The organism is Actinomadura napierensis, assembly GCF_039529375.1.
In the GTDB taxonomy this organism is placed as follows: Bacteria; Actinomycetota; Actinomycetes; order Streptosporangiales; family Streptosporangiaceae; genus Spirillospora; species Spirillospora napierensis.
The window spans coordinates 1-57113 of the sequence record NZ_BAAAMR010000030.1; the positions used below are offsets into that span (position 1 = coordinate 1).

Consider the following 57113-nt stretch of genomic DNA (forward strand, 5'->3'; position numbering starts at 1 on the left):
GCGCTGGCGCAGCTCGCCGAGGACAGGTGGGTCGGCGCGGCGCCGGCCGCGGTGCTGCTCGCCGCCGGGACGGGCGAGCGCCGGTTCGGCACCCTGCGGATCCCGCTGGACGACCCGCGGCGGATCGCCAGGCGGTACGGCGCCCGGGTCTCCGACGTGGTGATGAGCGCGGTCGCCGGCGGCCTCGCGCGGACCGTCCAGCGTCCGGAGCCGGGCGCGCCGCCGCGGGAGTGCCGCGTCGCGGTGCCGCTGATGATGCGGGCGCCCGGCCAGGGGATGGAGGGCAACCACACCACCGCCGTCATGGTCGACCTGCCGATCGGCGCGATGCCGGAGACCGAGCGGCTCGCCGAGATCGCCCGGCGCAGCCGCGTCCTGCGGTCCGGCACCCGCGCGCTGGCGGCGTGGTTCGTGATGCGGCAGGTCGGGCGGCTCATGCCCGCGCCGCTGCACGCCCGGTTCGCGCGGGCCGTCTACGGCGGCCGGTTCCTGCAGGGGATCGTGTCGAGCCTGCCGGCCAGCCGCGAGCAGCTGCTGCTGACGGGCCTCCCGGTGACCGGCGTCTACCCGGTCGTCCCGCTCGCGCCCGGAGCACCGCTCGCTGTCGCCGCGCTCGGCGTCGACAGCGAGCTGTGCTTCGGGATCTGCGCGGACACCGGCCTCGTGGACGACGCCGGCGCGCTGGCCGGCGCCGTCCGCGACGTCGTCCGCGAACTGCGGGACGAGTGATCACACGCCGCTGATCACACGCCGCTGATCACACGCTCCGCAGTGATCACACGCTCCGGACGGCGCGGAGCGACTCCTTCAGCGAGCCCATCGTCGCGAACACGGCGGTGGGCTCGTAGCCGCAGTGCGCCATGCAGTTGGCGCAGCGGTCGTCGCGTCCCCGGCCGTAGGAGTCCCAGTCGGTCTCCTCCAGCAGCTCCTTGTAGGACTCGGCATAGCCGTCCTCCATCAGGTAGCAGGGGCGCTGCCAGCCCTTCAGCGAGTACGACGGGATCGCCCACGCCGTGCACGGGAAGTCGACCTTCCCCTCCAGGAAGTCCAGGAACAGCGGCGAGTGGTTGAACCGCCAGCGCTTGCGGTTGCCGCCCGCGAACGCCTTCTGGAACAGCGCCCGCGTCTCCTGCACGCCCAGGAAGTGGTCCTGGTCGGGCGCCTTCTCGTAGGCGTACGCGGGGGAGATCATCATCTGGTCGACGCGCAGGTCGTCGTTGAGGTAGTCGAGCACGTCGATGACGGTCTGCGGTGTGTCGGTGTTGAACACGGTGGTGTTCGTGGTGATCCGGAACCCGCGCTCCTTGCACATCCGGATCGCCGCGACCGCCTCGTCGAACACGCCCTCCTTGCACACGGACGCGTCGTGCCGCTCACGCAGCCCGTCGACGTGCACCGCCCACGCGAAGTACCGGGACGGCTCGAAGTCGTCGATCTTCTTCGGGATCAGCGCGGCGTTCGTGCACAGGAACACGTACCGCTTCATCCGGACCAGCTCGCGGACCAGCTCGCCGATCTGCGGGTGCATCAGCGGCTCACCGCCCGCGATCGACACCATCGGCGCCCCGCACTCGCGGATCGCGGCGACGGCCTGCTCGACCGGCATGCGCTGCTTGAGGACGCTCGCCGGATGCTGGATCTTCCCGCATCCGGCGCACGCCAGGTTGCAGGCGAACAGCGGCTCCAGCTCGACGATCAGCGGGAACTTCTTCCGCCCCGCCAGCTTGTTCCGCAGGACGTACCCGCCGACGCGCAGGCTCTGGCGCAGTGGCATGGCCATTTTAGGAACCGGTCTCCTTCACGTAGCGGCCCAGCGCCGACAGCGGGAACACCAGGCGGTACAGGTGGTAGTTGATGTAGAAGTCGCCGGGGAACCCGGTGCCGGTGAAGTGGTCCTCGTCCCAGGTCCCGTCCGGGCGCTGGTGCTCGACGAGCCACCGCACGCCCCGCTCCACGGCCGGGCCGCGTTCCCCGGCCGCCAGCAGCGCCAGCAGCGCCCACGCGGTCTGCGACGGGGTGGAGACGCCGTGCCCGATCCATTCCGGGTCGCGGTAGGAGCGCAGGTCCTCGCCCCAGCCGCCGTCGTCGCGCTGGTGGCGCTCCAGCCAGGTGACGGCCCGCCGGATCGCGGGCTTGCCCGGCCGGACGCCCGCCGCGATGAGCGCGGGCACCACGCTGCCCGTCCCGTAGACGTGGTTGGCGCCCCACCGGCCGAACCAGGACCCGTCGTCCTCCTGCGCCTTCAGCAGCCACACGACGGCCCGCTTCACCAGCGCCGAGTCGGCCATGCCGCGGTGGCTGAGCGCCTCCACGACGTGCGCGGTGACGTCGGCGGTCGGCGGGTCGATGACCTCGCCGAAGTCGCAGAACGGCAGCTTGCGGCACAGCGCGCGGGTGTTGTCGGCGTCGAAGGCGCCGAACCCGCCGTCCCTGGAGGCCATCCCGGCCATCCACCGCACGCCGCGCTCGATCGCCGGCTCGGCCTTCGGATGGTCGACGCGGCTCAGCGCGAGGACGGCCTCCGCGGTGTCGTCGGTGTCGGGGTAGTAGTCGTTGTCGAACTCGAAGGCCCACCCGCCCGGCGGCAGGTCGGGGCGGCGCACCGACCAGTCGCCCGGCCCCTGCACCTCCTCGCCGACCACCCACTCGGCCGCCGTCTCCAGGGCCTGGTGGTCCGCGGACAGGCCCGCGTCGACCAGCGCGTTCATCGCCAGGACGGTGTCCCAGACGGGGGACTGGCAGGCCTCCAGCCGGCGTCCCCCCGCGTCCCGGACGGTGAAGCGCTCCAGCCCGTCCAGGCCGCGGCGCACCACCGGGTGGTCCAGGCCGTGGCCGAGCAGGTGCAGCGCGAGCAGCGAGTACACCCACGGCGGCTGGATGCCGCCCCACGACCCGTCCGGCTCCTGCCGCGCGATGATCCACTCGCCGGCGCGGCGCAGCGCCGCCTTCCGCAGCCCGCGCAGCGGCCGCCGCTCGTAGGCGTGCAGCACCCGGTCGAGCGCGCCGAACGCCTCGTCCCAGCCCGGGACCACCCGCCGCCTGCGCCGCACGGCCCGTCCCGACCGCAGCTCCTCCAGCTCGAACGGCAGCGGCCGGACGGGGCGCTTCGCCGCGACCACCGTCAGCGGGACGATCGTCTGCCGCGCCCAGCACGCGAAGTCGTAGACGTTCAGCGGGAACCAGCGCGGCAGGAACACCATCTCCGGCGGCACCACCGGCAGGTCGTCCCACGGCCACTGCCCGAACATCGCCAGCCAGAACCGGGTGAAGACGCGGGTGGCCGGGATGCCGCCCTCGCCGCGGACGAACGCGGCGGCGCGGCGCATGTGCGGCGCGTCGGGCTCGTCGCCCGCCAGCCGCAGCGCCACGTACGCCTCGAGGGTCGTGGACAGGTCCGGCGGCCCGTCGTGGAAGTTGGCCCAGGTGCCGTCCGGCGCCTGCTGCGAGCGGATCCAGCGGGCCGCCTCGCGGGTGTCGGCGTCGGTGCGGATGCCGAGGAACTCGCGCAGCAGCAGGTCCTCGGCGTCCATGGTCACGTTGGTCTGGAGCTCGCCCTTCCACCAGCCCTCCGGCGCCTGGAGCGCGAGCAGGTGGTCGCGGGCGGCCGCCATCGCCTCGGCGGGCGTGCGGGTCGCGGTGGGCCCGGCGGTCGCGGCGGTCCCGGCGGTCCCGGTCGGTTCGGTGGCGGTCATCAGTGGTCCCGGCGGGTGACGAAGTCGGCGATGTGCAGGAACTCGGCGCGCACCGGCTCGGGCAGCCCGGCGGACGCCAGGTGCGCGGTCGCGCCCGCAATGCGCCTGTCGGCCTCGTCCTCCGCCCACGCCCGGCCGCCCGCCGCCTCGACCAGCGCGGCCGCCTCGGCCAGCTCGTCCTCGTCCGGCCCCTCGGGGTCCGGCGGCGCCGCGTACAGCTCGGCGAGCCGCGCGCCCTCCGGCGTGCCGGAGTTCAGCGCGGCCACCACCGGCAGCGACATCTTCCGGGACCGCAGGTCCGACAGCGCCGGCTTGCCGGTCGTGCCCGGGTCGCCCCAGATGCCGAGCAGGTCGTCGACCAGCTGGAACGCCAGGCCGAGGTCGGCCCCGAACGCCTCCAGCGCGGCGGCCAGCGGCTCCGGCGCGCCGTCCAGCACCGCCCCGATCGCGCAGGAGCAGGCCAGCAGCGCGGCGGTCTTGTCCGCCGCCATCGAGGCGCACTCCTCCAGCCCGACCTGCCGGCGGGTCTCGAACTCCAGGTCGAGCGACTGGCCCGCGATCAGCCGCCGCGTCGCGACGGTCAGCGAGCGCGCCGCCCGCGCCGACCCCTGCCCCGGCGCCTCCAGCAGCACCTCCAGCGCGAGGGCGAGCAGCGCGTCGCCCGCCAGGATCGCGGCGGGCTCCCCGAACACCGTCCACGCCGCCGGACGGTGCCGGCGGGTGCGGTCGCCGTCCATGATGTCGTCGTGCAGGAGCGAGAACGCGTGCGTCAGCTCCACCGCGACCGCGCCGGGCAGCGCGCTCTCCGGCGGCGCCCCCGCCGCCCGCGCCGACAGCAGCGCCAGCGCCGGGCGCAGCGCCTTCCCGGCGGGCGCCGTCAGCGGGTGGCCCTCGTCGTCGGCCCAGCCGAGATGGTAGGCCGCGACCCGGTAGGTACGCGGATCGAGCCGGCCCACCGCGGCGCGCAGCGCCCCGTCGACCAGCCCGCGGACATCGGTCATCGAGACCGGTACGGCCGTCATGGATCACACCTCTCCGAATGGTTCGCCTCGGGCTCCCGGGTGAGCCTTGGTGGACGCGGCCGTCACCGGTCCCTCACCCCCTCCAGGTGGCGGCGGACCAGGCGGGCGGCGGTCAGGCCGCTGCGCACCGCGCCCTCCATCGTGTCCGGCCACCCCGTGTCGGTCCACGCGCCCGCCAGGAACAGGCCCCGGGCCCGGGTCGCCGCGCCCGGACGCGGCGACCGGCTGCCCGGCGCCTGCCGGAACGTCGCCCGCCGCTCCCGCGTCACGAACAGCTCCCGGACGTGCGCCCCGCGCGCCCCCGGCAGCAGCCGCGCCAGCTCCGGCACGAACCGCTCGCGCAGCGCGGCGGTGGGCCGGTCGATCCAGCGGTCCGCCGCCGACAGGGAGATCGCCAGGTACTGGCCGTCGCGCAGCCCGCCCACCCCGGTCCGGTCGAAGATCCACTGGACGGGGGAGCCGACCGCCGCGGCGAACGGCTCGTCCAGCACCCGCCGGTCGTAGACGACGTGCACGTTCACGATCGGGCTGGCGTCCAGCTCGTGCCAGCGCAGCGGCCGAGGCAGCGCGTCGGCGGGCAGCAGCCGCGCCGCCGCCTCGTGCGGGACGGCCAGCACCACCGCGTCCGCCGCGATCGGCATCCCGTCCACCACCACCTTCGGGTCGGTGGTCACCGCCTCGACCTTCGCCTTCAGCCGGACCGTCCCGCCCATCTCGGCGATCCGGCGCAGCGCCGGGCCGCCGTGCAGCTCCTCCAGCGGGACCGTCGGGACGCCGATGTCGGCCGCGTCCGGGCGCCCGAACAGCGCCCGCCGGCACACCATCGCCGACAGGCCGAGCGCCGCGTCGTCCACCTCCGCGTTCAGCGCCGCCGTGATGAACAGCCCCCACAGCGCCTCCCGCGCCCACGGCCGCTGCCCGTGCTCGGCCAGCCACCGGCCCGCCGACCGCAGGTCCAGCGCCGGGTCGTCGGGGTCGAGCCGCTGCAGCGCCGCCGACGCGCGCACCGCCCGCAGCCGGTCGGCGACCGGCAGGTGCGAGTACCGCACCAGCGACGGCAGCATGTGCAGCGGGCTCGGCAGCGGCGACCTGCGCAGCCGCGCCGGCCGCGCGCCCGGCCGCAGCACCGGCACGTCGAAGCGGTCCTGCATCTGCACCAGGTGCTCGGCGCCGAGCCGCCGCAGCAGCCCCTGGTAGGCGGTGCAGCACCGCAGGAACACGTGCTGGCCGTTGTCGACGCTCAGCTCGTCGCGCCGGAACGAATGCGTGGCGCCGCCCAGCCACGGACGCGCCTCCAGCAGCGTGACCGCGACCCCCGACTCCTGCAGCGCGATCGCGGTGCTGATGCCGGCGAGCCCGCCGCCCACGACCACGACGCTCACCGCTCCACCCCCGTCAGCGCCCGCGCCGCCACCACGGCCTTCTGCCACGTCGGCAGGGACACCCGCGAGTTCAGCGCCGCCGCCGGGTCCGCCGCGATGCACTCCAGCAGCCGCCGGTAGATCCCCGCCATCGCCGCCGTGCACGCCGCGCTGCGCCGGTCCAGCAGCGGCAGCAGCCGCAGCCCCTCGGCGTACCAGGCGCGGGCCCGCTCGGCCTGGAAGACGACCAGCTTGTGCAGCCGCCACGGCGGGTCGATGAACACCCCCGACTCGTCCAGCTCCAGCGTGCAGCCGAACTGCTCCAGGTCCTCGGCCGGCAGGTACACCCGCCCGGCCGCCCGGTCCTCCCGCAGGTCCCGCAGGATGTTGGTGAGCTGCAGCGCGACGCCGAGCGAGTCCGCGAGCCCCTCGGCGCGCTGCCGGCCGTCCGACCCGAACACCCCGAGCGACAGCCGGCCCACCGAGCCCGCGACCTGCTGGCAGTAGCGCAGCAGGTCGTCGAACGTCTCGTAGCGCGCGCCGCGGACGTCGCTCTCGCAGCCGTCGATCAGCTCGTCGAACGCGGCGAGCGGGATCGGGAAGCGGCCCGCCGCGTCCGCCAGCGCCGTCAGCACCGGATGGCCCTCCAGCGCCCGCACGTCGCTGCGCCGCCGCAGCACCTCCTGGACGGTCAGCAGCCGCCGCCGCGACCGGTCCAGCAGGTCCAGCCGCACGCACGCCGGCTCCGGCCCGTCCCCGATGTCGTCGATGCCGCGCGCGAACGCGTAGATCGCGCTCATCGCGCGGCGCTTCGGCGGCGGCATGAGCCGTATCCCGTAGGAGAAGTTGCGGGCCTCCTCGCGCACCACCCGCTCGCAGTGCCGGTACGCCCCGGCGACCTGGTCGGTGCGCTCACACGCCTCTGAAACCGTCATCGCTCAGCCCCTTCCAAGTGCGCGCGCCCACCCGGCCAGCACGGCGGCCCGGCGGGGGCGCGGCGGATGCGCGAGCACGTCGTAACCGGAGCCGGCCAGCGCCGCCAGCGCCGCCCGCCCGCCGGCGACGTAGCCGCCCACGGCGACCCGGGCCCAGCCGGACAGCCCCTTCATCAGCGCCGCCGCGCCCTCGTCCAGCAGGTCCGCGGCGCGCCCGGCCTCCAGCGCCAGCACCCCGCGCAGCCGCGTCGGCGTCACCGCCCGGGCCAGGTCGCCGTCCTGGCAGCCGAACCGGCGCAGGTCCTCGGCCGGCAGGTACACGCGCCCGTCGCGGTGGTCCTCCGCGACGTCCTGGCAGTGCTCGATGATCTGCAGCGCCGTGCAGACCCGGTCCGACGCCCGCTCCAGCCCGGCGTCGTGGGCGCCGAACACGTGCAGCACGATCCGGCCCACCGGGTCGGCCGACAGCGCGCAGTACTCCACCAGCTGATCGAACGTCTCGTAGCGGTGGACGACCTGGTCCTGCCGGTTGGCCTCGACCAGCCGCCGGAACGGCTCGGCCGGGATCCGGTGCGCGTGCACCGTGCCGGCCAGCCGGCGCAGCTGCGGCAGCTTCGGCGTCCCGCCCTTGTAGACCCGGTCCAGGTCGTCGTCGACCAGGTCGAGCAGGTCCGCGCGCTGCCCGCGCGGCGCCTCGTCCCCGATGTCGTCGACGAGGCGCGCGTAACCGTAGACGGCCCGCAGGTCGTCGCGGTGCCGCGCGGGCAGCAGCCGGGCCGCGACGGGAAAGTTCTCCCGCGCCGCCAGCGCGTCCAGCATGCGATCGTGGTCGAACGCGCTCCAGGGTGAATCGGTGATCACCATTGTGAGATTCGCCGGTCCGGCACTAAAGAAACTCTGGCCAAGGTATGGACTTATTGAAGCGCCGCGTGTCCCGGGCTGAACCGTTCCAGAGTCCCTGGCGTCTGGGCCATTGAACAGCCCATCATTCGCGTAAAGCCCCTTCAGAGAGGAAGTCCGGACATGCGGGGAACCGGCATGCGGTGGGGGATGATGGTCGGGCTCATGGCGATGACGGCGGCGGGGGCCGCCGGCTGCGGAGGATCCGGGGGGACCCCGCACGCCGCCGCGAAGACCGCGCGGCGGACGAAGCCGGCGCCGGTCAAGCCTGCCCCTGGCAGGCTCACGTTCGACCTGGTCAGGGGCATCGGCGGTACCGCTTTCGCCGGGGATCGCGCGTGCGGTTACGGCGAATGGAACAACGGCACCTTCGCGATCGGCAAGCCGTACTCGCAGCAGACGAGCTTCTACCGCGAGTACAGCTGCTATGAGAAGAAGGGCGAGGTGTTCCCGAACGCGGCGGGACAGATGTCCTACGCCGAGTTCGGCACGCCGGCCCAGGCGACCGCCTATGGAAACTACACAAAGACGAACATTTCGGCCGTCGCGGTTCTCGTATCGGAGAACACGGCGGTCACCATGAACATCGGCTATCTCACCGTGAACAAGATGACGCTGCTGAAGCAGGTCCAGGACACGTGCGGCGGATGCGGTACCGTCATCGCCGGCCCGCACGCCTCCGATCCCGTCCCGGGGCACGTCGACAAGTCCTGAGGGGACTCGGGGCGGTTCCGGTCGGTTCCGGTCCTTTGGGGGCGGGCTGTGCGGGGGGCGGGGGGACCGGATCGTTAGGGTCGGGGGATGGCGAGCCGCGAGCGCGAGATCACCGAGCCCGTCGACCTCTGCCAGCCCAGCGGGCGCCTCGACCCGGCGGCGGTCGGCTGGACGCGGCGGCCCCTGCACCGCGCGAACCTGCGCGGCTGGGGCCGCGCCAAGCGCTGGGAGTACTGGGGCGTCGTCACGCCCCGGCACATCATCGGGCTCGTCGCGTCGTCACTGGACTACGCGGGCGTGCACGGCATCTACGTGCTCGACCGCGAGACCGGCGAGGAGATCACCCGGGACGCCGTCGTCCCGTTCGCGCGCGGCGCCGCGTTCCCCGACCGCAGCGGCGAGGGCGAGGCCGCCGTGCGGGGCGGGGGAGTGGCGATCGGCATCCGGCAGCGCCCGGACGGCACCTCGCTGCGCGCCGCCGCGCGCGACGTCCGGATCGAGCTGGAGATCCCGCTGCCGGACGGCCACGAGTCGCTCGGCGCGGTGATCCCGTGGAGCGAGACCCGGTTCCAGTACACGGTGAAGGACGTGGGGCGGCCCGTGCACGGGCGGCTGATCCTCCCGTCCGGCGAGCACGCCGTCGGCGGGGACGGCTCGTTCGCCGTCCTCGACCACGGGCGCGGCAAGTGGCCGTACCGGATGACGTGGAACTGGGCGGCGGCGGCCGGGCCCGGCCTGGCGCTGCAACTCGGAGGCAAGTGGACGGCCGGCACCGGCATGACGGAGAACGGCGTCTTCGTCGACGGCCGGCTGCACAAGATCGGCGAAGAGCTGGAGTGGACCTACGACCGGTCCGGCTGGACCCGGCCCTGGGCGATCACCGGCGAGCGCGTCGAGGTGGAGTTCCGGCCGTTCCACGAGAAGGCCTCCCGGGTCGAGCTCGGTGTCGTCGGCACCGAGACGCACCAGTGCTTCGGGCACTTCGGCGGGCGCGTCCGCGCGGACGACGGCGATTGGATCGAGTTCGACGGGCTCACCGGATGGGCCGAGGAGTCCCGGCAGCGGTGGTGAGCGTCGTCGATGTCGCGCCGGTGTCGCGTTTTGTCAGAGGCGTAGGCCTTCGAAGAGGATGCCCAGGTGGTGGTCGTACAGGGCTATCAGGTCCTCGGTGCCGCCGCCGTCCACCCAGTGCCGCATCACCGTCATCGAGACCGCGATGAGCGCCGCCGCCGCGCACCTGACCTCCAGGTCCGCGGCGTCGCGGCCGGTCCGCTCGGCGATCGCCGCCGCCACCGCGTCCTGGTTGCGCAGCTGCTCGTCCATCGCGCGCGCCCGGATGCCGGGGTCGGTGAAGGTGAGCCGGATCCGGGTGAACAGCTCCTCGCGGTCGGCCTCCAGCACCTGGCCGAACGACTCGGTCATCGAGCGCCGGACGGCCTGCACGACCGGCTCGTCCGCCGGCCGTGCCGCGAGCGCATCGGCGAGCGCCCCGTCGTACTCGTCCGAGAGGATCACGTCCTCCTTCGCCGGGAAGTAGCGGAAGAACGTGCTGGGGGAGACCTCGGCCGCCTCGGCGATCTGGTCGACGGTCGTCGCCTCGTAGCCCCGCTCGGCGAACAGCCGGTACGCGGCCTGGCGGATCGCCACCCGGGTCTTCGCCTTCTTGCGCTCGCGCAGCCCGCACGTCTTGGCCGGGGTCTCCCTGGTGCTCATGCCGGCAATTCTCCCGCGTGTGCGGGAGTCTCCGGTTGCGCGGTGGCGGTGGCGGTGGCGGTGCGGGCTGGCTGTTCGGTCTTCGAGCGGCCGGGCAGGAAGGCGAGGGCGAGACCGGCGGCGAGGACGGCCGCTGCCGCGCAGACCAGCAGGGTCAGGTCCATCCCGTGGACGAACGCGCCGTGCGCCGAGGCGAGCAGCGCCTGGTCGTGGAACCGCTCCGCCACCGCGTTTGCGCCGGTCACCGAGCCGCGCGCCGCGTCCGCCGCCGCGTCCGGGAGGCCCGGCAAGGACAGCCGCGCGAGGTACCCGGCGTTGAGGACGCTGCCGAGCGCCGCGACGCCCAGCACCCCGCCGAGCTGCTGGATCGTCTCCAGCAGGCTCGTCCCGGTGCCGGGACCGTCCTCCGGAAGCGACCCGATCACCATGCTCGTCGCCGGGACGACCGCCAGCCCGAACCCGAGGCCCGCCATCGAGAGCCATACGGCGGCCAGGGCGTAGCCGTCACCGGGGCCCGTGGTGGCGCCGAGGAGGGCGCCACCGGCCAGCAGCAGCAGTCCCGCCGGGATCACGACGCGGGCACCGAGCCGCGGGACGAGCGGTTCCGCCAGCGTCGCCGCCGCCATCAGCCCGCCGATCAGCGGCAGCAGCCGCAGCCCGCTGCCGAACGCGTCGTTGCCCAGCACGGCCTGCAGGTACTGCGGGACGACGAACAGCAGGCCCATCACCGCGAAGTTGACGAAGACGGTGATCACCGAACCCCAGCGGAACGTCCCGTCCGCGAACAGGCCGAGATCGACCAGCGGCGCGGGCGTCCGCCGCTGCCGTCGCACGAACAGCACGAGCAGGACCGCGCCGGCGGCGAGCGGCGCCAGCACCGACGGGCTGCTCCAGCCGTGACCGGGCACCTGGATGGTCCCGTAGACGAGCACGGTGATGCCGAGCGTGCCGAGCAGGGTGCCGAGGTAGTCGAACGGCTTGGCGTTCCCGGCGCGCGGGTTGTCCGCAGGGAGCAGCCGCATGCACGCGACCACGGCGAGCACCGTCACGGGGACGTTGAACAGGAACACCGAACCCCACCAGAAGTGGTCCAGCAGCCATCCGCCGACGAGGGGACCGATCGGCATCCCGACCGCCGTCGCCGCCGTCCACACGCCGATCGCGCGCGGCAGTTCGTCCTTGCCGAACACGCGCGGCAGGATCGCCATCGACAGCGGGGTGATCATCGCCGCGCCGAGGCCGAGGACCGCGCGTGCCGCGATCACCTGCCCGGCCGTTCCCGCCAGCGCCCCGGCCGCCGACGCCAGCCCGAACAGCGCGATCCCGCCCATCAGCAGCCGCCGGTGGCCGAACCGGTCGCCCAGCAGCCCTGCGGGGAGCATCCCGACGGACAGCGCCAGCAGGTAGCCGCCGCCGATCCATTGCAGCTGCGCGCTGGTCGCACCCAGCTCGTCCGACAGCGTGGGCAGCGCGACGTTGATGATCGTCCCGTCCAGGCCCACGATCAGCACGCTCAGCGTGAGCGCCGCCAGCGCCCACCACCTGCGGGCGGAGCGGTCCGGTTCCCGGCTCGTCATGATGGCGTCTCCTTGAAAGTGACAGTGGACTCGCAAGTGATAGTGCACTGTCAGTTTTCGCCCGTCAAGGGGGCGCGTCCGCCGGAACGGGCGTCGCCAGAGGAGCAGCGCGGCCTCGGGCATCTCTGCGCGTCCGGCCAGGGAGGTGCGTGCGACCTGGTGAAGGCCGAACGGCTGTTCCGCCTGGCCGCGGTGGCGGGCGACCCCGACGGCGACGGCGTTCACGATGCCGTTCAGTTGGCGAAGACAGTGACGGACGACGAGATCAGCGAGGCGGCGCGGCTGGTCCTCTCACTCGTCGAGTATTCGGCGAAGGGTGGTGGGGCGTCCATGAAGATTGGTTGGTTGAAGCTCTTGGTTGCGTGCGAATCTGGGCGACGTTCGCCCCGGCTCCGTTCTTGGTGCGCCTTTTTTCTATCGGGTAAGTGTGGTTGCGGTGGTCGGGTGGCTGAGGTGGCCACTGCGGGTTGGCGCGTTTGTTTCTGCTGGTTGGTGGTTGCTGTGCCGGGGTTGCGGTGGTCGGCTTCGGGTTGGTGTTCAGGCTGCGGGTTTCTGCGTGGTCTGCTTAGTGCACGCGCAGCGCTTCGCGCTGCGCGTAAAAGCGGTCGACTAGGACGGTGGGTGATCCTTTTCCTGGCTGGAATTATCTCCAAGAATGTTGTGGCATTAATGCGTCTTGTCTGGATTGTCTGTCGCCTTGTGTTGGGGTGGGCATTATAATTTGAGGGAGCGTTGCGAGTGGGGGTGAGTTGCTTTGGGGTTGCCTGTCGAGGTTGCCGAAATTGTGGGTGAGACGCGTGAGTGGGAGGGGCGGAGGTGGTTTCCTCCGGGGTCGCAATTGGCCGTTTGCCTCTCGGGCGGTAAAGAGCGGCTGGCGGATCTGACCGACGGGGAGTTGTTGGAGGTCGCCGCTGCCGCGCGGCGTCAGACGTCGTGGGCGCAGGCGCGTGAGCTGGCCGCGATCGCCGAGTTGGCGGGACGGCGTGCCGATGGTGCTTCCGAGGACGATCCACGGGTTCTGTCGGCGCACGAATCGGTCACCGACGAAGTGGCGGCGGCGCTGGCCGTCACCGGCAATGCCGCCGCCACACTCGTTCACCTGGCCGAGCGGCTCGCGGACGAGCTGCCCGGCACCCGGCAAGCGCTGGAGGCCGGGCGCATCGATCTCGCAAAGGCCCGGGTCATCTGCGATGTCACCGAGAACCTTTTCGGGGATGTCGTCGGACGACTCGAAGCCGTGGCCCTGGAGAAGGCGTCCGGTCAGACGTCGGGGCAGTTGCGTCGTCGTGTCACGCGGATGGCCCGTCGGCTTGCTCCCGATGCCGTTGAGGAGCGCAAGCGTGACGCGGTGCGGGGGCGGCGGCTGGAGGTGTGGGAGAACCCGTCCGGGACGGCGAATCTGGCGCTCTGCGACCTTCCGCCGGAAGAGGTCCACGCCATCTACAACAAGCTCAGCGCGGCGGCGCGCGGCCTCAAGGCGGATGGGGACCCGAGGCCTCTCGGTGTCCTGCGCGTCGATCTGGCCAAGCGGCTTCTCGGTGGCGCCGAGTTCCCCGATTCCGTCCGGGCCCTGCTCGCCGAGGCCGTTGAGGAGCCCCCGGAACCGCAACCGGCCGACGACGTGGCGGTTCCCGCGTTGGCGGCCATGGTCGAGCGGCGGCTTGCCGAGGTGCGTGCCCGCGTATCGCTGGACGCGCTGCCCGCCGCCGTCCGGCAGACGGCGCGACGGATCCACGACGACCTCGCGGAACGGCGGGACGCGGTCTGCCGGGGCGGCGAGGAGGCGCACGGACGGCCCGGTTACCGGCCCTCGACGGCTCTGCGGCGTGAAATCGAGGCCCGGCACGCCACGTGTGTGTTCCCGAGCTGCAATCGGCCTTCGCGCAGGTGCGACCTCGACCACACGATCCCGTGGCGGCCTGGATCGACCTGCCGGTGCAACCTCGCGCCGCTCTGCCGGAGGCATCACCGGCTCAAGCAGAGCCCGGGCTGGACGCTCCACCAGATCTGGCCCGGGCTCCTCGTCTGGACGACCCCCGCCGGCGCCTGGTACATCGTCCGCCCCGACCGGACCTGAATTGCCTCAGCGTTCTTCGTCGCGGAGGTCCCGTTGCATTTGTGCGATCTCGGCTCCGCCCGCCATGTGCCGGATGAGTTCGTCCAAGGAGGTCTGACCGGCGTCCGCGTCCATCGTGACCTCGCCGCGCTTGAGGACGACGAAGCGATCGCCGACCGCCCACGCGTGCTGCGCGTTGTGCGTGATGAGGACGACGCCGACTCCCTGTTTCTTGGCCCGTACCGCGTACCGCAGCACCGTTTCGGCCTGCCGGACGCCGAGCGCCGACGTCGGCTCGTCCAGGAGAAGGACCCGTGCTCCGAAGTACACGGCCCGCGCGACGGCGACGGACTGCCGTTCGCCGCCCGACAGCGTGGAGACGGGACGTTCCGGATCGGCCAGGCGGATGCCGATGGATTCGAGTTGCTCCTGCGTGACCTTTCGCGCCGTTCGCTTGTCGAACCGCGCGAACGGGCCCCGGCCGCGCACCGGCTCGCGTCCCATGAAGAAGTTCCGGTAGACGGGGAGGACGGGCACCATCGCGAGGTCCTGGAAAACGGTCGCGATGCCTTTCGCGAGCGCGTCCTTCGGGCTGGAGAACGTCACCGGGGAACCGTCGACGGCGAGCGTTCCCTTGTCGGGCGGCACGACGCCCGACAGGAGTTTGATCAGCGACGACTTCCCCGCGCCGTTGTCGCCGAGCAGGCAGGTGGTCTCCCCGGCCGTGACGCTGAGGTCCACCGAGCTCAGCGCCCGGACGGTCCCGTAGGACTTGCTGACGCCCCGCGCCTCGAAGACGGGGCCGTTCGCCCGTTCATCGGTCATCGCGCAACCGCCTCATCGTGAACTCCCGGGCCGTGTTGTTGGCCAGAACGGCGACCAGCAGGAGGGCGCCGAGCAGCGCCTGGAACCAGTTCGTGTCGATCTCGGTGAAGTAGAAGCCCTGGTAGACGAGGCCGAAGAACAACGCTCCGAAGATGGTTCCGATCGGCGTGCCGAGACCGCCGAACAGGAACGTCCCGCCGATGACGGCCGCGACGATCACCTCGAACTGCAGGTTGCTCCCATCGGCAACGTTCGCGGTGTTGGAGCTGAGCGCCGCGAGCACCCCGGACAGCCCGGCGCCCAGCGCCGTCAGGACGAACATCAGCACCTTCACCCGGGCGATCGGGATGCCGGCGCGCTGCGCGGAGTCGCGGGCGCCGCCCGTCACGGAGATCCAGTTGCCGAACCGGGTGCCGATCAGCAGCCATGCGGCGAGGACGCTGAGCGCGATCCACCACACGGCCGAGACCGGTACCCATGCGCCGAGGTCCCCGGCGAACAGCCGCAGCAGCGGGTCTCCGTGCAGCGCGTCGGTCACGCCCGCGATGGTCGTCCCACCGAGGTCGCTGTTCGCGATGGCGGCGGCCGCCCCGGCGATGATGAACATGGACGCCAGCGTCACCAGGAACGAGGGGATCGACGTCCGGACGGCCAGGATCCCGTTGACCAGGCCGATGAGCGCGCATCCGCCGAGCGTCAGCAGGAGCGCCGCCCACAGCGGCCACCCGTGGACGACGGGGTAGCCGAACATGATCTCGGCGGCGCCCACCATCGAGCCGACCGACAGGTCGAACTCGCCCGACACCATCAGCAGCGTCATCGGGGCGGCGACGACGCCGATGGTCGCCGAGACCTGGAAGACGTTGCGGATGCCGAGCGCGGAGAGGAACCCCGCGTCCCCGCCCGCGACCGCGAAGATCGCGAAGACGACGACCGTGCTCGCGACGGCGGTCAGCTCGGGGCGCAGCAGCGCCCGCTGGAGCGTCATGCTAGTGAATCCCTTCCGCCGCGGCCTTGAGATAGCCCGCCAGGTTCTTCTGGGTGACCACGACGGGCCCCGTGGCCATCACGGGATCGACGGGCTTGAGCCCGTGGCGGACGTACTGGTCGCAGACGAGCGCGGCCCAGTAGCCCTGCAGGTACTGCTGCTGGTCGAGCGCGAACGCCAGGTTCCCCGCCTTGACGGCCCCGAGGATCTGCGCGTTGGTGTCGATGGTCGCCCACGTCATCGCGGCCGCACGCGACCCGGTGGCGGTACGCGCCGCGAGCTGCGCTGGGGCGAACACGACGCCCGTGGTGAAGACGGCGTCGATCGAGGGGTCCCGCGCGAGCTTCGCCTCGATGGCCCCGGCGATCGAGGCGGTGGTGCCCGCCGCCTCCTTGAGCGACATGTAAAGCCAGGTGGTCTGGCCGGTGTATCCGGTCTTGAACCCGGCGTTGCGCTGGTCGGTGAGCGGCAGCGACCCCGGCGTCAGGGAGACCACCAGCGGGTGCTTGACGCCGAGCCTGGTGAGCTCCTGGCCGCCCGTCCGGCCCTGCAGCGTCTCGTCCGACCCGATGTAGGTCAGCGCGCCGTACTTCTCGGCCTGCTGGTAGCCGGCGTTGGCGAACACCACGGGAATGCCCGCCGCCTGGGCCTTCCGCACCTCCGGCCCCTGCGCGGACGGGGTGTCGAAGGTGGTGATGAGGCAGTCGGGCTTCTCCGCGACCGCGTTCTGGAGCAGCCGCTTCTCCTGCGCGGGGTCGCTCGCCCTGGTGTTGGCCGGGGCGCCCTGGAAGACGGTGTCGTCGCCGAGCCGCTTCCCCGCGTCCTTGTAGCCCTTGACGATCGGGGCGTCGAACGGCGTCGGCTGGGGCACGTCCCGCACGTAGATGATCTTCAGGCTGCGGCCGTCCGCCGGTTTTCCGCCGCTCTCGGACGATCCGCAGCCCGTCGCCAGCGCGGCCAGTGCCGTCGCGGCGACGGCGCAGGCCGTCCAGCGTGGTCTCAGCCGTCGGTTCGGCCGTGGGGTGAGGGATTGCTGCACTGTCGTTCCCCTTCTCCGGAGTTCGACGAATGGGGTGGTCCGCCTCGGGTCGGGCGCTGTCGCGCAGCTCACGAGGGGTGTGGTGTCCGACTATCTGCCCAGGCAGGCGGCGGCGTCAAGAGATTCTTGTCAGGGTTGAAAAGTTTTTTGGGCCGTGCGATCGTGCCGGTATGCACTGGTGTGAAGGCTCGGGACGGTGCGGCTCCGGCCGTACGGACGTGGTCGCGTGAGCGCCGGGGCACGTGGTCATGTCGCGCCCGGTTACGAGGCGGTGCTGGACGCGTTCGCGGCGATGGCCGGGGCCGATCCGACCTACTGCGCCCAGTTCGCCGCCTACCGGGGCGGGACGGCGGTCGTCGACCTGACGTGCGGGACGTGGGCGGACGACGCGCTGCTGCCCGTCTTCTCCTGCGGGAAAGGGGCCATCGGCGTCACGGTCGCGCACCTCGTCGAGCGCGGACGGCTCGACCTGGACGCCCGCGTCGCCGACCACTGGCCCGAGTTCGCCGCCGCCGGCAAGCGGGACGTCGCCGTCCGGCAGCTGCTCTCCCACCAGGCCGGCCTGCCGACCGTGGACGGCGGTTACAGCGCCGCCGAACTGCTCGCCCACGACGGGCTGGCCGAGCGCCTGGCCGCGCAGCGGCCGTTCTGGCGTCCGGGTGCCGCCTTCGCCTACCACGGCGTGACGATCGGGACGCTCGCGGACGAGCTGGTCCGCCGCGTCACGGGAAGGACGCTGGCGGAGGTCTTCCGCGACGACATCGCCGCGCCCCGGGGCATCGACGTCCATCTCGGCGTGCCCGCGGCGCTCGACGCGCGGGTGGTGCCGGTCGACCTTCCGAACGACGAGGAACTGGAGGCGGGCATGGCGTCCGTCCCGGTGAGCGCGCCCGACTCGCTCGGCGCCATGGTCGCACCGGCCGATTCCGGGCCGGTGTGGACGTGGGTCAACGGCGAGGAGCCGCGGCGCGTGGGCCCGCCCGCGCTCGGCGGGCTGGCGACCGCGCGGGGCCTCGCCCGGATGTACGCGGCGCTCGGCCATGAGGCGGGTGGCCCGCGCATCGCGGGCGACGACGTCATCGCGCAGGTCTCCCAACTCCAGGTGGCGGGGGACGACCTGCTCTCGGGTCTCCCGTTCCGGTACGGGATCGTCTTCCAGCGTCCGGTGGAGCCCCGTCTCGCCTACGGCAGTTTCCAGGCGTTCGGTCATGACGGGCTCGGAGGGGCGGCGGGCGTCTGCGACCCGTTCTACGGTCTGGCCTTCGGATACACGGTGAAGCGCATTCCGCTTCCGCCTCGCTGCGACGCGCGGGCGCTCCGGCTCATGCGGGCCGTGCGGGCGGCGCTCACCGGCTGATTCCGATCGGCGAGCGCCTCCTGCGGCTAGCCGATTGCTTCGGCCTTGAGGATCGCGGCGCTGGGGCGCACGGCCCGGTCCTTGCCGATGAGGCCGAAGGACACCTCGTGGCCGCGCATCCATTCGTAGTTGTCGACTCCCGTCCAGTGGAAGAAGCCCCGGACGTCGACGCCTTCCGAAATGGCGGTGTTCACGACGGTGAGGCCGTCGCGCAGGTATCGCGCACGCAGGTCGTCGTCGCTGGTTCCGACGCCGTACTCGGCGACCAGCAGGGGCGTTCCTTCCAGGTCGTCGCGCAGCTTGGACAGGACGCGGCGAAGGCCGTCGGCCGAGACCGCGTAGCCCATGTCCGAGAGGGGAGCACCGGACGGGTAGGGGACGATCTCCCCTTCGCGGATCCCGGTGGTCCGGTAGTAGGAGAACCCGATCAGGTCGAAGACGTTCGCGAGGTGGGGGACATCGATCGCCGGTCGGTCCCGGATTCGCAGGACGCCGTCGCGGACGAGGCCGATCCACGAGGACCAGTGGTCGGCCAGATGGTTCCCGACCCTTACCGCCGTCTTCGGCGAGTCGTCGAGCGCGACCGGGACGGAGAGTCCGTAGATCGATGCCACCGGCTTTCCGGTGGCGCGCAGGGCGAGGGCGGCCTCGGCGGTGGCGAGGTGGATTCCCTCGGAGACCCGGTTGAACGCGTCGGCGTCCTTTCGCGCGGGGGGAAAGGGGCCGCCGCCGTAGGTGATCCGCGGATAGTAGTTCGGTTCGTTGACGGGCTGCCATCCCCTGGCCAGGTCGCCGAAGGACTCCGCGACGAAGTCGACATGCCGCAGCCAGTACCTGCGCCAGTTGTCCTCGTCGGCGAAGCCGCCGAGCCGCGCGAACCACCGGGGGAGCGTGAAGTGGTGCAGGCACAGCCACGGGGTGATGCCCGCTTCGGCGGCCGCGGTGATGATCTCGCGGTAGCGCGCGACGGCGGCGCGATCGTGCCGTCCTTCCTCGGGTTCGAGCCTCGCCCAGTCGACCGACATCCGGTGGTGGCGCAGCCCGAGGCCGGCGTAGAGGGCGAAGTCGGCGGCGAAGGAGGCGGTGAACCCGTTCCCGTCGCCGGAGAGCGGCGCGCGTCCCGCCCGCTCCCACTCCCACCAGTCCGAGGCGGGCGCGGCTCCCTCCGCCTGGGTCGCCGAAGCCGCCGTTCCCCACATGAAGTTCTCAGGCCAACGCATGCAGGCACGATGGCACGCCGCCGAAAATTTTTCAAGGCTGTCAAAAACTGTCTCCACCTGCCCTGATGGCCGCGCTGCGGTAGGCCCGGAGCGGTCCGGTCCCGCAGTGGAGGGCGATACCGTACAGTCTTGTCAAGAAATCGCGTCGAGGGAGCGGAGGGCCGTCGGTGACGGACAAGGCGCCGGAGCGGTCGGCCGACGGGACGGTTCCGGCTCCGCAACGGAAGGCCGCCCCCGCGGACGGCGCGAAACGCCAGCCGCGCGGCGAGTCCCGCCGCCAGGCGATCCTCGACGCCGCCATCGAGGCGCTCGCCCGCAAGGGGCAGCGCGGCCTGCGGCTCACCGAGCTGGCGGACAGCCTCGGGATCAAGCACTCGAACCTGATCTACTACTTCGGCAGCAAGGACCGCCTTCTCGGTGAGGCGGTGGAGGAGCGCGAGCGGCGCGAGAACTGGTTCTACGAGGCGCACACGATGGTGAGCCTCGCGGAACTTCCCGAGGCCGCCGAGCTCATCATGGAGAACGCGCTCTTCACCCGGTTGTACGTCGTGCTCGCCGCGGAGAGCCTCGACCCCGACGACAGCCTCCACGAGTTCTTCACCCGCCGCTATCACCGGGCCCGGCAGCGGATCACGAACGCCGTCGAGTCCGACAAGAAGCTCGGGAAGATCAGGCCGGACGTGGACGCCGAGCAGGTGGCCTACGAGGTGATCTCCATGATGATGGGCCTGGAGATCCAGTGGCTGATGGATCCCGCCCACGTGGACTACCTGCGGATCATGCGCACCTACACCGAGGGCCTCTTCGAGAGGTTCGGGCCGGCGCCCGGGGCGGCGCCCCGGGAGTAGGGTGGCAAGTAGCTCGATGTCGAGATAAATTGGATGTATCTTGACATCAAGAAAAATCCTGCGGAAGTTAGGCGGACCCGGTTCCCGGCCAGGGGCCTGACTAGGGCAGGATCAAGGTAGACGAGCACACCCGCCTCGTCGCGCGCCGCGCCGCCCGACCCGCGCCGGCCGCGGGGGCGGGCGCACATTGAAGATCACGATGAGCGTGCGCCGCGCGGTCATGTCCCGGACCGGACGCGCGGCGTGTGACGGAGGAGGAGTCCGTGTCCGCGAACAGCTTCGGCAGCCTGAGCAGGCTTCAGGTGGGCGGCAAGTCGTACGACATCTACCGGCTGGACGCGGTCGAGGGCTCGGCCCGCCTCCCGTACAGCCTGAAGGTGCTGCTGGAGAACCTGCTGCGCACCGAGGACGGTGCGAACGTCACCGCCGAGCACATCCGCGCGCTGGCCCAGTGGGACGCCAAGGCCCAGCCCAGCAAGGAGATCCAGTTCACCCCGGCCCGGGTGATCATGCAGGACTTCACCGGCGTGCCGTGCGTGGTGGACCTGGCGACGATGCGCGAGGCCGTGCGGGACCTGGGCGGCGACCCGACGAAGATCAACCCGCTGGCGCCGGCCGAGATGGTCATCGACCACTCGGTCATCGTCGAGTACTTCGGCTCGCCGCAGGCGTTCGAGCGCAACGTGCAGGTCGAGTACGAGCGCAACAAGGAGCGCTACCAGTTCCTGCGCTGGGGGCAGACGGCGTTCGACGAGTTCAAGGTCGTCCCGCCGGGGACGGGCATCGTGCACCAGGTGAACATCGAGCACCTGGCGCGCGTGGTGTTCGACCGCAACGGGGTCGCCTACCCGGACACCTGCGTCGGCACCGACTCGCACACGACGATGGAGAACGGCATCGGCGTGCTCGGCTGGGGCGTCGGCGGCATCGAGGCGGAGGCCGCGATGCTCGGCCAGCCGATCTCCATGCTGATCCCGCGGGTGGTCGGCTTCAAGCTGACCGGTGAGCTGCCCGCCGGCACCACCGCGACCGACCTGGTGCTCACCATCACCGAGATGCTGCGCGAGCACGGCGTGGTCGGCAAGTTCGTGGAGTTCTACGGCGAGGGCGTGCACGCGCTGCCGCTGGCCAACCGCGCCACGATCGGCAACATGAGCCCCGAGTTCGGCTCCACCTGCGCGATCTTCCCGATCGACGACGAGACGCTGAAGTACCTGCGGCTCACCGGCCGCAGCGAGGAGCAGGTCGCGCTCGTCGAGTCGTACGCCAAGGAGCAGGGCATGTGGCTCGACCCGTCGGTCGAGCCGGACTTCTCCGAGTACCTCGAGCTGGACCTCGGCACGGTCGTCCCGTCGCTGGCCGGCCCGAAGCGCCCGCAGGACCGCATCTCGCTGTCGGCCGCCAAGCAGACCTGGCGCCGCGACGTGCAGAACTACGTCAAGAGCGTGCAGGGCCCGACGGACGAGGCGTCCGACGAGTCCTTCCCGGCCTCCGACTCCCCGGCCATCGGCCACGGCGGCAACGGCGACAAGCCGCGCCACCTGGAGGAGAACGGCTCGGGCCGGCCGCACAACCGGGTGCCGGTCACGCTGGACGACGGCACGGGCTTCGAGCTCGACCACGGCCACGTCGCCGTCGCCGCCATCACGTCCTGCACCAACACCTCGAACCCGTACGTGATGATCGCCGCGGCGCTGCTGGCCAAGAACGCCGTCGAGCGGGGCCTGACCCGCAAGCCGTGGGTGAAGACCTCGCTGGCGCCGGGCTCCCAGGTCGTCACCGACTACTACGAGCGCGCCGGCCTCACCCCGTACCTCGACAAGATCGGCTTCAACCTGGTCGGGTACGGCTGCACCACGTGCATCGGCAACACCGGCCCGCTGCAGCCGGAGATCTCCAAGGCCGTCAACGACAACGACCTGGCGGTCACCGCGGTGCTGTCCGGCAACCGCAACTTCGAGGGCCGCATCAGCCCCGACGTGAAGATGAACTACCTGGCGTCCCCGCCGCTGGTCATCGCCTACGCGCTGGCCGGGACGATGGACATCGACATCCTCAACGACCCGATCGCCGAGGGCACCGACGGCCCGGTGTACCTGCGCGACCTGTGGCCCTCCGCCGAGGAGGTCGCCGAGATCGTCGAGTCGTCCATCGGCAAGGAGATGTTCACCAAGGACTACGCCGACGTCTTCAAGGGCGACGAGCGCTGGCGCGGCCTGGACATCCCGACCGGCGACCTGTTCGAGTGGGACACGGCGTCCACCTACGTCCGCAAGGCGCCCTACTTCGACGGGATGGGCGCCGAGCCGGAGCCGGTCTCCGACATCCACGGCGCGCGGGTGCTCGCCAAGCTCGGCGACTCGGTCACCACCGACCACATCTCGCCCGCCGGGTCCATCAAGGTCGGCACGCCCGCCGCGCAGTACCTGCAGGACAACGGCGTCGCGGTGAAGGACTTCAACTCCTACGGCTCGCGCCGCGGCAACCACGAGGTGATGATCCGCGGCACGTTCGCCAACATCCGGCTGCGCAACCAGCTGCTGGACGACGTGGAGGGCGGCTACACCCGCGACTTCACCCAGGACGGCGCGCCGCAGTCGTTCATCTACGACGCCGCGCAGAACTACGCCGCGCAGGGCACCCCGCTCGTGGTCATCGCGGGCACGGAGTACGGCTCCGGCTCGTCCCGCGACTGGGCCGCCAAGGGCACCGCGCTGCTCGGCGTCCGCGCCGTCATCGCCCGGTCGTACGAGCGCATCCACCGCTCGAACCTGATCGGCCTCGGCGTCCTCCCGCTGCAGTTCAAGGAGGGCGACTCGGCGGAGTCCCTCGGCCTGACCGGCACCGAGACGTTCGACATCACCGGCGTCACGGCCCTCAACGAGGGCGGCATCCCCGACGAGGTGACGGTGAAGGCGGACGGCCGGGAGTTCAAGGCCGACGTCCGCATCGACACCCCCGGTGAGGCGGACTACTACCGCAACGGCGGCATCCTCCAGTACGTCCTGCGGAACCTCATCCGCAAGTAAGGACCGCTGAGAAACGGGCCGTCTCCCCGCAGGGGAGGCGGCCCGTTCTCTATTCGGCGAGGACGCGGGTGCGGGTGGCGGGGGCGCGCCGGCCCACGACGAAGTACACGACGAGGGCCGCGCTGAGGGCGAGGGAGCCCTCCGGGGTGAGCGGGGCGATCAGCGCGGCGGCGGCGTAGCCGACGGGGCCGAGCAGCGAGTTGCGGCGGGCCCGGGACGCCCCCTCGCGGGCGGCCGGCAGCATCAGCTGCGGCCGGCGGCACAGATGGTGCCAGAACAGCGTGAACCAGGCGGACGCCGCCGCCATCGAGACCGAGTAGAACACCGCGGCGGCGGACGCGTCGCCGCCGCGCAGATGGCCGCCGAGGGTGGCGGTCGGCAGCGGCAGGAAGCTGATCGTCGCGAGCATGCCGAGGTTGAGCAGCAGCATCCCGCGGTCCACCGTCCGCACCTGGTGGAACAGGTTGTGGTGGTGGATCCACGCGATGCCGATGACCAGGAACGTCACCGCGTAGGCGGCCAGCGCCGGCCACTCGTGCCGCAGCGCGTGCCAGACGCGCTCGTCGGCGGCCGGCGCCTTGACCTCCAGGATCAGCAGGGTCGCGGCGATCGCGAAGACGCCGTCGCTGAAGGCGCGCAGCCGGTCCGGGGTGACGGGCTGCCCCGCCGCCCCGTCCGGCCCTTCGGGTTCGCCGGCCTCGTCCGGCCCGTCGTCGGCCACGTCGTCCTCCGGGGGTGATCGGAAGCGACAGCGTAGACCGTCACCTGCCGGTCGGCAGGCTGAGCCCCCCGTTGCACTCGATCACCTGGCCGGTGACGAAGCCGTTGGCCGCGGTGAGTAGGACGGCCTGCGCGACGTCCTCGGGACGCCCCACGCGGCCGACCGGGAGCGCGGCGGCGTGCTCGGCGAACATCGCGTCCCGCTGCTCGGCGGGCATCGCGTCCCACCACGGCGTCTCGATGACGCCGGGGGAGACGGCGTTGATCCGCCGCGGCGCCAGCTCGGTCGCCAGCGGCCGCACCATCGCCTCCAGGGCGCCGTTGATCGCGGCGAGCCCGGAGGTTCCGGGCAGCGCGGCGCGGGCCGACGAGGCGGTGATGAAGGTGACCGAGCCGTCCTCGGCCAGCCGGGGCAGCGCGGCCTGGACGATCCGCAGGTGCAGCCAGAACTTCGCCTCGAAGCCGTGGCGCAGGTCGGCCAGGTCCAGGGTGGCGAACGGGCCGGCGCCGGAGCCCCCGCTCAGCGCCAGGACCAGGTGGTCGTAGCGGGTGTCCTCGGCGAAGAACGCGGTCACCTCGTCCTGCGAGGAGGCGTCGACGCGGCGGGCGGTGAGCCCGCCGGCGGCGGCCTTGGCGAGCCGCTCCTCGTCCCGGCCGGTGATCACGACGTCGGCGCCCTGCGCGGCGAACAGCGCGGCGGTGGCCGCGCCGATGCCCGAGGTGCCGCCGAACACGAGCGTGCGCTTTCCGGTGAGCGACATGGCCGGCTCCTTTTAGTTGTCGAGACCTTGTGTCTCGACAAGTATTCATCGAGACTGGCGGTCTCGTCAAATGGATAGGGTGGTGCCATGAGCGACAGGCGACGGCCGCACACCGGGCGGCGGCGCAACGAGGCGGCGCGGCGCGCGATCCTCGACGTCGCCGTCGACCTGCTGGCACGCGACGACGGCGCCCCGGTCACGATCGACTCGCTCGCCGCCGCCGCCGGCGTCGGCAAGCAGACGATCTACCGCTGGTGGCCGTCCAAGGGCGCGGTGCTGCTGGAGGCGATGGCCGAGCGCGCGGGCGCGGACATCGCGGTGCCCGACACCGGCACGCTCCACGGCGATCTCGAAGCGTTCCTGACCGCGACGTTCCGCGGCGCCGGCCGGCGGCTCACCGCGTCCGTGCTGCGCAACACGATGGCCGAGGCGCAGCGCGACCCGCATGCCCGCGAGCACATGCGGACGTTCGTCGAGTCGCGGCGCAGCGTCCTGTCCGGGCTGCTGGGACGGGCCCGCGACCGCGGCGAGATCGCCGTCGGCGCCGACCTGGCCCTCATGGTCGACCAGGTCTACGGGGTGCTGTGGTACCGCGTCCTCGTCGGGCACGAGCCGCTCGGTGACGCGCAGGCCGCCGAGCTGGCCCGCGCCCTGTCCGACCAGGCGGCGGCCCGCCTCGGCGGCGGGGGCCGCTGACCCCGCGTTCCCGATTCCCCTCTTGACAGGACGGGGGTCGGCCATCGATGGTGTGTGAACGCTCACGTGAACGTTAATGTGACTCAGCCGACACCGGAAGGCCCCCTCCAGCATGAGGACCCCCCGTCCCTCCGCCCGCCCGGCCGCCGCCCTTGCCGCGGCGGCCTGCGCGGGCGCGGTGCTCGTCCACGCGACGGCGGCGCAGTTCGCCGCGCCGGTCCGGCACGCCCGCGGCTTCGACCTGCGGATCGCCACCTACAACACGTGCGGGCACGGCTGCCTGCCGACCAAGCAGGCCTGCGTCGACACGATCGGCCGCGACTGCGCGACCAAGCTGGCCCCCTGGGCGGACGGCCGCGCCGCGAAGGTCGCCGACGACGTCGTCCGCGCCCGCGCCGGGGTCGTCGTCACCCAGGAGATCGGCAACAACCCCACGCCGACCCAGCCGGGCGTGGACGTCGAGTCCTTCCGCGCGCCGCTGACCGCGGCGATGCGGGCGCGCGGCTACGCCGAGGCGCCCGCGGACTACGCGGGGACGCGCAACCCCTGGTACGGCTACCCGCTCAAGTCGGGCGCCGGCCGGTTCACCTACTACGACGCCCGCCGGTTCTCCGCCGAGGACGAGCACGGCAGGGCCCTCCCGCACGACCTGCTGTGGCTGCCGGACTCCACCGAGATCTACGGCAAGACGATGACGTGGAACGTCCTGCGCGAGCGCCGCACCGGGACCCGGTTCGTCGTCGTCGACATGCACCTGGAGTACCGCAAGAACGGCGCGACCGACCCCAACGGCTGGACGAAGAACTGGGACCAGGTCCGCTACGCCGACGCGACCCGCACCGCCGAGTACCTCACCCGCGACAACCCGTCCACGCGGAAGCTGCCGATCGTGTTCGCGGGCGACATGAACTCCGCGTCCAAGGAGGACGGCGCCAGCGCCTACGACGCGTTCGCCGACCTCGGCTACGCGGACTCCTTCGAGGCCGCCCCGGCGAACCGGCGCGCCAACGCCGAGTACGCCTCGTTCAACGGCGGTGCCATCCCGCTGCCGAAGTCGGAGGACAAGATCGACCACATCTTCGTCAAGGCCGGCACGCCCGTCCGGCAGTGGACCCTCGTGCCGCAGACCACCGCGCAGGCGGGCGAGCCGCGCGACCTGCTGCGCTCGGACCACAACCTGGTGGACGCCACCGTGAGGATCGAGGGGCCCGCCCGATGACCACCCCCGCGAGCGGACGCTCCCTGGCCGCCGAGCTCCGCAAGGCCGACCCGGCGCTGTCCCGGTTCGACCCGCTGGACCGGATCCTCGTCCACGACGACTTCAACACCGGCACGCACGGCTGGATCGAGCTGCTCGGCAACTACGACGGGCACGGGAACCTCGACACCGTCGACGACCACATGCGCGACTTCCGGCCCCCGCAGCTCAGCTCGTGCAACTTCTTCGACGTCGGCACGCACGGCGCGATGTCGGGGACGTACGCGCTGAAGGTCGCCACCCGGCCGCTCGCCGGCCACACCGGCGTCGCGATCCGCCGGCTCACGATGGCGGGGCGCGGCCGCGTGCAGTTCGAGGCGTACCTGACCTTCAAGACCGAGGCGGCGTCGGAGGAGAACCAGGCGGCGGGCAAGGCGGGAGCCGGGCCGTGGGACGCGAACCTGCACCCGTCCGAGCAGCAGTTCGGCGCGTTCACGATCGCGACGGACATCTGCGACGGCGTCCGATACCACTGCGTCGCCCGGTACCTGAACACCGACGTGGACAACAACCTGCGCCGCGAGTGGGTCTACCCGACGGTGCCCGAGCCGACGCCGCGCGAGCACTTCGAGGGCAAGCTCAAGCTGCCGCCGACCGCCGACTTCACCGCTCCGGACCCCGGCGACTGGAAGGCGTTCGGCGGGCCGCAGGAGCTCTGCTACAACGAGGTGCCGACCAAGGTCAACTGGCACTACGTGCGGTGGGTGATCGACACGAGCACCCGCTCGAACATCGAGCTGCAGGTCAACGACACCGTCTACGACATGCGCGACGTGCCCGTGCCCCCGTACGCCGAGGAGTACGGGTCGCTGCAGAACCTGCTCAACTTCTACGTCTCGGTCAGGACGCACACCGACGTGCGCAACTTCCTGTTCCTGGACTCGGTACTGATCTCGGTGGACTGGTGAGGAGCCCCGGCAGCATGCGCGAGTCGTTCACGGCCGTCCTGGAACGCAACCGCACCCTGGCGGGCGGGTTCGCGACGGAACCCTACGAGGCGGCCTGGGCCGCGGAGGCGCGCTGGTTCGTCCGGACGCTGAAGCGGACCGGCTCCGGCACCCGGCTGCGGGTGACGACCCAGATCTCGCCCGACGGCCTGCACTGGTGCGACCTCGACGCCGGACGCGAGATCACCGGCGACCTCGTCAGCTGGGAGTCGGCCGGCTTCGGCGGCTGGCTGCGGCTGAAGGGCACCGTCGAGGCCGACGGAGCCGCGGCGGACGGCCCCGACCCCGCCGCCACCGTGATGATCTATCTCGCGCTGAAGAGCTGAGGGAGCGCCGTCATGGACCTGCGAAGGCGCGAGTTCCTCGCGCTGGCCGGCCTGGGCGCCTCGGCCGTGGCGCTCGGCGGCTGCGGCGGGGCGGGCGCGGGCGCAGCCGCGCCGGGCGGGTCGCTGCGCGCCGCGTTCGGGCAGCCGGTCGCCGACCTCGACCCCTACAACGCGGGCACCGCGGTGGACGAGGCGTCGCTGATCGTCAAGCGGCTGGTCTTCGACACCCTCGTCCGCCGCGAGGTCGCCGGCCGGCTCGTGCCGGGCCTGGCCGCGTCGTGGCGGCGCGAGAACGACACCACCTGGGTGTTCCGGCTGCGCTCCGGCGTGCGGTTCCACGACGGCAGCCCCCTGACGGCCCGCGACGTCGTCGCCTGCCTCGACCGGACGAAGGCGGTCAAGTCGGCACAGAGCGCGCTGTGGGCGACCGTCAAGTCCGCGCGGGCCGACGACGACACCACGGTCACGTTCGTCACGGACGGGCCGATGGGGACGCTGCCGGTGAACCTCACCCTGCTGTTCATCGTCCCGGCGAAGCTGGTCGCCGACCCGGCGCAGAAGCGCCGCCCCGTCGGCTCCGGGCCGTTCCGCGTCACCGGGTTCACCCCGTCCACCGACGTCGAACTGGCCCGCTTCGACGGGTACTGGGCGGGGCCCGCCGGGCTGCCGGGCATCTCGATGCCGTTCATCGCCGAGACCTCCAGCGCGATCACGGCGCTGCGCAACGGCGACGTCGACCTGCTGTGGCCCGTCCCGTCCGACCAGCTCGGCGAGGTGAAGGGCAAGCACGGCGTGCGGGTCGCGTCCGTCCCGAGCTGGACGTACTACCTGACCTGGTTCAACTGCGGGCGCAGGCCGTTCACCGACCCGCGCGTCCGGCGGGCCATGGTGCAGGCCCTCGACATGGACGAGATCGTCGGGAAGCTGTTCGGCGCGGGCGCGCAGCGGATGGACGCCCCGATCCCCGCCACCGTGTTCGGCCACGCCGCGCAGCGGCCCTACGCCCACGACCCGGGCGCCGCCCGCAAGGCGCTGCGCGACGCGGGCCTCGGCGACGGGTTCGAGACCACGATGATGTGGTTCGACGCCACCGGCCCGCTCGCCCGCGAACTCGCCCAGTCGATGATCTCGGCGTGGAAGGACGTCGGGGTGACCGTCCGGCCGCAGAGCATCGAGAAGGCCCAGTGGCTGCAGCGCCTCAACACCCTCGACTGGGACATGGAGCTGCAGACCAACACCGTGACGACCGGGGACGCGGCCTTCACCCTCGGCCGCCTCTACACCTCCAAGGCGAACCGGATGGGCTACAAGAACCCCGCCCTCGACAAGATCCTCGCCGAGGCCGGTCAGGCCGCCGAATCCGACGACCGGGCCCGGCTGTACGCCGACGCGTGCAGGATCGTCTGGGACGACGCGGTCGGGGTCTTCCCCGCCGCGCTCACCACCGCCTACGGCCTCGGCACCGGGATCACCGGGTTCACCCCGGCCGCGAACAACCAGCCCGACCTGTCCACGGTCACGAGGAGGACGCCATGACGCCGCGCCGCCGGGCCACCCTGCGCGACATCGCCGCCGCGCTCGACCTGTCGGTCAACACCGTGTCCCGCGCCCTCGCCGGCAAGGACGCGGTGAGCGCCGAGACCCGGGAACGGGTGCGGGCCGAGGCCGACCGGCTCGGGTACGTGCCGAACACGATGGCGCGGTCGCTGGTGCTCCAGAACGCCATGACGATCGGCCTGGTCATCACCAACCCCTCCAACCCGTTCTACGCCCGGCTCATCAGCGCGATCGAGGAGCGCGGCCGGGTGCACGGCTACTCGCTGATGCTGATGGTCACCGAGGACAGCGCCGAGAACGAGCGGCGCGTCGCCGAGGAGCTGATGCGCTGGGGCGTGGACGGCGTCCTCGCCGTCCCCGTGCAGCACGGCATCGACCACTGGGAGCGGCTCGGCAAGTCGGGCACGCCCGTCCTGCTGCTGAACCGCGACCTGCCCGGCCTGGACGCCGACCTCGTCGGCGTCGACTACTACGACAGCGCCCGCCGCGCCACCGAGCACCTGGTCGACGGCGGCGCCCGCGAGCTGTACCTGGTCGAGGAGGATCTGGACATCTCCCCGGTCGCCGAGCGGATCCGCGGCTTCCGCGCCGTGCTGGACGAGCGCGGCATCGCCGTCCGCGACGACCACGTCCTGCGGGTGCCGACCCGCCGCCGCGAGGCCAGCTCGCAGCCCTGGGACCCGATCGACTCCTACGCGATCGGCCGCCGGCTCGCCGCCCGGATCGAGCCCGGCTCCGCCGTCCTGGCCGGAAACGACTACTTCGCGCTCGGCCTGTACCGGGCGTTCACCGAGCACGGCCTGTCCATCCCCGGGGACGTCGCCGTCGCCGGGCACGGCGACCACCCGTTCGCCGCCTACCTCGCCCCGCCGCTGACCACCGTGCGGCTGCCCGCCGCGCGCGTCGGCACGACCGCCGTCGACCGGCTCCTGGAGCGGATGGCGGGCGCCCCGCCCGCGGACGCGCCGAGCCGCACGCTGCTGGAGGCCGACCTCGTCGTCCGCTCCTCGACGGCGGGCCCGGCGGCCGCGCGGACCGGAAGGACGTCCTGATGGGCCGCTTCCTGCTCCGCCGCGCCGGCCAGGCCGTCCTCGTCGCCTGGGGCGCCGTCACGCTGGTGTTCGTGGTCGTGCGGATCGTCCCCGGCGACCCCGCCACCCTCATCCTCGGCCCGGACGCGAGCGCCGACCAGCTCGCCTCCGTCCGCGCCGACTTCGGCCTCGACAAGCCCCTGTGGCGGCAGTACCTCACGCACATGGGCGAGGTGCTGCACGGCGACTTCGGCGACTCCTGGCGGCTCGGCGGCAGCGCCATGAGCGCCACCCTCGACCGCTTCCCCGCGACCCTCGCGCTCGCCGCGCTCGCCCTCGTCATCACCCTCGCGGCCGGGTTCCCGTTCGGCATGCTGTGCGCGCGGCGGCCCGGCCGGATCCTCGACGCCCTCGTCTCCGCCGGCTCGCTCGTCGGGCAGGCGCTGCCGTCGTTCTGGCTCGGCATCGTGCTGATCCTGCTGTTCGCCCGGCAGCTGCACTGGCTGCCCAGCACCGCGGGCGGCGGCCCCGAGGCGGTCATCCTGCCGTCGGTGACGCTCGCGCTGCCGTTCGTCGGCTGGCTCGCCCGGCTCGTGCGCAACGGCGCCCTGGAGGAGATCGGCAAGGACTACGTCCGCACCGCCCGCGCCAAGGGCACCGGCGAGGGCGCCGTGCTGTACGTGCACGTCGCCCGCAACATCGCGCTGCCCGTCGTGACCGTCCTCGGCCTGCTGATGGGCAACTTCATCGCCAACGCCGTCATCGTCGAGGTGGTGTTCTCCTGGCCCGGCCTCGGCTCGCTGATGGTCGACGCCATCACCAACCGCGACTACGCCGTGGTCGAGGCCGCCATCGTGACGATCACGGTCTGCTACATCGCGCTGAACCTCGTCGTCGACGTCCTGTGCGTCGCCCTCGACCCGCGCCTCACCCCGCAGAACGCATGAACGGGAGCACACCATGAGCGCCATCGCCGCCGCGCCAGCGCCCGCGCCCGCGCCGGCCGCCGCCGAGCCCCGCCGGCGCCGGCTGCCGGTGCGGGCGTGGATCGGGCTCGCCGTCGTCGGGCTGTTCGTCCTGGCCGCGCTCCTCGGCCCGGTCCTGATGCCCTACGACCCGGTCGCGACCGACCTGCCGCACCGGCTCCTGCCGCCCGGATCGCGGCTCGGGGACGGGTCGGTCGCCTGGCTCGGCACCGACCAGGTCGGGCGCGACATGCTCACCAGCCTGCTCGCCGGCAGCCGCGTGTCCCTGCTGGTCGGTGCCGCCACCGTCCTCGCCGGCGGCGCCGTCGGGCTCGTCGCCGGGCTCGTGTCCGGCTACTTCGGCGGCTGGGTCGACGCCGTCCTGTCCCGCGTCGGGGACGTCCAGCTGGCGTTCCCGTCGATCCTGCTGGCGATCCTCATCGCCGGGGTCCTCGGCCCGAGCGTCACCAACGTCGTCATCACCCTGGCCGTGACCCGCTGGGTGGTGTTCGCCCGGGTCGTGCGGGCGTCCGCGCTCGCGACGCGCGACCTGGAGTTCGTCGACTCGGCCCGCGTCCTCGGCGCCGGCCACGTGCGGATCCTCGTGCGGCACGTGCTGCCGTCGTGCTGGCAGCCGCTGCTGGTCGCCGCGACCGTCCAGATCGGCCTGGTGATGGTCGCGGAGGCGTCGCTGAGCTTCCTCGGCCTCGGCATCCCGCCCGACCAGGCCTCCTGGGGCGCCACCGTCTCGGCGGGCCGCGACTACCTCGGCTCCGCCTGGTGGATCTCCACGATGCCCGCGATCGCGCTGGCCGCCGTGGTCACCGGAGTCGGCCTCGTCGGCGACGCCTTCCGCGACCTGACGGACCCCCGGGCCCAGCTCTGAGAGGCGACCTCCCCATGACCATGTCAGCCGTCCACCCCGTCCCCACCCCGCCCGAAGAGGACGCCGCCGCGGAGATGCGCGACGTCCACATCGGGTTCCGTTCCGGCCGGCACGTCACCCCCGTCGTCAGGGGCGTCACGCTGCGGCTGCGCCCCGGGCGGGTCCTGGCCCTCGTCGGCGAGTCCGGCAGCGGCAAGAGCCTCACGTCCCTGGCCCTCATCGGACTCCTGCCGCCCGGCGCCGAGATCACCGCCGGGAGCGTCGTCCTCGGCGGCGACGACACCGCCGGCTTCTCCGCGCGGCAGTGGCGCGAGGCGCGCGGCAGCCGGATCGCCATGGTCTTCCAGGACCCGATGGCCGCGCTCAACCCGGGCTTCGCCGTCGGCCGCCAGATCGCCGAGCCGTTCCGCCGGCGGCTCGGCCTGAGCCGCCGGGAGGCGCGCGAGCGGGCCGTCGCGCTGATGCGCGAGGTCGGCATCGCCGACGCCGGGACGCGCTACGGCGACCATCCGCACGAGTTCTCCGGCGGCATGCGCCAGCGCGCCGTGATCGCGATGGCGCTGGCGCTCGGCCCGTCCGTCCTGCTCGCCGACGAGCCCACCACCGCTCTCGACGTGACCGTCCAGGCGCAGATCCTGCGCCTGCTGGCCCGCCGCCAGGAGGAGGCGGGGCTCGCCACGCTGCTGGTCTCGCACGACCTCGGCGTGGTGGCGCGGATGGCCCACGAGGTCGCGGTCATGTACGCGGGACGGATCGTGGAGCAGGGCCCGCTGGACGCCGTCTACACCCGTCCCGCGCACCCGTACACGCTGGGCCTCCTCCAGGCCATGCCGGACGGCGCGGAGGGCGGCCGGCTGACCCCGGTCCCGGGCCTCCCGCCGGATCCGCGGCGCCCGCCCGGCGGCTGCGCCTTCCATCCCCGCTGCCCGTTCGCGACGGACGTGTGCCGGACCGAGGACCCGCCGCTCGCCGAGAGCGGCGGCCGGTCCGTCGCCTGCCACCACGCCGACGAGGTCGGCGCCGCCCACAGTGCAGAGGAGGACCGATGACGGCGACCGCGCACGACACCGCGGCACCGGCCGGGGACGCCGAGATCGTCCTGCGGGTCGGCGGCCTGGAGGCCGGCTACCAGCGGCCCGGCCGGCACGGGTTCGGCCGGCGGCGGGTGCCCGTCGTCGCCGGGCTCGACCTGACCGTCCGGGCGGGCAGGACGCTCGGCGTCGTCGGCGAGTCCGGCTGTGGCAAGTCCACGCTCGCGCGCGCGATCGTGGGGCTGATCCCCGCGTTCGCCGGGACCATCGAGTTCGACGGCACGGACCTCGCGTCGATGCCGCCCCGACGGCGCCGCCGGGTGAGCCGGGACGTCCAGATGGTGTTCCAGGACCCCTACACCTCGCTGAACCCCCGCATGACCGTCGCCGCGGTCATCGCGGAGGGATGGCGGGTCCATCCCGGCATCGTGCCGCGCGACCGCGAGGACGCCGAGGTCGCCCGCCTGCTGGACCTGGTCGGCCTGCGGCCCGAGCACGCCGCGCGGCGCCTGCACGAGCTGTCCGGCGGGCAGTGCCAGCGCGTCGCCATCGCCCGCGCGCTCGCGCTGCGGCCCCGGCTGATCGTGTGCGACGAGGCGGTGTCGGCGCTGGACGTGTCGGTCCGCGCGCAGATCCTCAACCTGCTCGCGGACCTGCAGTCCGAACTCGGCGTGGCGTACCTGTTCATCTCCCACGACCTGGACGTCGTCCGGCACATCGCGGACGAGGTCGCGGTGATGTACCTCGGCACCGTCGTCGAGCAGGGCACCGCCGCCCAGGTGTTCGGCGACCCCCGGCACCCGTACACGCGGGCGCTGCTGTCGGCGGTCCCCTCGGTGCGCGACCGGCCGGACGACGCCGCCCGGGAGATCGTCCTGGAGGGGGAGGTGCCGTCGCCGGCGTCACCGCCGACCGGATGCCGGTTCCGCACCCGCTGCCACATGGCCGCCGAAACGTGCGCCGAGAACGTCCCGGAGCTGATCGTCCGGGAGGGCGCGGCGCACGCGGTCGCCTGCCATTTCGCGGACGCGGACACCGGAACGGCGGTCTAGCGCTCGGCGACCGGGCGCAGGCCGAAGCCGGAGCCGCGCACCCGTTTGATTGGATCGGAGCATGGCTGACACCAAGAAGATCGGCGACCTGGACGTCCACCCGCTCTCGCTCGGCGGCAACGTGTTCGGCTGGACGGCGGACCGCGACGGCTCCTTCGAGATCCTCGACGCCTACGCGGCGGCCGGCGGCAACTTCGTCGACACCGCCGACTCCTACATGGCGTCCGCGCCCGGCAACGCGGGCGGCGAGTCGGAGACGATCATCGGCGACTGGATGGCGGAGCGCCGCAACCGCGACGACGTCGTGGTCGCCACGAAGGTCGGGCGGCATCCCGACCGGCGCGGCCTCGCGCCCGCGAACATCCGGGCCGCCGCCGACGACTCGCTGAGGCGGCTGCGCACCGACCGGATCGACCTCTACTACACCCACTTCGACGACCCGTCCGTCCCCGTCGAGGAGATCATGGGGACGCTGGACGAGCTGGTGCGCGCGGGCAAGATCCGCCACATCGCGGTGTCCAACATCGAGCCCGACCGGCTCCAGGCGTCGCTGGAGTTCAGCGAGCGGGAGGGCACGGCCCGGTACGTGGCGATCCAGCCGCACTACAACCTGGTGTCCCGCGACACCTACGAGGGGCCGCGCCGCGACCTCGCCGAGCGGTACGGCCTGGCCTGCGTCCCGTACTACGGCCTGGCGTCGGGGTTCCTGACCGGCAAGTACCGTCCGGGGACGGAGGTGGACAGCCCGCGCGCCGGCCGGGCGGGGGAGTACCTGAGGACCGAGCGCGGGCGCCGGGTGCTGGCCGCCCTCGACCTGGTCGCCGAGGAGCAGGGCGCGCCCGTCGCGACGGTGGCGCTCGCCTGGCTCGCCGCGCAGCCGACCGTGGCCGCGCCGATCGCGAGCGCCCGCACGCTGGAGCAGCTCCAGCCGCTCCTGCAGGTGGCGCGCACGGCCCTCACCGGCGAGCAGCTGAAGGCCCTCACGGACGCCTCCGCCTGATTTCCCATCACAGGTCGGAAAAGTCGGGATGTACCGTTCCATTCCGTGCCCCCACCCGACTTCCTGCTGATCGGCGGCCTGGCCGCGCTGCTCGGCGCCATCGTGCAGGGCAGCGTCGGCCTCGGCGTCGGCCTGGTCGCCACCCCGATCGTGACGATGCTGTTCCCCGACCTCATGCCGGGCGCGATCCTGGTCACCGCGCTGGCCCTGCCGGTCGCGACGCTCGCCCAGGAGGTCCGGCACGCCGAGCTGCGGGGGCTCGGCTGGGCGTTCGGCGGCCGCCTCATCGGGACCCCGGTCGGCGTGTGGCTGGTGGCCGCCGCCCCGGACCGCGTCCTCGGCGTCGCGATCGGCGTCATCGTCCTCGCCGCGCTCGCCGTGACGACGTGGGCCCGCGAGGTGCCGCGCAACCGCCGCACCCTCGCCGTCGCCGGCGTCATCTCCGGCACCACCGGCACCGCCTCCGGCATCGGCGGCCCGCCGATCGCGCTGCTGTACCAGCGGGAGAGCGGCCCCCGCGTCCGCGCGACTTTGGCGGTCTTCTTCATCGCCGGCGCGCTGCTGTCGCTGGCCACCCTCGCCGCCGCCGGGCGGCTGCCCGCCCGGCAGGTCACGGCCGGGCTGGAGCTCCTGCCGTTCGTCCTCGCCGGGTTCCTCGCCGCCGGCCCGCTGCGCCGCTACCTCGACGCCGGACGGCTCCGGCTGGCGCTGCTCATCGTCGTCGGCGCGTCCGCGACCGTCCTGATCGTCCGTAACCTGGTCTGATGCGCCCCACCAAGGCCGACCTGGAGGCCGCCCGCGACCGCCTGATCCCCGACGTCCTGCCCCCGGACGGCGAGCCGCTGCGCGTGCTGTTCAGCGGCATCAACCCCGGGCTGTACTCCGCCGCCACCGGCCACCACTTCGCCCGCCCCGGCAACCGCTTCTGGCCCGCGCTGCACCGCTCCGGCTTCACCGACCGGCTGCTCCACCCGTCCGAGCAGGACCTGCTGCCCGGCTACGGCCTCGGCATCACCAACCTGGCGCCGCGCGCCACCGCGCGCGCCGACGAGCTGACCGGCGAGGAACTGCGCGACGGCGGGCGCCGCCTCACCGCCCTGGTCGAGCGGCACCGCCCCGCCTACCTCGCCATCTGCGGCGTCACCGCCTACCGCACCGCGTTCGGCCGCCCCGGCACCGAGATCGGCCCGCAGGACGAGACGTTCGGCCCCGCGCGCCTGTGGATCCTGCCGAACCCGAGCGGCCTGAACGCGAGCTGGCAGCCCGACCGCCTCGCCGCCGAGTTCGCCCGCCTCCGCGAGGCCGCCGACGCCCTCAGGACGAGTGGTCGAGCGCGGCGGTCGCCGCGAACATCGAGCTGATCTCGTTCACGAGCGTCGGCTTCGGCTCCCACAGGCCGGGGCTGCGGCCGAGGGCCACGATGGGCCGGGGGAGGGCGCGGACGGCGCCGAGGTGCCAGTGGTGCGACCCCGGGTCGGCCCACGGGCCGCAGTCGCACGAGCCGCCCCGCACGGCGGCCGAGCAGACGCCGTCGAGCTCGGCGACGGCGATGACGGCGCCGATGGTGGCGAGCGGGTCGCGCGGGTCCCAGCCGGCGGCCTGGATCAGCGGCGAGTCGCACGCCTTGAGGTCGACCCGCATGGAGGCGTGCACGAGGAGCGGGCCGCGGTAGGCGGTCGGTGCGCTCTCGTTCGAGACGCTCTTCCCGCCACGCGCGATCGCGAACGCCCAGGGCTGCTGAACGCTTAGCGCCTGCACGCGGTCACCTCCTGTCGGCCCGAAGCGTGATCGCGCGGGCCGGCGGGACGGCCGCCGCCGGGGATGCCGCGCGATGATGCCCGAGAGGCTAGGCGCATCGCCGTCCGATTGCCAATGCGGCAGGCGAGCGGCTCGTGCGAGGCCATCCGGATCTCCTTCGATCACCAATGTGACGCGCGAGGCCGGTGCGCGGTTGACGGGCGGCCGGGACGGGCGGGGCGCTCCGGCCCGCCCGTCCCGGCCCATGTCAGCCCTTCAGTGCGCCCGCCATCAGCCCGCGCATGAAGAACCGCCCGAGCAGCAGGTAGACCAGCAGGGTCGGCAGCGACGCCAGCAGCGCCTCGGCCATCTGCTGGTTGTACTGCACGGCGGTCGCGCCGGACCCGGCGGTGTTGTTCAGCATCACCGTGACCGGCCAGCTGTCGGGCGCGCCGAGGAAGACGGCGAACAGGAAGTCGTTCCACATCGAGGTGAACTGCCAGATCACCGTCACCGCGAACGCGGGCCCGGACACCGGCACGATGATCGACCAGTACGTGCGGATGATGCCCGCGCCGTCGACCCGGGCCGCCTCGATCAGCTCGTCCGGGATCGTCACGTAGTAGTTCCGGAAGATCAGCGTGCAGATCGGGATGCCGTAGACGACGTGCGCGAGGACCAGGCCCCGGATCGTCCCGACGAGGCCCATGTTCGTCAGCAGCCCGGCCAGCGGGATCATCACCGCCTGGTACGGGATGAACATCCCGAACAGGAACAGCGTGAAGACGGCGTCGGAACCGGGGAAGCGCCACTTCGACAGCACGTACCCGTTCAGCGAGCCGAGCGCCGCGGAGATCAGCGAGCCGGTCACCGCGATCTTGACGCTGTTCTCCAGGCCCGGCTTGAGGGCGTCCCACGCCGAGCTCCAGCCGGTGGTGCTCCAGTGGTGCGGCAGGTTCCACGCGCTGCTCGGGTCGGCCTCCTGCAGCGGCTTGAAGCTGGTGACGAGCAGGACGTACACCGGGATGAGGAACAGGATCACGAACGCCAGCAGGACCACCGGCCGGGCGATCCGCAGCGTCCGGGCCGCCGCGCCGGCGCCGGCCGGGGGCCGCGCCGTGCTCGCGGCGGTCATCGGTTCCGCTCCGTCCGCACCGACCACACCAGGTACGGGATCACCAGCAGCGCCACCGCGAGCAGCAGATAGGTGGCGATGGTGGCGCCGTTGGCGGGGTCGTGCCGGTCGAAGATCTCCACGTACGTCGCGATGGCGGGGACGTAGGTGATGATCTGCTTGCCGGCGATCGCCATGATCAGGTCGAACACCTTCAGCGAGATGTGCCCGAGGATGATCAGCGCCGACAGCGTCACCGGGCGCAGCTGCGGGAAGACCACGTACCGGTACACCTTCCACTCGGACGCGCCGTCGACGCGTGCGGCCTCGCGCAGCTCCTCCGGGACGCTGCGGAACCCGGCCAGGTACAGGGCCATGACGTAGCCGGACATCTGCCAGATCGCGGGGAGCGCCATCGCGGCCATGCCCCAGCTCGGGTCCTGCCACCAGTCGTTCGCCAGCCCGCTCAGATGGAGCTTGTCGAACAGCTGGTTGAACCCGACGGCGCGCTGCGCCGGCGCCGGGTTCATCAGCCACCGCCACACCACGCCGCTGGCGATGAACGACACCGCCATCGGGAACAGGTAGATGACCCGGAACGACGCCTCGCCCCGGATCCCCTTGTCCATCAGGAACGCCAGGAACGCGCCGAGGACGAGGGCGCCGAGCACGAACACCGCGGTGAACAGCAGCGCGTGCTTCACCGCGCCCGGCCAGCTCGGCTGGTGCCACAGGTCGACGAAGTTCCTGCCCTTGTCGAACCCGTACGGCGTCACCTCGTCGTGCTTGCCGCTCACCGCCACCCGCGTGTTCCAGAAGATCAGCCCGTAGACGAACAGGCCGATCGCCACGATGGACGGCGACACCAGCAGCAGCCCCGGCAGCCATTTGCGGCTGCGCCGCAGGGCCGGGCGGCGGCCGCTCAGCGGCCGCCGCACCGGGGATCCACCGGCGTCCTCACGCTCGGTCGGGGAACGCCGTGCCGTCTGGCGGCGCGTCACTGACCGCTGTTCTTGGCCGCGGCGACGAGCTGCGACTGCAGCTTGCCGATGTCCTTGCTCTGCAGGAACAGGCCGACCGCCGTGTCGATGTCGGTGTGCTGCTTCTTGCTGGCGTTGACGCCGTGCCAGAAGGAGCCGGCGAGCTTGGTGGCCGGGTTGTTCCACTGCTCGAACGCGTACTTCAGGTAGCCGGTGCTGTACAGGCTCTTGTCGGCGTCCTTGCGCGCGGGCACCGACCCCTTCTTCGGGTTGAACAGGTCCTGTCCCTCACGGCTGGACACCTCCTTCAGCCAGGCCAGCGCACCGGCGTGGTGCGGCGCGCCCTTGGGCAGGGTGAAGCTGTCCGACAGCCACAGGTAGGTGCCGTCGGTGCCGGGCGTCGGCGCGTACTTGAAGTCGGTGTCGAGCTTCTTGCTCAGGCCGTTGGGCGCCGGGTTGACGAAGTAGCCGTACGCCCAGTCGCCCATGATGTTGAACGCGGCCTTGCCGTCCACCACGGCCTTCGCGGCGCCCTGCCAGTCGGTGGACGCGGCCTCGACGGTGGTGTACTTCACGATCTCGGCGTAGTCGTTCAGCGCCTTCGTCACCGCCGCGGTGCTCCAGTCGGCGCCCGGCTTCCACAGCGCGTTGTAGGCGTCGGTGCCGAGGTCGCCGAGCAGGACGTTCTCCAGCAGGTGGTCCGCCGTCCATTGCGCGCCGAGCGACAGCGGCACCTTCTTGGTCTTCTGCTTGACCGCCTTCAGGTCGGCGATGAACTCGGGGATCGACTTGGGCGCGTCCGCAATTCCGGCGTCCTTCAGGATGCTCGGGTTGTACCAGAGCATGTTCGACCGGTGGATGTCGACGGGCACCGAGTAGATGTGGCCCTTGTAGCTGATCTGCTGGAGGAGCTGCTGCGGATAGACCGACTTCAGATTGTTCTCGTCGTAGAAGGAGTCCAGCGGCTCGATCTGCCCGGCCTTGATGTAGTCGAGCAGTTCCGCGCCCGCGTGCCCCTGGAAGGAGTCCGGCGGCTTGCGGTTCTGCAGGCGGCTGGCCAGCACCGCCTGCGCCTGCGTGCCCGACCCGCCGGCGATCGCGGCGTTGACGAACTTCGTACCGGGATTCTTCTTCTCGAAGTCGGCCTTCAGCGCGGCGAGCCCGTCCGCTTCGCCTGGACCGGTCCACCAGGAGAAGACCTCGACCTGGGACTTGTCGTTGTTGCTCTTGCTTCCGTTACCGCCGCACGCCGACAAGGCGAGAGCACCGGTCATCGCGGCGGCCGCGAATGCCGTCCAGCGACGCCGGGGAGCACGTCCTAGCATCGTCCGTCCCTTCGGTTACCCCCGGGATAAGCAAGCGTCCGTTCGGGACGTGACCGGGTCAACACCGGGGACGGAAAAGTGATCTCTCGGTTATCGGACGCGGGCCGGGCGCGCGGATGCGCACCCGGCCCGTGGGGAACGGCTTTACGGCGGTGGCCGCCGCGCCGTTCCGGCGGCTTTTACCAGGTGAGGGCGGGCGGGAGCGTCGCGGTCCCGGCGTCGGGCCAGTCGCGGGGCGCGCCCAGCGGGGCCAGCTCGGCCAGCTGCAGCCGGTACCAGGGCGAGGCCTCCGGGCGCGCGGCGAGGTCGAGGCACTGCCGCCACGTCCACCACTCGGCGTCCTCGACCTCGTCGGGGTTGCGCGCGACGGGCGTGCCCGCGGGGACGTCGGCGCGCACCACCGGGCAGCGCTCGTTCTCGAGGGTGCCGTCCTCGGCGACCGCCCGGTACTGGAACGCGGGGAGGACGGATGTCAGGGACACGCCCGAGATGCCGAGTTCGTCCCGCAATCGCCGCAGCACGGCGCCGCGCAGCCCCTCGCCCGGACCCGGATGGCCGCAGCAGCTGCCCGTCCAGACGCCGGGGAAGGTCCGCTTCGACAGGGCGCGGCGAGTGATCAGAACGCGACCCTCCGTGTCCACCACATAGCAGGAAAAGGCCAGGTGGTACGGCGTGTCTCTATGGTGGCTCGCGGCCTTGGGGGCGGTTCCGACCGCCTCGTCATCCGCGTTGAGCAGTACGATCTCTTCGACGGCCATGCTCTTTTCCTACCCCATCGGCCCCGCCGGGGTCAGGCGTTTCACACCCGGCGGCCAGGTCCCCCTCCGGCGCGTCGCGGGCGAACCGGGATTAAACTCGGAACGGCCCGAGCCAGGGGAACCGGTCCCCGACGGAGGAGTTGACACGCGTGAGCCTGCTGGAGTCGATCAAGGGTCCCGACGACCTCAAACGACTGGACGCCGCGCACCTGCCGGGCCTCGCGGAGGATATCCGCGACTTCCTGATCGACGCGGTCGCCAAGACCGGCGGCCATCTGGGCCCCAACCTCGGCGTGGTGGAGCTCACCATCGCGCTGCACCGGGTGTTCGACTCGCCCAAGGACAAGATCCTCTGGGACACCGGGCACCAGTCCTACGTGCACAAGCTGCTCACCGGCCGGCACGACTTCACCCTGCTCAAGCGGCGCGGCGGCATCTCCGGCTACCCCAGCCGGGCCGAGTCCGAGCACGACGTGATCGAGAACTCGCACGCCTCCACCGCGCTGTCCTACGCCGACGGGCTGGCCAAGGCGTTCGAGCTGCGCGGCGAGGGCGACCGGGTGGTCGTGCCCGTCGTCGGCGACGGCGCGCTCACCGGCGGCATGTGCTGGGAGGCCCTCAACAACATCGCCGACGGCAAGGACCGCAAGGTCATCATCGTCGTCAACGACAACGGCCGCTCCTACTCGCCGACGATCGGCGGGCTGGCGAGCCATCTGGCCGCCCTGCGCGTCACCCCGACCTACGAGCAGGCCCTCGACCTCGTCAAGCGGACCGTTCCGAGGGCGCCCGTCGTCGGGAACGTCGCCTACGAGGCGCTGCACGGGATCAAGAAGGGCCTCAAGGACATCCTGCAGCCGCAGGCCATGTTCGAGGACCTCGGTCTCAAGTACGTCGGCCCCATCGACGGCCACGACGAGCAGGCCGTCGAGCACGCGCTGCGCAAGGCGCGCGCGTTCGGCGGGCCGGTGATCGTGCACTGCATCACCCGCAAGGGCCACGGCTACTCGCCCGCGGAGAACGACGAGGAGGAGCAGTTCCACTCGCCGGGCCCGTACGACCGCGAGACCGGCGTGCAGAAGCCCAAGGGCCGCATCTGGACCAACGTGTTCAGCGAGGAGATGGTCGAGATCGGCCGGGAGCGCCGCGACGTGGTGGGGATCACCGCCGCGATGCTGCACCCGGTCGGGCTGGCCGACTTCGCCGCCGCCTACCCGGACCGCATCTACGACGTCGGCATCGCCGAGCAGCACGCGGTGACGTCCGCCGCCGGGCTCGCCCTGGGCGGCCTGCACCCGGTCGTCGCGGTCTACGCCACGTTCCTGAACCGGGCGTTCGACCAGGTGCTGATGGACGTGGCGCTGCACGGCCAGGCGGTCACGTTCGTGCTCGACCGGGCCGGCGTCACCGGCGACGACGGGCCGTCCCACAACGGCATGTGGGACCTGTCGCTGCTCCAGCTCGTGCCCGGCATGCGAATCGCGGTCCCGCGCGACGGCGCCCGCGTCGCCGAGCTGCTGCGCGAGTGCCTGGCGATCTCCGACGGCCCGACCGCGCTGCGCTTCCCCAAGGGCGCCGTGGCCGCCGACCTGGACGCCGTCGACCGCCTCGGCTCCATGGACGTGCTGGCCCGCCACCCGGGCGCCAACGGCGCCGACGTGCTCATCGTCGCGGTCGGCGCGATGGCGACGCCCGCGGTCGAGGTCGGCGGGCGCCTGGCCGACCAGGGCATCGGCGCCACCGTCGTGGACCCGCGCTTCGTCAAGCCCCTCGACCCGGCACTGTCGGCCGCGGCCGCCGCGCACAGCATGGTCGCCGTGGTCGAGGACAACGGCCGCGTGGGCGCCGTCGGCGACGCCGTGGCCCGCCTGCTGCGCGACGAGGGCGTCGACACCCCGGTCCGCACCTTCGGCATCCCGCAGGAGTTCCTGGACCACGCCAAGCGCGACCTGATCCTCGCCGACTGCGGCCTGACCTCGCAGGACCTGGCCCGCGACATCACCGAGGCCGTCGCCCGCGTCACCGCGTCGGACGCGCACGAGCCCGCGACGTCCGACTGAGCCGCGTCAGATGCCCTCGGCGGACAGCAGCTGCCAGAAGTGCGTGATGGACGCGGCGCGGGTGCCGAGCTCGCGGCCGGAGTAGGTCCACCGGCCGCGCAGCCGCCAGGGGCGCCCGGCGCCGTCCTGGACGTAGACCTGGAGCGGGAAGCAGGCGTCGTGGGCGCGGATGACGCCGGCCGGGTCGACGGACGGGGCGAGCCGCGGCTCGCCCTCGCACCGCACGCCCATGACGGACGTGCGCGGATCCTGGCGCAGCAGCCCCTGCGTCAGGTCGTGCACGAGCACGGAGACGTAGTCGGGACCGAGCCACCTGAGGTCGGGCACCGTCTCGGGTGGGGGGAACCCGTACAGTTCTGGACCGACGGTCACCCGCGCACGGTAGCGCTCCGTGCACGCATCCGTCACTAGTTTCCCGGCGGCTTCTTGCGGCCCGTGATCGCGTCGCGGCAGGCCGACGTCATGGCCTCCCACCGGGCCAGCTTCACGCGCTCGCCGCGGTCGAGGCTGCGGGCCAGGGCGATCTCGGCGGCGTCGAGGTTCAGCCAGTCGTCGTAGGTGACGACGGGCAGCCCCCGCGACTCCAGCACCTCCTCGATGGTGCGCTTGGGCGCCGCGTCGGTGCCCTCCAGGTCCGCCAGCAGGTTGCGGACGGTCTCGGCGGCGTCGGACTTGTTGGTGCCGACGACGCCGGACGGGCCGCGCTTGATCCAGCCGGCGACGTACTCGCGGGGCACCGGCGAGCCGTCCGCGCCGAGGATGCGGCCGCCCTCGTTCGGCACGATGGAGGACCGCTCGTCGAACGGGACGCCGTCCAGCGGGACGCTCTGGTAGCCGACCGAGCGCAGCACCAGGCCGACCGGCAGGGTCTCGAACTCGCCGGTGCCGACGACGCGGCCCGACTCGTCGAGCGCGGTCTTCTCCAGCCGCAGGCCCTCGACATGGTCGGTGCCGAGGATCTCGGCGGGCGCGCGCCAGAACCGGACGTCGATGTGCCGGGCGCGGCCGGGGGCGGGCTCGCCGGTCCAGGCGTTCAGCACCTTGACGTTGCCGCGCACGTGCCGGTCGCTCTCGGCGAGCTCGGCGCTGGCGGGGTCGAGGTCCATGTCCTCGGGGCTCACGTGGATGCTGGCGTTGGGCAGCTCGCCGAGCTCGCGGGCCTCCTTGGTGGTGAACTTCGCCTGCGCGGGCCCGCGCCGCCCGATCATGTGGACGCGCTTGACCCGGCTCTTCGTCAGCGCCTCGATGACCTGCTCGGGGACGTCGGTGGAGCGCAGCTCGTCCGCGGTCTTGGCCAGGATCCGCACCACGTCGACGGCGACGTTGCCGACGCCGATCACGGCGACCTCCTCGACCGACAGGTCGAAGGAGTGGTCGGCGGCGTCGGGGTGCCCGCAGTACCAGTTGACGAAGTCGGTGGCGGCGATGCTGCCGGGAAGGTCCTCGCCGGGGATGCGCATCTGCCGGTCGACCATCGCGCCGGTGGAGTAGATGACCGCGTCGTAGCAGTCCAGCAGGTCGGCGCGGGTGAGGTCGCGGCCGAGCTCGACGCAGCCGAAGAAGCGGACGGCCGGGTTCTCCAGCACCCGCTGCAGGTACTTGGCGATCGACTTGATCGACGTGTGGTCGGGCGCGACGCCGTAGCGGACCAGCCCGTACGGCGTCGGCAGCCGGTCGAACACGTCCACCCGGACGTCTCCGTCGGTCTGCTTCACGAGGGCCTCGGCGGCGTAGATGCCGGCGGGCCCCGAGCCGATCACCGCGACGAGCACAGGAGAAGCCATGCGCGTATTGTGCCGACCCGCACGGCAAAAGGACACCGTGACACCGGTCACGGATCGACTCAACGGCCCCGCCGCGCGCGCCCTCTGGCGGATGATCAGGGCTTGCGCGCGACCCCGGCCCAGAGCGGCACCTCCGGGGCCGCGGGGTCATCGTCCGGTCCCGGCCGCCAGCGGGTCGGGGACACCACGCCCGGTTCCACCAGCTCAAGGCCGTCGATGAGGGCCAGGACGTCGGCGCGGTCGCGGGGCCGCGCCTTCTGGACGGCGTTGGCGTTCCACATCTCGAACGCCTCCCGCACCTTCGGGCCGCCGAGTTCGGCGGTGGCGTGGGTGAAGGCGAGCCAGCTCCCGGACGGGACGGCGTCCAGCAGCCGCCACAGGACGGACCGGGCGTCGCCGAAGTCGGCCACGAAGTGCATCAGGCTCATCAGCGTGATCGCGACGGGCCGGTTCAGGTCCAGGGTGGCGGCCGCGTCGGCCAGGATCCGGCCGGGTTCGCGCAGGTCGGCGTCCAGGTAGGCGGTGGCGCCCGACGGGGAGTTCAGCAGCGCCCGCGCGTGCGCGAGGACCACCGGGTCGTTGTCGACGTACACCACGCGCGCGGTCGGGACGACGCTCTGCGCGACCTGGTGGACGTTCGGCTCGGTCGGCAGCCCGGTGCCGATGTCGAGGAACTGGTCGACGCCCTGCTCGGCGAGGAACCGCACCGACCGCGCCATGAACGTCCGGTCGGCGCGGACCATGGTCACCACGTGCGGGAACGTGGCGGCGATCTGGTCGCCGAGCGCCCGGTCGACGTCGTAGTTGTCCTTGCCGCCGAGCCAGTGGTCCCAGACCCGGGCCGAGTGCGGCCGGGTGGAGTCGATCCGGTCCGAGGGGGAGGGGCCGCCGGCGGGCGGGGCCGAGGTGTCGCTCATGTGCCTGTCCACCGTTCGTGCGGGAGGGGCCTGCGCGTCCGCATGATCGTATGACGGCCGTCAGGCGCGGTGTCAGGATTTGCCGGAAACGTTCGTGGCGGCGAGCCCGACGCGGCTGTGCGTCCGGCCGTAGAGGGCGTAGATGACCGCGCCGATCGCCATCCAGGCCAGGAACCGGTACCAGGTCTCCAGCGGCAGGTTGATCATGACGAAGAGGCAGCCCAGCACCGACAGGATCGGGATCACCGGGACGAACGGGGTGCGGAACGCGCGCGGCAGGTCGGGGCGGGTGCGGCGCAGGATCAGCACGCCGACCGACACCAGCAGGAAAGCGAACAGCGTGCCGATGTTGACCAGCTCGGCGAGCTTGGCCAGCGGGATGAACCCGGCCAGCACGGCGACGATGCCGCCCATGATGACCGTCGACAGCCAGGGGGTGCCGAACCGCGGGTGGATGACCGACAGCCACGGCGGGAGCAGCCCGTCCCGGCTCATCGCGAAGAACACCCGGCTCTGCCCGAGCAGCAGGATGAGCACGACGGCGATGAGGCCGACGACGGCGCCGACGTCGATGACCGTGGCGAACCCGGAGTGCCCGACGGACTTGAACGCGTCCGCGAGCGGCGCGGCGTCGGAGAGCTTCTTGTAGTTCTGCATCCCGGCGACGACGGTCGACACCGCCGCGTAGAGGATCGCGGTGATGACGAGCGAGCCGATCAGGCCGATCGGCAGGTCGCGCTGCGGCCGGCGGGCCTCCTCGGCGGCGGTGGCGACGATGTCGAACCCGATGTAGGCGAAGAAGACGATGGCGATCGCGGCGAAGATGCCGAGCCAGCCGTAGCTGACCGGGGTGATCCCGAAGATCACCTGCATCAGCGGCGCCGCCGCGCCCTTCACCGACGTGTTCGGCTCCGAGGGCGGGATGAACGGGTGGTAGTTGTCGCCCTTGACGAAGAAGAGGCCGGCCACGATGACCAGCAGGACGACGGCCACTTTCACCACGACGACGACCGCGTTCACCCGCGAGGAGATCTTCACCCCGAGGACGAGCAGCCCCGTCACCACCAGCACCAGCGCGATCGCCGGCACGTTGACGACGCCGCCGTTGCTGCCCGGCGGGTTGAGGATCGCGGCGGGCAGGTGCAGGCCCGCGCTGTCCAGCAGCGAGGCGAAGTACCCCGACCAGCCGACCGACACCACCGCCGCGCCGAGCGCCAGCTCCAGGATGAGATCCCAGCCGATGATCCAGGCCGGGAACTCGCCGAGGGTGGCGTAGGAGAAGGTGTAGGCCGACCCGGCGACCGGGACGGTGGAGGCGAACTCGGCGTAGCATAGCGCGGCCAGCGCGCACACGACGGCGGCGAGGATGAACGAGATCGCCACGGCGGGCCCGGCCTTGTCCTTGGCGACCTGCCCGGTGAGGACGAAGATGCCGGTCCCGACGATGACCCCGATGCCGAACACGACCAGGTCGAGCGCGGACAGGTCGCGGCGCAGCCGGTGCCCGGGCTCCTCGGTGTCCTTGATGGACTGTTCGACCGACTTGGTGCGCAGCAGGTTCATCGTCGGCTCCTCGGCGTCACGTCGTTGTGACAGGCCTATGCCCCGATGCGCGCCGCTTATGATCGTCCACCGCCCGTAGCGCCCGGACGGTGGACGATCCGCCGGTCAGGCGGGAAGCGAGGCGACGCCGGGGGCGAGGAAGCGGCGGCCGGCCGCCTTCTCGGCGACGCCCGACCTGTCGAGGTACGGGGTGATGCCGCCGAGGTGGAACGGCCAGCCCGCGCCGAGGATCATGCACAGGTCGATGTCCTCGGGCGCCGCGACGACGCCCTCGTCCAGCATGGTCCGGATCTCGTCGGCCAGCGCGGCGAGCGCCCGGTCGAGGACCTGCTCCTCGGTGGACGGGCTCGTCCCGCCGCCGAAGATCGCCACGACCTCCGGGTCGAGGGAGAAGTCGGGCAGGTAGACGCCCTTCTTGCCGGACGCGACGAGCTTGGCCAGGTTGTCCGACAGCGGGAACCGGTCCGGGAACGCGGTGTGCAGGGTCTCGTTGACGTGCAGCGCGATCGCCGGGCCGACCAGCCCCATCAGCACGAACGGCGGCATCGGCAGGCCGAGCGGCGCGGCGGCGCGCTCGGCCACCTCGATCGGGGTGCCCTCGTCGACCGTCTTGACGATCTCCGCGAGCAGGCGCAGCAGGACGCGGTTGACCACGAACGCCGGGGCGTCCTTGACCAGCACGCACGACTTCTTCAGCGCCCTGCCGGTCGCGAACGCGGTGGCGAGCGCGGCGTCGCCGGTCCGCTCGCCCCGGACGATCTCCAGCAGCGGCAGCACCGCGACCGGGTTGAAGAAGTGGAACCCGACGACCCGCTCGGGGTGCTCCAGCTTCGCGGCCATCTCGGTGACCGAGAGCGAGGAGGTGTTGGTCGCGAGGACGCAGTCGGCGGAGACGTGCTCCTCGACCTCGGCGAACACCTTCTGCTTCACCGACATCTCCTCGAACACCGCCTCGATGACGAAGTCGGCGTCGGCGAACGCGTCCTTGGTCAGCGAGCCGCTGATGAGCGCCTTCAGCCGGTTGGCCTTGTCGGGGGAGAGGCGGCCCTTGCCGAGCAGCTTGTCGATCTCGCCGTGCGCGTAGCCGACGCCCTTGTCCAGGCGCTCCTGGTCGAGGTCGGTCATGACGACCGGGACCTCCAGGCGGCGCGCGAACAGCAGCGCGAGCTGCGAGGCCATCAGGCCCGCGCCGACGACGCCGACCTTGGTGACCTTGCGCGCGAGGGACGTGTCGGGCGCGCCGGCGGGACGCTTCGCGCGCTTCTGGGTGAGGTCGAACGCGTACAGCCCGGCGCGCAGCTCGTCGCTCATGATGAGGTCCGCGAGAGCCTCGTCCTCGGCGGCGAAGCCCTCGTCGCGGCCGCGGTCCTTCGCGGCGGCGACCAGGTCGAGCGCGCGGGTGAACGACGGCGCCGCGCCGTGCAGCTTGCCCTCGAGGTTCCAGCGGGCCATCGCGACGGCGTCGTCCCACGCCTTGCCCTTGTCGACCTCGGGCCGGGTGACGGTGATCTCGCCGTTGAGGACGCGGGCCGTCCAGGCGAGCGACTCCTCCAGGAAGTCGGCCGAGTCGAAGATCGCGTCGGCGATGCCCAGCTCGTAGGCCTGCCGGCCCTTCAGCATCCGGTTCTGGGCGAGCGGGTTGTCGATGACGACCTTCAGCGCCTTCTCCGCGCCGATCAGGTTCGGCAGCAGGTACGTGCCGCCCCAGCCGGGCACCAGGCCGAGGAACGCCTCCGGCAGCGCGAACGCCGGGACGCCGGCGGAGACCGTCCGGTAGCCGCAGTGCAGGCCGATCTCGACGCCGCCGCCCATCGCCGCGCCGTTGTAGTAGGCGAACGACGGGACGCCCAGCTCTCCGAGCCGCCGGAACACGTCGTGGCCGAGCTTGCCGATGGCGCGCGCGTCCGCGTGGCTCGAGATCAGCGGGACGCCCTTGAGGTCGGCGCCGACCGCGAAGATGAACGGCTTGCCGGTGACGCCGACCGCCGCGATGTCGTCGCGTGCGGCGATCCGGTCGATCGCGGCGTCCAGCTCGGCGAGGCCGTTCGGGCCGAAGGTGTTCGGCTTGGTGTGGTCGTGGCCGTTGTCGAGCGTGATCAGCGCGAGGGTGCCGGCGCCGTGTGGAAGTTGGACGTCCCTGACGTACGCGTGCGTGACGACCTCGTCCGCGAATACTTCTCCCAGGCTGCTCACTTGGCGCCTTCCCAGTTCACGTTCTCCCAGAGCACGGTTCCGCCCATGCCCATGCCCACGCACATCGTCGTCAGCCCGTAGCGGACGTCGGTGCGCTCCTCGAACAGCCGGGCCAGCTGGTTCATCAGCCGCACGCCGGACGAGGCGAGCGGGTGGCCGAGCGCGATCGCGCCGCCCCACGGGTTCACCCGCGCGTCGTCGTCGGCGATCTTGAAGTGCTCCAGGAACGCCAGCACCTGCACGGCGAACGCCTCGTTGATCTCGATGAGGCCGATGTCGTCCATGGTCAGGGAGTTGCGGGCGAGCAGCTTCTCGGTGGCGGGGACGGGCCCGACGCCCATGACCTCGGGCTCGACACCGGCGAACGAGAAGTCGACGAGGCGCATCTTCGGCGCGAGGCCCAGGTCGCGGGCGACGTCCTCGGCGGCCAGCAGGCAGGCGGTCGCGCCGTCGTTGAGGCCCGCGGCGTTCCCGGCGGTGACGTTGCCGTGCACGCGGAACGGGGTCTTGAGCCTGGCGAGGTCTTCCAGCGTGGTGCCGGGGCGCGGCGGCTCATCCTCGGTCGCCAGGCCCCAGCCCTGCTCGGCGGAGCGGATCGCGGTCGGGACCAGGTCGGGCTGGATCTTCCCGGCCGCGTAGGCGGCGGCGACCTTCTGCTGGCTGCGCACCGCATAGGCGTCCGCGCGGTCCTTGGTGATCTGCGGGAACCGGTCGTGCAGGTTCTCCGCGGTCGTCCCCATGACCAGCGCGGACGGGTCGACGAGCTTGTCGGCGAGGAACCGCGGGTTCGGGTCGACGCCCTCGCCCATCGGGTGCCGTCCCATGTGCTCGACGCCGCCCGCGATGACGACGTCGTAGGAGCCGAACGAGATGCCGGCGCCGGTCGTGGTGACGGCGGTCATCGCCCCCGCGCACATCCGGTCGATGGCGTAGCCGGGCACGCTCTTCGGCAGCCCGGCGAGGACGGCGGCGGACCGTCCGATGGTCAGGCCCTGGTCGCCGGTCTGGGTGGTGGCGGCGATCGCGACCTCGTCCACCCGCTCGGGCGGCAGGGACGGGTTGCGGCGCATCAGCTCGCGGATCGCGCGGACGACCAGGTCGTCGGCGCGGGTCTGCGCGTACAGGCCCTTGGGGCCGGCCTTGCCGAACGGCGTGCGTACGCCGTCGACGAACACGACGTCGCGTGCGGTGCGAGGCACGGGTCGTCCTCCCTGCGGATGGGCTGTCGGTGGTGGACAGGTCGATGCTACTGGCTGGTAACCACAAAGGCTACTCGTCAGTAACCACTGACGCGCCGGTGCCCTTGTTCGGCCCGGGACTCGTGGGTAACGTGACTCGAAATCACCGGAGGAGGCGCGGTGACCCATGCGAGGCCCGTCTACCGGCCGGGGCTGCGCCGGCGGATCGGGCACGCCCGCGACCTCGGCGGCCTCCTGCTGCGCACGGGGCTGCTGCTGTCCGGCGGGCCCCGCCGCGTGTGGCGCCAGCTCGGCGCGCTGCGCCGCTGGGGCACCACGCTCGCCGGGGTCCTCGCCGCCGCCACCGCGCACTCGCCGTCCCGGCCGGCCCTCATCGACGACGAGGGCGCCCTCACCTTCGCCGAGCTCGACGACCGGACGACCCGCCTCGCCATCGGGCTGCCCCTGCACGGCCCCCGCCCGCGCGTCGGCGTGCTGTGCCGCAACCACCGCGGCATGGTCGAGACGCTCGTCGCGTGCAGCAAGCGCGGCGCCGAGGTCGTGCTGCTCAACACCGGCTTCGGAACGGGCCAGATCCGCGCGGTGCTCGGCGAGCTGCGCCCCGCCCTGATCGTCGCCGACGCCGAGTTCGCGCCGCTGCTGGCCAACGTGCCGATCGCGCTGCGCCGCACCGTGCTGTGGGCCGACCGCCGGCCCGGCCCGCCCGGCGGCGATCCGCCGCTGGCCGCGCCCGTCGCCGCACCGCCCGCGCCCGCGCCGCCTCCGCAGCGCGCCGCGGACCCCGGCCCCGCCGAGACCGGGCCGAGCATCGACGAGGTGATCCGCTCGGTGCCCGCGCCCGAGACCGCGCCGGGCCCGCCGCAGATCCAGGGCCGGACGATCATGCTCAGCTCCGGCACCACCGGCCGCCCCAAGGGCGCCCGCCGCCCGCCCCGCCCCGGGCTGTGGCCGCTGGCCTCGATGACCTCCCGGATCCCGCTGCGCGCCCGGCAGACCATGATCATCGAGGCGCCGCTGTTCCACACCTGGGGCTACGCGGCGCTGCAGATGGCCTGGGCGCTGCGCGCGACCATCGTCCTGCACCGCAGGTTCGACCCCGAGCGGACGCTGCGCTCCATCGCCGCCCACCGCGACACGGTCGTGTTCGCCGTCCCGGTCATGCTCCAGCGCATCCTCGACCTGGCCCCGCAGGTGCGGGAGGGCCACGACACCTCCTCGCTGCGGATCGTCGCGCTCAGCGGCGCCGCGCTCCCCGGCGACCTCGCCACCCGGTTCATGGACGCGTTCGGCGACCGGCTCTACAACGTCTACGGCTCCACCGAGGCGTCCTGGGTGTCCATCGCCACCCCGCGCGACCTGCGGACCGACCCGCGCACCGCGGGCCGCCCGCCGCGCAACACCTCGCTCGTCATCGTCGGCGCCGACGGCCGGCGCGTCGGCCGCTCCACCATCGGGCAGATCTTCGCCGCCAACGAGCTGCTGTTCGAGGGGTACACCGGCGGCGAGCCGATGCAGGTCCGCGACGGGCTGCTCGCCACCGGCGACCTCGGCCACATCGACCACCGCGGCCTGCTGTTCGTGGACGGCCGCGCCGACGGCATGGTGGTCTCCGGCGGCGAGAACATCGTGCCCGGCGACGTCGAGGACGCCCTGCTGCGCCTGCCCGAGGTCGGCGAGGCCGCGGTGATCGGCGTCCCCGACGACGACTGGGGCCAGCGCCTGGCCGCCTACATCGTGCTGCGGCCCGGCGCCCGGCTCAACGCCGAGGCCGTCCGCGCCTACGTGCACGCGCAGGTCGCCCGGTACGCGGTGCCGCGCGACGTGCACTTCATCCCCGAGCTGCCCCGCAACGCCACCGGCAAGGTCGTGCACCGCTGGCTCACCGCGGGCACCGACCAGACCCGTCCCGAGGGCCGCGTCGACTGGCCGCAGCCGCCGCCCTGGCCGCTCCCCGCCGAGAACGCCGGCTAGCCGCTCGCGGTCACACCGGCACGAGGGCGGCCCGGGGCAGGGCGGGCAGCCGGACGGTGATCGACAGCCCGCCGCCCGGCCGCGGGACCGTCTCGATCGTCCCGCCGTGCGCGCCCACCACCGCCCGCACGATCGACAGGCCGAGGCCCGCGCCGTCCGCCGAGCCCACCCGGTCGGCCCGCAGCCGCCGGAACGGCTCGAAGATGCCCGCCACCTCGTACGGCTGGACGAGCCGTCCGGTGTTCACCACCTGCAGGAACGCCTCCCCGTCCCGGACCCCGGTGCGCACCCACACCCGCCCGTCCCGCACGTTGTACTTCACCGCGTTCTCCAGCAGGTTCATCGCGCAGCGCTCCAGCAGCACCGGATCGCCCGCCACCTCCGCCGGCGCCAGCCGCGCCTCCACGTCCACCGCCCCGGCCCGCCCGTCCAGCTCGCCGAGCGCGCCGCGCACCACGTCCGGCAGCGCCGTCGGCGCCGGATCGGCCGGCTCCCGCTCGGACTTGGCGAGCAGCAGCAGCCCGTCGATCAGCCGCTCGTGCCGTTCGGTGTTGCCGAGCAGCACGTCCGCGAGCGCCTTGGTCTCCGGCGGGTTCTTCCGGCTGGCGAGGGCCACCTCCAGCACCGTCCGGTTGATGGTCAGCGGCGTGCGCAGCTCGTGTGAGGCGTTCGCGACGAACCGGCGCTGCGCGTCGAACGCCCGGTTCAGCCGGTCCAGCATCCGGTCGAACGTGTCGGCCAGGTCCTTGATCTCGTCCTGCGGACCGTCCAGCGCGATCCGCTCGTGCAGGGTGCTCTCCGAGAGCCGCCGCGCCGTCGCGGTCACCTTGTGCAGCGGGCGCAGCATCCGCCCCGCCACCAGGTAGCCGATCACCACCGCCAGGATGCCGAGCACCAGCATCGTCAGCAGCGAGCTCTGCAGCAGCTGCTCGAGCACGCTGTGCTTCTGCCGCGTCAGCTGCCGGTCGGCCTCGGCCTTCAGCGCCAGGATCTGGTCGAGGTCCCGCGTCGTCGCCAGCGTCCTCAGCTTCGTCACCGTCTGCGGGTCGACGGTGGTTCGCGCCGGCAGCCGCTGGTCCATCGTGTGCACCGTCAGCAGGTACGTCACCGTGACCAGCACCGCCGACATCACCATGAACAGCGACCCGTACACCAGCGTCAGCCGCGTCCGGACGCTCAGCCTCGGCGTCCGCAGCATTCCCCGCACGCTCATCGCGCCTCCAACCGGTAGCCCGACCCCGTCACCGTCTCGATCACCGCGGGCTCGCCCAGCTTGCGGCGCAGCGTCGCCATCGTCACCCGGACGATGTTGCTGAACGGGTCGATGTTCTCGTCCCAGGCCCGCTCCAGCAGCCGTTCGGCGCTCACCACCCCGCCCTCGGCGCGCAGCAGCTCTTCCAGCACCGCGAACTCCTTGTTCGTCAGCCGCAGTTCCCGGCCGTCGCGTGCGACCCGCCGCCGGTGCGGGTCCAGCCGGATCCCGCGGCTCTCCAGCACCGGCGGCACCGGTGTGCCCGACCGCCGCGCGAGCGCCCGCACCCGCGCCACCAGCTCGCCGAACACGAACGGCTTGGGCAGGTAGTCGTCGGCGCCGAGGGTGAGCCCGTCCACCCGGTCCTCGACGTCCCCGGCCGCCGTCAGCATCAGGATCCGGGCCGGGCCTCGCCGCCCCGCCAGTTCCCGGCACACCTCGTCGCCGTGCACCGTCGGCAGGTCCCGGTCGAGGACGACCACGTCGTACTCGTTGTAGGACGCCCGTTCCAGCGCGTCGTCGCCGTCGTACACCACGTCCACCGCCATGGCCTCTTCACGTAGCCCCTCGGCGATCGTGTCCGCGAGCACCCGCTCATCCTCAACGATCAGCACACGCATGCGCCGAGCATCCCCCAACCGGGGTTAAACCCCGATAAGCCGCCTGCCGTCCGGGCCGGAGCGGGTCGGCGCCGGGGTGATGCGTGGATACGCGCCAAGCCTGCACTTGTGGGTCGCGCCAACACTAGCTATGTTGGTTGAGCCAACACTTGGGCCGCGATGCCGCGGCTCGTTTCGCACCCACCGCCAAGGGAGATCCGACAGTGAACACCTCGCCGAAGAACGACACAGACCGCGTTCTCGTCGTCGGTCGCAGCCCCAGCGTGCTCGTCGCCGCCGTCGACATCCTGCGCGCCAAGGGCTACTCCGCGGACGCGACGAACCGGTTCGACCAGGTCCTCGACGACTACGACGTCACCGATCTCGACGTGCTGGTCTTCGGCGGCATGGTCCCCGCCGACACGAAGCGGCGGCTGCGCGAGGGCATCTCCGGACGCAACCCGCGCGTGACCTTCGTCCAGGGGCTCGCCGGCATCCCCGGCCTCATCGCCGCCCAGGTGCAGGCGACCACCTCGGCCGAGGACCTCGACGGCGGCGACGTCGCCTACGACGCCGCGCAGCGCTCGATCCGGCTCGCGCTCGGCGCTTCCGCGCCCGTCACCGTCGAGGCGTGGTGGGGCACATCATTCGTGCCCCCGGAGCCCAAGAGCGCATCGATGCTCGTCTTCGACGGCCGGCTCGACGCGGGGTCCCACGTCATCCCGCTCCCGGGGCAGGTGCCGTCCGAAGCGTCCTTCGCCGGTGTCACCGTCGCCTCCTTCACCCGCGTCTTCACCGTCGGCCCGATGCCCGCCGCCGTCACGCGGTTGGCGCCGACGTCGGCCGGTGACGATCGGCTTCCCGAGGTCGCCCAGATCACGACGAGCGGCGAGGACCGGTGAACCCCGGTCAGAGGGGGCCGGCGGTCCTGTGGTCGTGGACGATCCGCATGGGCGTGTACGGAACGCACTCGGTCCTCCTCGGCTGAATTCGCCATGCACATTAGCGGGCGGAACCCTTGACCCTCGACGAGACTGGCAGGCATGATCGCCCTAATCATCATGGTGAATTAGGAGTGCGGATGCGGATCGGGAACCTCGGCGGGCGGCTGGTCATCGTGCGCGACGGCCGGGCGGTGGACGTCGAACGGGCGAGCGGCGGCCGCTTCGGGGCCGATCCGCAGGCCGTCTACACCGACTGGGAGGGCTTCCGGGACTGGGCCGCGGCCACTGCGCTGCCGGACGGCGACGCCTTTGAGCCGTCCCAGCTGGAGGCGCCGGTGCCGGCGCCGCGCCAGGTCTTCGCGATCGGGCTGAACTACCGCGCCCACGCCGCCGAGTCGGGTTTCGACGCGCCGGAGGGGCTGCCGCCGGTCTTCACCAAGTTCGTCACCAGCATCACCGGCCCGGTCACCGAGGTGACGCTGCCGCCGGGCGGCCACACCGACTGGGAGGTCGAGCTGGTCGCCGTGATCGGCCGGCAAGCACGCAATGTCGCCGAGGCCGACGCCTGGGACCACGTGGCCGGGCTGACGGTCGGCCAGGACGTCTCCGAGCGGGTGTCGCAGCTCGCCGGGCCCGCCCCGCAGTTCAGCCTGGGCAAGTCCTTCCCCGGCTTCGCCCCGACCGGGCCGTGGGTCGTCACGCCCGAGGAGTTCGACGACCCCGACGACCTGGAGCTGACCTCGGCGATCAACGGCGAGCAGATGCAGAAGGCCCGCACCCGCGACCTGATCTTCCCGGTGCCGCTGCTGGTCGCGCGGCTGTCGGCGGTGCTCCCGCTGCTGCCCGGCGACCTGGTCTTCACCGGCACCCCCGCGGGCGTCGGCCTCGGCCGCGACCCGCAGCGCTGGCTCGCCCCGGGCGACGAGCTGGTCAGCCGCATCGAGGGCATCGGCGAACTGCGCCAGCGGTTCGTCCCCGCCTGACGGCCTCCGGCTCCCACCCCTCCAGCCGAGGAGACACCATGCCTCTGCACCGCCTGATCTCGGTCACCGTCGGCGTCCCCAACGTCGCCGAGACCGCGGCCTACTACGCCGACTTCGGCCTGCGGCCCGGCACGGGGGGCTGGTTCGGCACCCGCGACGGCGGACGCCAGCTGCGGATCGTGGCGAGCCCGACCCGACGCCTCGTCGAGATGCGCATCGCCGCCGACT

52 protein-coding genes (1 of these 52 running past the window's edge) are annotated in these 57113 nt (G+C 72.4%); 25 read left to right on the top strand and 27 right to left on the bottom strand.

Annotated elements, in window-relative coordinates:
* The coding region (locus ABD296_RS18460; protein ID WP_344268122.1) for a WS/DGAT domain-containing protein at positions 1-729 on the top strand (729 nt) is incomplete at its 5' end.
* A gap of 46 nt (positions 730-775) precedes the next feature.
* Here ABD296_RS18460 and hpnH read toward each other — a convergent pair.
* The 6 genes from hpnH to hpnC form a co-directional block, all read right to left on the bottom strand.
* The gene (gene hpnH, locus ABD296_RS18465) at positions 776-1774 is read right to left on the bottom strand and encodes an adenosyl-hopene transferase HpnH (RefSeq protein ID WP_344268124.1); all 999 of its coding nucleotides are present in this window, start codon (positions 1772-1774) and stop codon (positions 776-778) included.
* Positions 1775-1781: 7 nt separating this feature from the next.
* Positions 1782-3692, bottom strand: a complete 1911-nt coding sequence (gene shc, locus ABD296_RS18470) for a squalene--hopene cyclase (protein ID WP_344268126.1) — start codon at positions 3690-3692, stop codon at positions 1782-1784.
* The gene (locus ABD296_RS18475; protein ID WP_344268128.1) at positions 3692-4714 is read right to left on the bottom strand and encodes a polyprenyl synthetase family protein; all 1023 of its coding nucleotides are present in this window, start codon (positions 4712-4714) and stop codon (positions 3692-3694) included. Before ABD296_RS18475 ends, shc begins: the two co-directional genes overlap by 1 nt.
* Positions 4715-4776: 62 nt before the next feature.
* Entirely contained in the window at positions 4777-6096 is a 1320-nt protein-coding gene (gene hpnE, locus ABD296_RS18480; RefSeq protein WP_344268130.1) for a hydroxysqualene dehydroxylase HpnE, read from the bottom strand.
* The gene (gene hpnD, locus ABD296_RS18485) at positions 6093-7010 is read right to left on the bottom strand and encodes a presqualene diphosphate synthase HpnD (protein ID WP_344268132.1); all 918 of its coding nucleotides are present in this window, start codon (positions 7008-7010) and stop codon (positions 6093-6095) included. Before hpnD ends, hpnE begins: the two co-directional genes overlap by 4 nt.
* 3 nt (positions 7011-7013) lie before the next feature.
* Positions 7014-7874: a squalene synthase HpnC gene (hpnC, locus tag ABD296_RS18490; RefSeq protein WP_344268134.1), complete on the bottom strand. Its 861-nt coding sequence runs from the start codon at positions 7872-7874 to the stop codon at positions 7014-7016.
* A gap of 201 nt (positions 7875-8075) precedes the next feature.
* Here hpnC and ABD296_RS18495 point away from each other — a divergent pair, with 201 nt between their 5' ends.
* A complete protein-coding gene (locus ABD296_RS18495; RefSeq protein WP_344268136.1) occupies positions 8076-8624 on the top strand; it encodes a hypothetical protein in 549 nt (182 codons plus the stop codon).
* Between the two features lie 87 nt (positions 8625-8711).
* Complete coding sequence (locus tag ABD296_RS18500) at positions 8712-9695, top strand: DUF2804 domain-containing protein (protein WP_344268138.1); 984 nt, start codon at positions 8712-8714, stop codon at positions 9693-9695.
* Between the two features lie 33 nt (positions 9696-9728).
* Here ABD296_RS18500 and ABD296_RS18505 read toward each other — a convergent pair whose 3' ends face one another.
* Both ABD296_RS18505 and ABD296_RS18510 read right to left on the bottom strand, forming a co-directional pair.
* A complete protein-coding gene (locus ABD296_RS18505) occupies positions 9729-10337 on the bottom strand; it encodes an acyl-CoA-like ligand-binding transcription factor (RefSeq protein ID WP_344268140.1) in 609 nt (202 codons plus the stop codon).
* On the bottom strand, positions 10334-11914 hold the full coding sequence (locus tag ABD296_RS18510) for an MFS transporter (protein WP_344268142.1): 1581 nt from the start codon (positions 11912-11914) through the stop codon (positions 10334-10336). The genes ABD296_RS18505 and ABD296_RS18510 overlap by 4 nt, the downstream gene beginning before the upstream one ends.
* Positions 11915-12752: 838 nt before the next feature.
* Here ABD296_RS18510 and ABD296_RS18515 point away from each other — a divergent pair.
* Positions 12753-13991 carry an HNH endonuclease signature motif containing protein gene (locus tag ABD296_RS18515; RefSeq protein ID WP_344268144.1) on the top strand — a complete coding sequence of 413 codons (1239 nt, stop codon included), beginning with the start codon at positions 12753-12755 and terminating at the stop codon, positions 13989-13991.
* A 6-nt stretch (positions 13992-13997) separates the two neighbouring features.
* Here the strand turns inward: ABD296_RS18515 and ABD296_RS18520 are convergent, their stop codons facing one another.
* From ABD296_RS18520 to ABD296_RS18530, 3 genes are read right to left on the bottom strand one after another with little or no spacing between them, the layout of a single operon-like run.
* Positions 13998-14795 carry an ATP-binding cassette domain-containing protein gene (locus tag ABD296_RS18520; RefSeq protein ID WP_344268146.1) on the bottom strand — a complete coding sequence of 266 codons (798 nt, stop codon included), beginning with the start codon at positions 14793-14795 and terminating at the stop codon, positions 13998-14000.
* Positions 14785-15783, bottom strand: a complete 999-nt coding sequence (locus tag ABD296_RS18525) for an ABC transporter permease (RefSeq protein WP_344268148.1) — start codon at positions 15781-15783, stop codon at positions 14785-14787. The genes ABD296_RS18520 and ABD296_RS18525 overlap by 11 nt, the downstream gene beginning before the upstream one ends.
* A gap of 1 nt (position 15784) precedes the next feature.
* Positions 15785-16822 carry a substrate-binding domain-containing protein gene (locus ABD296_RS18530; protein WP_344268150.1) on the bottom strand — a complete coding sequence of 346 codons (1038 nt, stop codon included), beginning with the start codon at positions 16820-16822 and terminating at the stop codon, positions 15785-15787.
* Between the two features lie 226 nt (positions 16823-17048).
* Here ABD296_RS18530 and ABD296_RS18535 point away from each other — a divergent pair, with 226 nt between their 5' ends.
* Positions 17049-18179: a serine hydrolase domain-containing protein gene (locus ABD296_RS18535; RefSeq protein WP_344268152.1), complete on the top strand. Its 1131-nt coding sequence runs from the start codon at positions 17049-17051 to the stop codon at positions 18177-18179.
* Between the two features lie 26 nt (positions 18180-18205).
* Here ABD296_RS18535 and ABD296_RS18540 read toward each other — a convergent pair whose 3' ends face one another.
* Complete coding sequence (locus ABD296_RS18540; protein ID WP_344268154.1) at positions 18206-19399, bottom strand: family 1 glycosylhydrolase; 1194 nt, start codon at positions 19397-19399, stop codon at positions 18206-18208.
* 167 nt (positions 19400-19566) lie between these two features.
* Between ABD296_RS18540 and ABD296_RS18545 the strand changes: the two genes are divergently transcribed.
* On the top strand, positions 19567-20247 hold the full coding sequence (locus ABD296_RS18545; RefSeq protein WP_344268156.1) for a TetR/AcrR family transcriptional regulator: 681 nt from the start codon (positions 19567-19569) through the stop codon (positions 20245-20247).
* Positions 20248-20510: 263 nt separating this feature from the next.
* Complete coding sequence (locus ABD296_RS18550) at positions 20511-23276, top strand: aconitate hydratase (RefSeq protein WP_344268158.1); 2766 nt, start codon at positions 20511-20513, stop codon at positions 23274-23276.
* Positions 23277-23325: 49 nt separating this feature from the next.
* On the opposite strand, the gene ABD296_RS18555 is transcribed toward ABD296_RS18550, so the two are convergent.
* Both ABD296_RS18555 and ABD296_RS18560 read right to left on the bottom strand, forming a co-directional pair.
* On the bottom strand, positions 23326-23997 hold the full coding sequence (locus ABD296_RS18555; RefSeq protein WP_344268159.1) for a TMEM175 family protein: 672 nt from the start codon (positions 23995-23997) through the stop codon (positions 23326-23328).
* A gap of 40 nt (positions 23998-24037) precedes the next feature.
* Positions 24038-24757 carry an SDR family oxidoreductase gene (locus tag ABD296_RS18560; protein ID WP_344268161.1) on the bottom strand — a complete coding sequence of 240 codons (720 nt, stop codon included), beginning with the start codon at positions 24755-24757 and terminating at the stop codon, positions 24038-24040.
* Between the two features lie 87 nt (positions 24758-24844).
* Between ABD296_RS18560 and ABD296_RS18565 the strand changes: the two genes are divergently transcribed.
* The 13 genes from ABD296_RS18565 to mug all read left to right on the top strand — a co-directional run bounded on the left by ABD296_RS18565 (position 24845) and on the right by mug (position 36867).
* Complete coding sequence (locus tag ABD296_RS18565) at positions 24845-25453, top strand: TetR/AcrR family transcriptional regulator (RefSeq protein WP_344268164.1); 609 nt, start codon at positions 24845-24847, stop codon at positions 25451-25453.
* 112 nt (positions 25454-25565) lie between these two features.
* The gene (locus tag ABD296_RS18570) at positions 25566-26672 is read left to right on the top strand and encodes an exonuclease/endonuclease/phosphatase family protein (RefSeq protein ID WP_344268167.1); all 1107 of its coding nucleotides are present in this window, start codon (positions 25566-25568) and stop codon (positions 26670-26672) included.
* Positions 26669-27619, top strand: a complete 951-nt coding sequence (locus tag ABD296_RS18575; RefSeq protein ID WP_344268170.1) for a DUF6772 family protein — start codon at positions 26669-26671, stop codon at positions 27617-27619. The genes ABD296_RS18570 and ABD296_RS18575 overlap by 4 nt, the downstream gene beginning before the upstream one ends.
* 14 nt (positions 27620-27633) lie before the next feature.
* Positions 27634-27984: a hypothetical protein gene (locus ABD296_RS18580; protein ID WP_344268173.1), complete on the top strand. Its 351-nt coding sequence runs from the start codon at positions 27634-27636 to the stop codon at positions 27982-27984.
* 12 nt (positions 27985-27996) lie between these two features.
* A complete protein-coding gene (locus tag ABD296_RS18585) occupies positions 27997-29520 on the top strand; it encodes an ABC transporter substrate-binding protein (protein WP_344268176.1) in 1524 nt (507 codons plus the stop codon).
* Positions 29517-30593, top strand: a complete 1077-nt coding sequence (locus ABD296_RS18590; protein ID WP_344268179.1) for a LacI family DNA-binding transcriptional regulator — start codon at positions 29517-29519, stop codon at positions 30591-30593. The genes ABD296_RS18585 and ABD296_RS18590 overlap by 4 nt, the downstream gene beginning before the upstream one ends.
* A complete protein-coding gene (locus tag ABD296_RS18595; protein ID WP_344268181.1) occupies positions 30593-31519 on the top strand; it encodes an ABC transporter permease in 927 nt (308 codons plus the stop codon). The genes ABD296_RS18590 and ABD296_RS18595 overlap by 1 nt, the downstream gene beginning before the upstream one ends.
* Before the next feature lie 13 nt (positions 31520-31532).
* Positions 31533-32423: an ABC transporter permease gene (locus ABD296_RS18600; protein WP_344268184.1), complete on the top strand. Its 891-nt coding sequence runs from the start codon at positions 31533-31535 to the stop codon at positions 32421-32423.
* Between the two features lie 14 nt (positions 32424-32437).
* Positions 32438-33472 carry an ABC transporter ATP-binding protein gene (locus ABD296_RS18605; RefSeq protein WP_344268187.1) on the top strand — a complete coding sequence of 345 codons (1035 nt, stop codon included), beginning with the start codon at positions 32438-32440 and terminating at the stop codon, positions 33470-33472.
* A complete protein-coding gene (locus ABD296_RS18610) occupies positions 33469-34506 on the top strand; it encodes an ABC transporter ATP-binding protein (RefSeq protein WP_344268190.1) in 1038 nt (345 codons plus the stop codon). Before ABD296_RS18605 ends, ABD296_RS18610 begins: the two co-directional genes overlap by 4 nt.
* Positions 34507-34567: 61 nt before the next feature.
* Positions 34568-35506 carry an aldo/keto reductase gene (locus tag ABD296_RS18615; RefSeq protein ID WP_344268193.1) on the top strand — a complete coding sequence of 313 codons (939 nt, stop codon included), beginning with the start codon at positions 34568-34570 and terminating at the stop codon, positions 35504-35506.
* A 45-nt stretch (positions 35507-35551) separates the two neighbouring features.
* On the top strand, positions 35552-36271 hold the full coding sequence (locus ABD296_RS18620) for a sulfite exporter TauE/SafE family protein (protein WP_344268196.1): 720 nt from the start codon (positions 35552-35554) through the stop codon (positions 36269-36271).
* Positions 36271-36867: a G/U mismatch-specific DNA glycosylase gene (gene mug, locus ABD296_RS18625; protein WP_344268199.1), complete on the top strand. Its 597-nt coding sequence runs from the start codon at positions 36271-36273 to the stop codon at positions 36865-36867. Before ABD296_RS18620 ends, mug begins: the two co-directional genes overlap by 1 nt.
* Here mug and ABD296_RS18630 read toward each other — a convergent pair.
* The 5 genes from ABD296_RS18630 to idi form a co-directional block, all read right to left on the bottom strand.
* Positions 36821-37264 (bottom strand): ASCH domain-containing protein, encoded by a 444-nt coding sequence (locus ABD296_RS18630; protein ID WP_344268202.1) that lies wholly within the window; start codon positions 37262-37264, stop codon positions 36821-36823. The two genes, mug and ABD296_RS18630, sit on opposite strands and share 47 nt — an antisense overlap.
* 247 nt (positions 37265-37511) lie before the next feature.
* Positions 37512-38378 carry a carbohydrate ABC transporter permease gene (locus ABD296_RS18635; protein WP_344268205.1) on the bottom strand — a complete coding sequence of 289 codons (867 nt, stop codon included), beginning with the start codon at positions 38376-38378 and terminating at the stop codon, positions 37512-37514.
* Entirely contained in the window at positions 38375-39295 is a 921-nt protein-coding gene (locus tag ABD296_RS18640) for a carbohydrate ABC transporter permease (RefSeq protein WP_344268208.1), read from the bottom strand. Before ABD296_RS18640 ends, ABD296_RS18635 begins: the two co-directional genes overlap by 4 nt.
* A gap of 59 nt (positions 39296-39354) precedes the next feature.
* On the bottom strand, positions 39355-40611 hold the full coding sequence (locus tag ABD296_RS18645; protein WP_344268210.1) for an ABC transporter substrate-binding protein: 1257 nt from the start codon (positions 40609-40611) through the stop codon (positions 39355-39357).
* A gap of 230 nt (positions 40612-40841) precedes the next feature.
* The gene (gene idi / locus ABD296_RS18650; RefSeq protein WP_344268213.1) at positions 40842-41420 is read right to left on the bottom strand and encodes an isopentenyl-diphosphate Delta-isomerase; all 579 of its coding nucleotides are present in this window, start codon (positions 41418-41420) and stop codon (positions 40842-40844) included.
* Between the two features lie 149 nt (positions 41421-41569).
* Here idi and dxs point away from each other — a divergent pair, with 149 nt between their 5' ends.
* The gene (dxs, locus tag ABD296_RS18655; protein ID WP_344268216.1) at positions 41570-43480 is read left to right on the top strand and encodes a 1-deoxy-D-xylulose-5-phosphate synthase; all 1911 of its coding nucleotides are present in this window, start codon (positions 41570-41572) and stop codon (positions 43478-43480) included.
* A gap of 6 nt (positions 43481-43486) precedes the next feature.
* Here dxs and ABD296_RS18660 read toward each other — a convergent pair whose 3' ends face one another.
* The 6 genes from ABD296_RS18660 to ABD296_RS18685 form a co-directional block, all read right to left on the bottom strand.
* On the bottom strand, positions 43487-43852 hold the full coding sequence (locus ABD296_RS18660) for a hypothetical protein (protein ID WP_344268219.1): 366 nt from the start codon (positions 43850-43852) through the stop codon (positions 43487-43489).
* A 35-nt stretch (positions 43853-43887) separates the two neighbouring features.
* Positions 43888-45264, bottom strand: a complete 1377-nt coding sequence (locus ABD296_RS18665; protein WP_344268222.1) for an FAD-dependent oxidoreductase — start codon at positions 45262-45264, stop codon at positions 43888-43890.
* A gap of 95 nt (positions 45265-45359) precedes the next feature.
* Positions 45360-46181, bottom strand: a complete 822-nt coding sequence (locus ABD296_RS18670; RefSeq protein WP_344268225.1) for an SAM-dependent methyltransferase — start codon at positions 46179-46181, stop codon at positions 45360-45362.
* Positions 46182-46253: 72 nt separating this feature from the next.
* Complete coding sequence (locus ABD296_RS18675) at positions 46254-47744, bottom strand: amino acid permease (RefSeq protein WP_344268227.1); 1491 nt, start codon at positions 47742-47744, stop codon at positions 46254-46256.
* Positions 47745-47849: 105 nt separating this feature from the next.
* Positions 47850-49937, bottom strand: coding sequence for a 3-hydroxyacyl-CoA dehydrogenase NAD-binding domain-containing protein (locus ABD296_RS18680; RefSeq protein ID WP_344268230.1), 2088 nt, complete (start codon positions 49935-49937; stop codon positions 47850-47852).
* A complete protein-coding gene (locus tag ABD296_RS18685) occupies positions 49934-51136 on the bottom strand; it encodes a thiolase family protein (protein ID WP_344268233.1) in 1203 nt (400 codons plus the stop codon). The genes ABD296_RS18680 and ABD296_RS18685 overlap by 4 nt, the downstream gene beginning before the upstream one ends.
* Before the next feature lie 159 nt (positions 51137-51295).
* On the opposite strand from ABD296_RS18685, the gene ABD296_RS18690 reads away from it, so the two are divergent.
* Positions 51296-53107 carry an AMP-binding protein gene (locus ABD296_RS18690; protein WP_344268236.1) on the top strand — a complete coding sequence of 604 codons (1812 nt, stop codon included), beginning with the start codon at positions 51296-51298 and terminating at the stop codon, positions 53105-53107.
* A gap of 10 nt (positions 53108-53117) precedes the next feature.
* Here the strand turns inward: ABD296_RS18690 and ABD296_RS18695 are convergent, their stop codons facing one another.
* Positions 53118-54320: a sensor histidine kinase gene (locus ABD296_RS18695; protein WP_344268238.1), complete on the bottom strand. Its 1203-nt coding sequence runs from the start codon at positions 54318-54320 to the stop codon at positions 53118-53120.
* Positions 54317-54979: a response regulator transcription factor gene (locus tag ABD296_RS18700; RefSeq protein WP_344268240.1), complete on the bottom strand. Its 663-nt coding sequence runs from the start codon at positions 54977-54979 to the stop codon at positions 54317-54319. The genes ABD296_RS18695 and ABD296_RS18700 overlap by 4 nt, the downstream gene beginning before the upstream one ends.
* A gap of 203 nt (positions 54980-55182) precedes the next feature.
* On the opposite strand from ABD296_RS18700, the gene ABD296_RS18705 reads away from it, so the two are divergent.
* The 3 genes from ABD296_RS18705 to ABD296_RS18715 form a co-directional block, all read left to right on the top strand.
* Entirely contained in the window at positions 55183-55860 is a 678-nt protein-coding gene (locus ABD296_RS18705) for a hypothetical protein (RefSeq protein ID WP_344268244.1), read from the top strand.
* A gap of 179 nt (positions 55861-56039) precedes the next feature.
* Positions 56040-56885, top strand: a complete 846-nt coding sequence (locus tag ABD296_RS18710) for a fumarylacetoacetate hydrolase family protein (RefSeq protein WP_344268247.1) — start codon at positions 56040-56042, stop codon at positions 56883-56885.
* Positions 56886-56923: 38 nt separating this feature from the next.
* A protein-coding gene (locus tag ABD296_RS18715) for a VOC family protein (protein WP_344268250.1) crosses the window boundary here: on the top strand, positions 56924-57113 show its start. Its footprint extends 737 nt past the window's final position; only the first 190 of its 927 coding nucleotides appear in the window; it begins with the start codon at positions 56924-56926; its stop codon lies beyond the right edge, outside the window.

Excerpts from the sequence above, each read along its gene's own strand:
- hpnH (WP_344268124.1), bottom strand. The coding sequence starts at position 1,774 with ATGCCACTGCGCCAGAGCCTGCGCGTCGGCGGGTACGTCCTGCGGAAC.
- shc (WP_344268126.1), bottom strand. The coding sequence starts at position 3,692 with ATGACCGCCACCGAACCGACCGGGACCGCCGGGACCGCCGCGACCGCC.
- ABD296_RS18475 (WP_344268128.1), bottom strand. The coding sequence starts at position 4,714 with ATGACGGCCGTACCGGTCTCGATGACCGATGTCCGCGGGCTGGTCGAC.
- hpnD (WP_344268132.1), bottom strand. The coding sequence starts at position 7,010 with ATGACGGTTTCAGAGGCGTGTGAGCGCACCGACCAGGTCGCCGGGGCG.
- hpnC (WP_344268134.1), bottom strand. The coding sequence starts at position 7,874 with ATGGTGATCACCGATTCACCCTGGAGCGCGTTCGACCACGATCGCATG.
- ABD296_RS18495 (WP_344268136.1), top strand. The coding sequence starts at position 8,076 with ATGGCGATGACGGCGGCGGGGGCCGCCGGCTGCGGAGGATCCGGGGGG.
- ABD296_RS18500 (WP_344268138.1), top strand. The coding sequence starts at position 8,712 with ATGGCGAGCCGCGAGCGCGAGATCACCGAGCCCGTCGACCTCTGCCAG.
- ABD296_RS18505 (WP_344268140.1), bottom strand. The coding sequence starts at position 10,337 with ATGAGCACCAGGGAGACCCCGGCCAAGACGTGCGGGCTGCGCGAGCGC.
- ABD296_RS18510 (WP_344268142.1), bottom strand. The coding sequence starts at position 11,914 with ATGACGAGCCGGGAACCGGACCGCTCCGCCCGCAGGTGGTGGGCGCTG.
- ABD296_RS18520 (WP_344268146.1), bottom strand. The coding sequence starts at position 14,795 with ATGACCGATGAACGGGCGAACGGCCCCGTCTTCGAGGCGCGGGGCGTC.
- ABD296_RS18525 (WP_344268148.1), bottom strand. The coding sequence starts at position 15,783 with ATGACGCTCCAGCGGGCGCTGCTGCGCCCCGAGCTGACCGCCGTCGCG.
- ABD296_RS18540 (WP_344268154.1), bottom strand. The coding sequence starts at position 19,399 with ATGCGTTGGCCTGAGAACTTCATGTGGGGAACGGCGGCTTCGGCGACC.
- ABD296_RS18560 (WP_344268161.1), bottom strand. The coding sequence starts at position 24,757 with ATGTCGCTCACCGGAAAGCGCACGCTCGTGTTCGGCGGCACCTCGGGC.
- ABD296_RS18565 (WP_344268164.1), top strand. The coding sequence starts at position 24,845 with ATGAGCGACAGGCGACGGCCGCACACCGGGCGGCGGCGCAACGAGGCG.
- ABD296_RS18570 (WP_344268167.1), top strand. The coding sequence starts at position 25,566 with ATGAGGACCCCCCGTCCCTCCGCCCGCCCGGCCGCCGCCCTTGCCGCG.
- ABD296_RS18575 (WP_344268170.1), top strand. The coding sequence starts at position 26,669 with ATGACCACCCCCGCGAGCGGACGCTCCCTGGCCGCCGAGCTCCGCAAG.
- ABD296_RS18580 (WP_344268173.1), top strand. The coding sequence starts at position 27,634 with ATGCGCGAGTCGTTCACGGCCGTCCTGGAACGCAACCGCACCCTGGCG.
- ABD296_RS18585 (WP_344268176.1), top strand. The coding sequence starts at position 27,997 with ATGGACCTGCGAAGGCGCGAGTTCCTCGCGCTGGCCGGCCTGGGCGCC.
- ABD296_RS18590 (WP_344268179.1), top strand. The coding sequence starts at position 29,517 with ATGACGCCGCGCCGCCGGGCCACCCTGCGCGACATCGCCGCCGCGCTC.
- ABD296_RS18595 (WP_344268181.1), top strand. The coding sequence starts at position 30,593 with ATGGGCCGCTTCCTGCTCCGCCGCGCCGGCCAGGCCGTCCTCGTCGCC.
- ABD296_RS18600 (WP_344268184.1), top strand. The coding sequence starts at position 31,533 with ATGAGCGCCATCGCCGCCGCGCCAGCGCCCGCGCCCGCGCCGGCCGCC.
- ABD296_RS18605 (WP_344268187.1), top strand. The coding sequence starts at position 32,438 with ATGACCATGTCAGCCGTCCACCCCGTCCCCACCCCGCCCGAAGAGGAC.
- ABD296_RS18610 (WP_344268190.1), top strand. The coding sequence starts at position 33,469 with ATGACGGCGACCGCGCACGACACCGCGGCACCGGCCGGGGACGCCGAG.
- ABD296_RS18615 (WP_344268193.1), top strand. The coding sequence starts at position 34,568 with ATGGCTGACACCAAGAAGATCGGCGACCTGGACGTCCACCCGCTCTCG.
- mug (WP_344268199.1), top strand. The coding sequence starts at position 36,271 with ATGCGCCCCACCAAGGCCGACCTGGAGGCCGCCCGCGACCGCCTGATC.
- ABD296_RS18635 (WP_344268205.1), bottom strand. The coding sequence starts at position 38,378 with ATGACCGCCGCGAGCACGGCGCGGCCCCCGGCCGGCGCCGGCGCGGCG.
- ABD296_RS18645 (WP_344268210.1), bottom strand. The coding sequence starts at position 40,611 with ATGACCGGTGCTCTCGCCTTGTCGGCGTGCGGCGGTAACGGAAGCAAG.
- idi (WP_344268213.1), bottom strand. The coding sequence starts at position 41,420 with ATGGCCGTCGAAGAGATCGTACTGCTCAACGCGGATGACGAGGCGGTC.
- ABD296_RS18665 (WP_344268222.1), bottom strand. The coding sequence starts at position 45,264 with ATGGCTTCTCCTGTGCTCGTCGCGGTGATCGGCTCGGGGCCCGCCGGC.
- ABD296_RS18670 (WP_344268225.1), bottom strand. The coding sequence starts at position 46,181 with ATGAGCGACACCTCGGCCCCGCCCGCCGGCGGCCCCTCCCCCTCGGAC.
- ABD296_RS18675 (WP_344268227.1), bottom strand. The coding sequence starts at position 47,744 with ATGAACCTGCTGCGCACCAAGTCGGTCGAACAGTCCATCAAGGACACC.
- ABD296_RS18695 (WP_344268238.1), bottom strand. The coding sequence starts at position 54,320 with ATGAGCGTGCGGGGAATGCTGCGGACGCCGAGGCTGAGCGTCCGGACG.
- ABD296_RS18700 (WP_344268240.1), bottom strand. The coding sequence starts at position 54,979 with ATGCGTGTGCTGATCGTTGAGGATGAGCGGGTGCTCGCGGACACGATC.
- ABD296_RS18710 (WP_344268247.1), top strand. The coding sequence starts at position 56,040 with ATGCGGATCGGGAACCTCGGCGGGCGGCTGGTCATCGTGCGCGACGGC.